The sequence below is a fragment of the Pseudomonas sp. 10S5 genome (assembly GCF_035019745.1).
Taxonomy (GTDB): Bacteria; Pseudomonadota; Gammaproteobacteria; order Pseudomonadales; family Pseudomonadaceae; genus Aquipseudomonas.
In genome coordinates, this window is record NZ_JASJVL010000014.1 from 57,672 (window position 1) to 115,342 (window position 57,671).

A 57,671-nucleotide genomic window follows, 5' to 3' on the forward strand; every position below is an offset into this window, starting at 1 on the left:
CAGGTGGCAGTGGACGCGGCGAAGCTAAACTTGGATCGCTCGGTGATTCGCAGCCCTGTGGACGGCTACCTCAACGACCGTGCACCGCGCGCGCAAGAGTTCGTCAGCGCCGGTCGTGCGGTGCTGTCAGTGGTGGACGGTTCGTCGTTTCACATCGACGGCTATTTTGAAGAAACCAAACTGTCCGGCATTCACATCGGCCAGGCTGTGGATATCCGTGTGATTGGCGACCACACCCGCTTGCGCGGTCATGTGCAAAGCATCGTCGCCGCTATCGAAGACCGTGACCGCAGCAGCGGCTCCAACCTGCTACCAAACATCAATCCGGCGTTCAGTTGGGTGCGTTTGGCTCAACGAATTCCGGTAAGAATCGCCTTTGACAGCGTGCCCGAAGACTTCCGCATGATTGCCGGTCGTACCGCAACTGTGTCGATGATTAACGATGCCGACCTTGCCACGCAGAACGCTAAAGACAAGGAAGCCGTGAAATGAAACCTGGCGTCCGTCTCACGATCCTCGCGCTGAGCGTGATGTTGTCGGCCTGCCAAGTAGTCGGCCCGGATTACCACCTGCCCAAAGACGCCGCCCTCAATCGCCCGGACATACAGGGCGAACTGGCGGGCGAAGGCGCCAACGTGATCTCGGCACCGGTCGCGCAAGACTGGTGGCGGCTGTATCAGGATCAGCGCCTCAATCAGCTGATTCAGCAAGCCATGGCCACCAACACCGACCTGCGGGTCGCGGCGGCCAATCTGTCGCGGGCACGCATGCAGGTCCAAGAAGCCCAAGCTGCGGGCGGCTTCCACAGCAGCGTGAAACTCGGGGCGCAACGGTTGCAGGAGTCGGGGGAAGCTTATCTGCTGACTGAAAAAGTCCCGGTGACCAATGTCGGTGACATTGGCATCAGTACCTCTTATCAATTCGACCTGTTCGGCACCCTGCAACGCGGTATCGAGGCCGCCCAAGCCAACGCCGATGCGACCCAGGCTGCGTCCGACACCGCGCGGATTACCTTGGTCGCCGATGTAGTGCGGGCCTACGCCCAAGTCTGCGCGGCCAATGAAGAACAAGGCATCGCCCAGCAATCGTTGGATTTGCAGCGCGAAAGCTTGAAGCTGACCCAGCGTCTTCGCGACGCGGGCCGTGGCGATGATACCCAGGTCACCCGTTCGCAAACGCAGTTCAAGTCCTTGGGCGCAGAGTTACCCCGCTACACAGCCGCGCGCCAAACTGGACTGTTCCGCCTGTCGATGCTGTTGGCCAAACCCCTTGATCAGTTGCCCGCTGGGGTCGCGACCTGTGCCCAACTGCCACACATCGCACAAGTCATGCCGGTGGGTGATGGCGCCGCATTGCTCAAACGTCGCCCCGATGTGCGCCAGGCCGAACGTCGATTGGCCGTTGCGACGGCCGGTATTGGCGTGGCCACGGGCGAGTTGTACCCGGACATCAGCATCGGCGCGACGATTGGCACCGTAGGCATCCTCGACGACCTCGGTAAGCAGGCCACCAACCGTTGGGGCTTTGGCCCGTTACTGAGCTGGACCGTCCCGTCGAATGGTTCCCGGGCGCGCATTCACGAAGCCGAAGCCTCGACCCAGGCCGCCTTGGCGCGGTTTGACGGGACCGTGTTGAATGCGATCCGCGAAACCCAAACCAGCCTGGCGCAATACACCGCCCTGCTGGAACGCCGAGACGCCTTGGCAGATGCGCAACAATCGGCGCAACAGGCCGCCGAACAAACACACCGTTTCTTCCGCGCCGGACGCGCTTCATTCCTCGCCGACCTGCAAGCCACCCGTACCTACACCGATGTGCGGGCGCAACTGGCGACAGCCAATACCCAAGTCGCCATGGGCCAGATCGATTTGTTCCTGGCGTTGGGGGGTGGTTGGGAGAGTGCGCGTAATCAGTGAAGTTGGCGTTGTGTGCAGCAGTTTTTTGTAGGCGCTGCCGAAGGCTGCGATAAGTCCAAGGACCTTAGCCAACGCTCATCCAAACGCTTAAACTTTGAACCACTCCCCAATCCCGCTGCCCGATTCAATGATCACTCATCAGCAGGAGGTTTTATGCGAACCCTCGATCTGGCTGGCTCATCGGTTCCTGTCATCGGCCAAGGCACCTGGCACATAGGCGAAGACGCTTCCCAGCGAAAAGACGAAGTCGCCGCGCTGCGCCTGGGCATTGAACTGGGCATGACGTTGATTGATACCGCTGAGATGTACGCTGAAGGCGATGCTGAAAGAGTCGTCGGCGAGGCTATCGCCGGGCGGCGCGACCAAGTGTACTTGGTCAGCAAGGTGTACCCGCACAACTCCAGCCGCAAAGGCCTGCCGGCGGCGTGCGAACGGAGCCTGCAGCGGCTGGGTACCGACTACATCGATCTGTACTTACTGCACTGGCCCGGACAGTACCCCCTCGAAGAAACCGCCGAAGCCTTCGAGCGGTTGCGCGAAGCGGGCAAAATTGGCCGCTGGGGGGTGTCCAATTTCGATGTCTCTGATCTGAGGGAACTCAACGACCCGGCCTGCGCCACTAACCAAGTGCTGTACAACATCGAACAGCGCGGCATCGAGTTTGACCTGTTGCCATGGAGCCAGGCGAACGGCATGCCGCTAATGGCCTACTCGCCGATTGCCCAAGGCGGGCGCTTGTTGAAAAGTCCGGTGCTACGGGCTATCGCCGCCCAATATAACGCCACGCCTGCGCAAATTTGTCTGGCGTGGGTTTTACGCCATCCGGGAGTAATCGCCATCCCCAAAGCAGTTGATGCTGAACACTTGCACCTCAACGCCTTGGCCGCGCAATGGGTGTTGAGCGACGACGACCTGAATGCAATCGAGAATGCTTGGCCTGCGCCCATTCACAAACTACCGCTGGCGATGATATGAATACCTAGGCCCTATCAAAGCCCATCCATCCAAATGGGTTCAAGAATTTCAGGCGTCAGCCGACTCTCTGTTTATAAGCCTTCAAGTACGGGACACCCCCCAGACTCGAAGGGACAGGGACGTCATCATCGCGCGCCGTTCCAGGCGCGGAATGCTTTCGTCCCTAGCCACGAGATACCGTCCATGTTCTTGAAAAAATCCCTCAGAGCTCAGATTTTGGCGTTGCTCGGCGGCAGCCTGTTAGCGACTTTATTGATCGCGTTGGCATGCTTTCACTTCCTGTCCACCAGCGTGCATAACTATAGAGCGCTGATCGACGGACCGCTGCACACGTCGCAATTGCTCGATGAAGCCAACCTTCAATTCAAGATTCAGGTCCAGGAGTGGAAGAACGTCCTATTGCGCGGTAAGCAACCTGCGGACCTGAATAAATACTGGGGCCAGTTCGACGAACGCCAAGTTCAGGTGCAAGCCATTCTGGGTCAACTCATCACCGAGACCAGCGCCAACCCTGAATTGAAATCCAGTATTGAACAGCTGCGCGAAAGCCATCGTGTACTGGGGACCAATTATCAGAAAGGTCGTGATGCGTTTGTCGCAGCCAACGGCGACCCGACCGTAGGTGATACCGCCGTCAAAGGCATGGACCGCGCTGCCAGCGAGCAAATGAGCACGCTGGTCGCCCAATTACGAACGCAGGGCAATCAGCGATCCGAGATGATCAGTGCTGACGCAAACCGCATTATTTTGCTCGGTATCGGGGTCATGCTTGCGTCAGGATTGATTATTGGCCTGCTGAGCCTGTGGCTCTTGAACCGTAACCTGATCGACCCGATTCGGCGCCTGATCGAGTACGTCGCCCAACTCAGCCAAGGCCAATTTGGTCAGCGGGTCAATGCCGAACGCCAAGACGAATTGGGCCGCCTGGCGGTTGCTGCCAATACCCTGCGCGACTTCCTGGCTGACACCTTCAGCAGCCTGAAACGTAGCGCTTCGGACCTGGACGGCGCCAGCGGCGAGCTAAACGCGATTGCGCAGTTGATCTCCCAGGGCACTACCGAGCAATTCGACCGCACCGATCAAGTCGCCACCGCGATGAATGAAATGTCCGCCACCGCTCAGGAAGTGGCTCGCCACGCTGCGCAAGCGGCCACCGCCGCCGATCAAGCCGACCATAGTGCCCAACAAGGCGAGCAGGTCATGCGCACTACTATTTCTGCGATCACTCATATGCGCGGGGAGATTTCCAACACTGCATTGGTCATCCGCCAATTGGAAACAGACAGCGGCCGCATCAGCAAGGTGCTTGAGGTCATTCGCGGCATTGCCGAGCAAACCAACTTGCTGGCTCTGAACGCGGCCATTGAAGCGGCACGCGCAGGCGACGCTGGACGTGGTTTCGCCGTAGTCGCCGACGAAGTTCGCAGTCTGGCGCAACGCACCGCCGCTTCGACTGCGGAGATCAATCACATCATCAGCACCGTGCAAACTGGCGCCGTCGAAGCGGTGAAAGCTATTGAAAGCGGTCAATCCCGGAGCGAGGAAAGTGTCCAGCAAGTCACCGAAGCTGGCCTGATGTTGCGCCGTATCACCGAAGCGGTGGAAGCGATCCGTGACATGAATCGGCAAATCGCCACGGCCGCCGAAGAGCAAACATCAGTTGCCGAAGACATTTCACGCAACTTGACCGAAATTACTCAAATCGCCAACGCGAACCAAGACAACGTAAAACGCACTGAAACGGCCAGTCGTAACCTGCACGGTTTATCGGGTCAGTTGAATGAAGTCACGGCCCGTCTGAGCGCCTGACTTTAGCTGTAAAGACTGCAAGAAGCGCTCGCCATGATGCGGGATCGCAAGCCTGTAACCATGACAGGCGCTTCCCGGTCAGCGAGCAGCTGTCATCTCGTTTGAGCGATAACCGTGCCGACCTGGGCGCAATGCGTCGGGTGTTGGTGCGCTTGCATCGGCTGTTGGCGCTAGAGCCGGGTTCACTCATGCGCGTGCTGAACCGTCCACCCGCCTGGTTGCTGGAAGCTGAAAGACACATAACCAGTTGCTCAGCGCTATCATAAGTTTGTCACATTCTGTAATGATCATAGGGTGAACTCCAATAAACAGGACTTCACATCATGCCCAGCAATTCCTTGGCGCCGGATTCGCTGCTCCAAGCATCTGGCTCTAGACTGCGAATAGACCGTAAACCGAGCTTGCTCACCTGGATTGTTTTTTTTGCCATACTCGGCTGCGGCTTGTTATTTACTGCCTACAGCCTGATGCATGACGTCGATAACGTAGGCTCTGCGGTAATCACTTGGACGCCATTTCTGTTGTTAGGCGTCGCGTTGTTGATCGCGCTCGGATTTGAATTCGTTAACGGTTTCCATGACACCGCCAATGCCGTGGCGACGGTAATTTACACCCATTCACTGCCGCCCAATTTCGCGGTGGCCTGGTCCGGTTGCTTCAACTTTCTTGGTGTGCTGACCTCAAGCGGCGCAGTGGCATTCGGCATCATTGCATTACTGCCGGTAGAGCTGATTTTGCAGGTGGGTTCATCGGCCGGCTTTGCGATGATTTTCGCATTATTGATTGCGGCAATATTGTGGAATTTGGGCACATGGTGGCTTGGGCTGCCAGCTTCTTCATCGCACACCTTAATCGGATCAATCATCGGCGTCGGCGTGTCCAATGCCCTGATGCATGGTCGCGACGGCACCAGCGGGGTCGATTGGAGCCAAGCAATCAAAATCGGCTATTCGCTGCTGCTATCGCCCTTGATTGGCTTTGCGTTCGCCGCATTGCTGTTGGTGGTGATGCGCATATTTATCAAGAACCGAGCTTTGTATAGGGCACCAGAAGGCAGCGCCCCGCCTCCCCTGTGGATTCGAGGCCTGTTGATTCTGACCTGCACCGGAGTGTCGTTCGCCCACGGGTCCAACGATGGGCAAAAAGGCATGGGCCTGATTATGTTGATCTTGGTCGGCACCTTGCCCATGGCCTATGCACTTAACCGCGCGATGCCGGCTGATCAGTCGGTGCAGTTCGCGGCAGTGGCCCAGGTCACGCAACAGGCATTAAACAAAAGTGTTACCCAGCCAGCCCCGGCCGATCCGCGCCTAGAGCTGACGACTTACGTGCGCACTAAACAGGCCACGCCGACGCTGATCCCGGCCCTTGCAGCCATGACCGGCAAAATCGGCATTCAGGTGGGCGATTACGGTTCGCTTTCGAAAGTGCCCGCCGAAGCTACGGCCAACGTACGAAATGACATGTACTTGACATCAGAAACGATTCGCTTGATCACCGCGAACAAAGTCGGGAATTTCGACGCTGATACCCAGGCCAAGTTGCAACAGTTTAAGGCGCAGATCGACACTGCTACGCGGTTCATACCGCTGTGGGTCAAAATCGCAGTGGCTGTGGCACTGGGCCTCGGAACCATGGTGGGCTGGAAGCGGATCGTCGTGACCGTCGGCGAGAAGATCGGCAAAACCCACCTGACCTACGCACAGGGCGCTTCGGCAGAGCTGGTGGCAATGGTTACCATCGGTGCAGCGGACATGTATGGGCTGCCGGTTTCAACTACCCACGTTCTGTCGTCGGGTGTGGCTGGGGCTATGGTCGCCAACGGTTCTGGGCTGCAAATGCGTACCCTGCGCAACTTGGCGATGGCGTGGGTGTTGACGCTGCCAGCGGCGATGGTGCTATCCGGTTCGCTGTACTGGTTATTTACTCAGATTTTTTGAATGCTTTGCCTTGCCTCTATCGTCATCAGCCCAGTCCGGTGTTACGTCGCCGCTCTGGCTGGTGGCGTGCTCACCCATGGAAGTACCGATGACCCGGTTCTGACCTGACTTGGTAACGATCCCTCTTCATCAATCGAAAAAAAAGGCGCTTGACCTTAACCTGATGGCAAGGTTGATGCTGTGGGTCAAATCACCCATGGAGCCCCAGTGATGATCGCGTCCACTACCGCCAACCTTTCTATTTCAGGCATGACCTGTGCCTCTTGTTCGGGGCGTGTCGAACGGGCGCTGAACAAAGTCGCAGGGGTTAAGAGTGCTAGCGTTAACCTCGCAACCGAGCGCGCCCGGATTGAACTGGTCGGGCCCACTGACCTGGCTGCATTGATCGCCGCGGTCGATGATGCCGGCTACAGCGCACGCCCCATCGAAGACCGACAGACCACCTTGAAGCAGCAGCAAAAACACCTGCACACCGAACGGCTAATCCTGCTGCTGGCCATTATCTTGGCAGTGCCACTGGTGGTTCCGATGCTGTTGCAACCGTTTGGGGTGCATTGGATGTTGGCCCCATGGATGCAATTTGCCTTGGCTACCCCCGTACAATTTGTTTTCGGTGCCCGATTTTATATTGCCGCATGGAAAGCCGTTCGGGCCAGGTCCGGGAACATGGACCTATTGGTCGCATTGGGTACCAGTGCCGGTTACGGGCTGAGCGTGTACGAATGGGCAAAGACTTCAGCTGGCAACATGCCGCATCTGTATTTCGAAGCGTCGGCGGTGGTGATCGCCTTAGTGCTGCTGGGCAAATACCTGGAAAGCCGCGCTAAACGACAAACCGCCGGGGCTATCCGCGCCCTTGAAGCGCTGCGTCCAGAGCGCGCAATACAGATAGTCGATGGCCAGGAACGGGACGTAGCCATCAGCGCCCTGCGCTTGAACGACGTGGTGTCGGTCAAACCCGGTGAGCGTTTTCCGGTGGACGGTGAGGTGATCGAAGGCCAAAGCCACGCCGACGAGGCTCTGATCAGCGGCGAGAGCCTGCCGGTGTTCAAACAGCCTGGGGATAAAGTGACCGGCGGCGCAATTAATGGCGAAGGTCGGCTGCACGTCAAAACAACCGCCATCGGCGCCGAATCAGTATTGTCACGAATTATTCGTCTGGTGGAGGATGCTCAAGCGGCAAAAGCACCGATCCAGAAGCTGGTGGACAGAGTCAGTGAGGTCTTCGTCCCAGTAGTACTGCTGATCGCTGTCGTGACCCTACTGGGGTGGTTATGGGTCGGCGTTCCCGTAGAAGTTGCGCTAATCAATGCGGTGGCGGTGCTGGTCATTGCCTGCCCTTGTGCACTGGGATTAGCGACCCCCACTGCGATCATGGCTGGGACGGGCGTTGCTGCACGCTTTGGCATTCTAATCAAAGACGCTGAATCTCTGGAACGCGCCCATGAGGTGACGGCCGTGGTTCTCGACAAGACTGGCACCTTAACCTCGGGCAAACCGCGTATCAGCCATGTATCTGCGGTGGATGGTAATCAACAACAGTTGCTGCAATGGGCCGGCGCGCTGCAACTGGGCAGTGAGCACCCCTTGGCTAAAGCTGTTCTGGACGCATGTAAAGAGCAGCATTTATCTGTCGCGTCAGTGACGGCTAGCCAGTCTTTGACGGGACGGGGCATCACCGGCACGGTGGACGGAAGATCATTGGCTTTGGGCAGCCACCGGATCTTGCAAGAGAACGGTCTCGACATGGCGGGGATGGCAGCCGATGCGCAGGCATGGGAGTCCGAGGGTCAAACGTTGTCCTGGTTGATTGAGATTGGGCCGCTACCCTCGTTACTGGGGCTATTTGCTTTTGGTGACACGCTCAAGCCTGGGGCCGATCAAGCCATCAAACAACTGACTGCGCGACACATCAGTAGCCACCTGTTAACGGGCGATAATCAAGGCAGTGCCCGATGGGTGGCTCAAGCCCTGGGCATCGCCGATGTGCACGCACAAGTTCTGCCCGCAGACAAGGCAGCCATGGTGATTGAACTGAAAAAAACCAGAGTGGTCGCTATGGTTGGCGACGGCATCAACGATGCCCCGGCCCTGGCCGCTGCCGATGTCGGCATTGCGATGGGCGGGGGCACCGATGTCGCGATGCACACTGCGGGCATCACCCTGATGCGCGGCGACCCGTTACTGATCCCCGCTGCACTGGACATCAGTCGCAAGACCTACGCGAAGATTCGGCAAAATCTGTTCTGGGCATTCGTCTTCAACATGGTCGGCATTCCATTGGCAGCGTTCGGTTTCCTTAATCCGGTCATCGCCGGCGCCGCCATGGCCTTATCTAGCGTCTCGGTGGTCAGCAACGCGCTGCTGTTGAAAACCTGGAGGCCTTCGGGGGAGTAAAACTTGCGAGAGTAGGCTTGCTTGCGATGGAGCGCGAAGCGGTCCTGCAGCCCGGCAAGCCTCTTATAGTCAGAACTTATCGTGCAGATTGTATATGCGTCTTGGAATTAACTGCTGTACCCGCTCATGATCCGCCCAAACCCTACTGCGTACCTTAACGCTAACGGAGTTATTCCCATGCAACAGTCACATGCGTATCAAGACCCAACGTTGGCCCTGACAACAGACATCCTGGCGATAAAAGCTCGCAAAAATCTGTCATGGCAGGACCTTACCGACGGCACTGGCCTGAGTTTGGCTTACGTCACGGCAGCAATCCTGGGCCAACATCCATTGCCAGAAGACGCTGCAAAAATAGTCGGGGCACGCTTGGGCCTTGATGATGACGCCATTGCTCGTCTGCAAATTATTCCGTTGCGGGGCAGCATTGCTGGCGGCGTTCCAACCGACCCGACCATCTACCGCTTTTATGAAATGATTCAAATCTACGGCACCACATTAAAAGCGCTGGTTCATGAACAATTCGGCGACGGCATCATCAGCGCGATCAACTTCAAACTGGACATAAAAAAAGTTGAAGACCCTGAAGGCGGTTCCCGCGCGGTCATCACGCTTGACGGAAAATTTCTGCCTTTACGCCCGTTCTGATAACGGGCGCTAACGTCTGAGAAACTCACGATTTAGACGATCTGTCGCAAACCAGCGAGCCTTTGCACCCGAGAACAGAGCTAACCGCTCTATCATGAATTGATTCTGGAGCTCCGCGCCTGACTTTTTGATTCCGAGAGGTTCGTTTCATGACTACCGTGACTATGTATACGACTAGCACCTGCCCCTACTGCCGGAACGCTAAATCCTTGCTTGCCAGCAAGGGCGTGGAGGTACAGGAGTTTAATATCGAATTCGATTCCGTCCGACGCAAGGAAATGACGGCTCTGAGCGGCCGCCGCAGTGTGCCGCAGATTTTCATCGGCGATCATCACATCGGCGGCTTCGATGATCTGGCCGCGTTGGATCGTCAAGGTGGACTAATGGTCCTGCTGGCCTGAAACCGTTTAACCAGCGCTCAGGCGTTTGGCAGCTTGGTATCAAAATACGATCGTCCATATCTTGTGCAGTGATCGTCTACGCTTTTCCAAGCCATCCCATTGATAAGGTCAGATCCCCATGAAAACTCCCGGTCCCGATCACCCTATTACCCTCTCTCCTGTTAAGGGGCGTGTCACGGTCAAGTTCCAAGATGTAGTCGTTGCGCAGACCGAAAACGCCGTGAAACTCCAAGAAGCTAATTACCCAGCGGTTTTTTATATTCCTCGATCCGATATTCGGGCTGAACGTTACACACGCACCGAACATCAAACCCATTGCCCATACAAAGGTGAAGCTCATTACTACAGCCTGAACGCTGACGGCAAAACGGCTCTAAACGCAGTGTGGACCTATGATGAGCCCTTTCCATCGGTGGCTGAAATAAAGGAACACGTAGCCTTTTACACCGACAAGGTAACCTTCGAGGTAGACGCCGCGTAAGGTAAAACCAAACGCTTTTGAGCCGTAACGCGTTATCGCTTTTCGGGCCGGGACGGGGTGCATAGGTACTCCGCCTCGACCCGGTCATGAATAGAACGTAATAGGCCCTGCATCCTTTGGAAATGGCAAAGGATCAGCAGACTCGCTGAAAGACGGATTCACCGGAGAGAAAAACCTGATGACCAGCACCTCAAGCGAGCTACGCGACGCCCCCGACAGTAACGCATTACTCAAGCGCTATCTGACCACTCGATGCAGGACCGAGAGCCTGATCGAACCGCTCAGCGCCGAGGACATGGTCGTTCAGTCTATGCCGGACGCAAGCCCCGCCAAATGGCACATTGCTCATACCAGCTGGTTTTTTGAAACCTTCCTACTGCGTGAAAACATGGCGGACTACCGCCCCTTCGACCCGACGTTCGCGTACCTGTTCAACTCGTATTACGAAGCCATTGGCCCGCGCCAGCCGCGCCCCCACCGTGGGTTGATGACACGTCCAACCGTGGATCAGATAGTGGACTACCGCAAGTACGTCGACGCACACATGTGCATCCTGTTGCAGTCACCGCTGAATAAATCGATGTCGGACTTGATCGAGTTAGGCCTGTCTCACGAAGAGCAGCATCAAGAACTGTTGCTTATGGACATCCTGCACCTGTTCAGCGTTTCTTCGCTCAAACCCGCTTATGACCCGCGCTGGGCGAAAGATGTGTCTGGGCGTCGTGGTCAGTTCAAACCCCTTAAAGGCGGCTTGACTGAAATCGGCCATAAGGGCAAAGGGTTCGCATTCGACAATGAGGGCCCGCGACACACCACGTTCCTCCAGTCGTTCGAAATCAGTGATCGATTGGTGACTAACGGCGAATGGCTAGCGTTCATGGCAGACGGCGGTTACAGCAAGGTCGGGCTTTGGCTGTCAGACGGTTGGGCAACGGTTCAGTCCGAGGGCTGGAACTCGCCGGTGTATTGGCAGCACGATGAACAGGGTTGGAAGCACATGACCTTGCGCGGGCTGGAAGCAATTGACCCTGCGGCCCCGGTGATTAGTATCAGCTATTACGAAGCGGCGGCTTTCGCCCATTGGGCAGATGCGCGCCTTCCTACCGAAGCTGAATGGGAAGCTGCCGCTGAAGCTGGCTTGCTGGAGCAAGTCGACGATGTGGCATGGCAATGGACGCAAAGCGCATACAGCGCCTATCCAGGGTTCCGGCCAGCTGACAGCGCAGTGGGTGAATACAACGGCAAATTCATGGTGAATGTAATGGTATTGCGCGGCGGTGCCAGCATTACCACCCCGGGCCATTGCCGCACCACATACCGCAATTTTTTCGGCCCGGACAAGCGCTGGATGTTTTCCGGCCTGCGCCTGGCCCGCGATAAGCGCCAACCTGGGGTAGTCAACAGTCACGACAGCGAGTTTGCCCGCGACGTAGTAACCGGATTGTCGGCTCCCGTGAAAAATCTTTCGCCAAAATATTTCTATGACGCGGCAGGCTCAGAACTATTTGAAGCCATTTGCCAGACCGCCGAATATTACCCGACTCGGGCCGAAACGGGCCTTCTGGCCAACGTCGCGCAGCAGATCGCTGCACTGATTCCAGCGGGTGCGGCATTAGTAGAATTTGGCAGCGGTGCCAGTGAAAAAACCCGGCTTTTGCTCGATTCGGCGCCACAAATCGCTGTTTACGTGCCCATCGACATCAGCGCCAACGCTTTGAAGAAAGCTGCGGCACTGTTGAAAAAGAACTACCCCGCACTGAACGTAGCTCCACAAATCGATGATTTTAGTCGAGCGATGCAACTTCCTGCTGAGGTCGTTGGGCATACCTGCGTGGGGTTCTTCCCCGGCTCAACCATCGGCAACTTTACTCACCCACAGGCAGTGACGTTTCTGCGCTCTGCCCATGCGCTGCTGGGTAAAGGGGCACACTTCATTGTCGGTGTAGATTTGGTCAAGAACGCCGATATCTTGGTGGCCGCGTATGACGATGCCGAGGGAGTCACAGGCCGTTTCAACAAAAACCTGTTGACCCGCATCAACCGTGAACTCGACGGCAACTTTAACGTTGACGCATTTGAGCACTTGGCACTGTGGAACGAAGTCGACGAGCGCATGGAGATGCATCTGGTCAGCCAGAATGAACAAGTGGTCAAAGTTGCTGGGCATACCTTCCACTTCGCCGCTGGAGAGCGCCTGCACACTGAGAACTCCCACAAATTTACCGTCGAATCGTTTACCGCCCTCGCCGCAAGCGCAGGTTGGTCAGTGGATGACTTCTGGGTGAGTGATGAGCCGCAGGTGGCGTTATTCAGTTTGAAAGCGTAACACTCGAGTCTCTATTCTTCTGTAGAAGCCAACTTTTTTGAAGAGGCTGCGCATCTGACACGCGTCGCGTGAAACTCTTCGCCAAGTTGGCGCCCTGAAGAAGACTGTGTAGCCGAGCCAGCTTTTCGACAAAATATAGGCCAGTGTTCCGATCCTATCGGCATTAGTATCTGGGGGCTCCACCGTTTACAGTGGGTAATCTATTCTCCAGCCCATGAATGGATTGCAACGGTGTATGAGCAGATTATCGAGCCATGGCTAAACCAACACATCGCGACAAATTACTGACCGAAGGCCTTAAGGTCGTACATGAACGCGGATTCGCTGGCGCTAGCGTGCGGGACATTGTGCAAGCGGCGGGCGTACCTCAAGGTTCATTTACCAACCACTTCATCTCCAAAGAGCTTTTTGGTCTGGAGATTCTCGATCTTTATGCCGTGAACACGCATGTGGTGCTTGATCGGACCTTGCGCAACGCCTCGCTTTTACCCTTGGCACGGTTGCGTAGTTTTTTTGATTTTCATCAACAAACGCTTGAAAACGGTTGCCTTAAAATGGGATGCCTATACGGTAACCTCGCCGCTGAAACCAGTGAACATAGCGACATCATCCGTAATCGGCTGGTAGAAATATTCGCTTCGTTGCAGGACAACATCGCTGACTGCCTTAAGCAAGCGGTGGCCGCCGGGGAGTTGCATGATGGGTTCGAGTGCGAACATACCGCGTTATTCATTGTTTCTTCCCTGCAAGGTGCAGTGTTGATAGGAAAGGCTCAGCGCAGCACCGAGCCGCTAAAAAGCCTTATTGATATTCTGTTTAATAATCTGCTGCATTGAGCTGATCCTGCTCTCGAACTCGGCCCGCCATACCGCACTGGCAGGATCCGGCCAGTGTTTCTCGCCCCCTGCGAGAACCAGAACAATAAAGATGCAGGTATACAGTGAATGAGCAGCGAGATTTTATTACCCCTGATTCACGACCCCGACGCCGTATTGGTCAGCGTCAGAAATCAGATCGGTCATTTGACCCTCAATCGGCCCGCTGGCATGAACGCCATCAACCTGAAAATGGTTCGCACGCTGCAAGTGCAACTCGATCAATGGGTCCTAGATGAGCAAATCGTCGCTGTCGTGTTGCGCGGCTGCGGCAACAAGGCGTTTTGCACAGGTGGCGATGTTCGTTCGCTGTACGACAGCTATAAGAATGGTCTAACGGTTCATTTGGACTTTTTCTTCGAAGAATACGCCCTCGCCTTGACGCTTCATCATTACCGCAAACCAGTGCTTGCGCTCATGGACGGCTATGTTTTGGGCGGTGGATTAGGCTTGGCCCAGAGCGCCGATCTGCGAGTGGTCACCGAGCGCAGCCGATTGGCGATGCCACAGGTATCAATCGGTAATTTTCCGGACGTAGGCGGCAGTTATTTTCTCCCTCGCCTACCGGGTGAATTGGGCATCTATCTCGGCGTAACCGGAGTACAAATCAGCGCAGCGGATGCGCTGTACTGCGGGCTGGCTGACTGGCAGGTGGACAGCGAATTATTGCCGCGACTGGACAAGGAGCTGGACCGCCTGCCATGGAGCGGCAATGCCCTCAAAGACTTGCAAAGCCTGCTGGCAAAAATGGCAGTGCAGCAGTTGCCTGATGCGCCACTGCAAAAGCTGCGCCCCGTTATCGATCACTTTTTTGGCCTGCCCGATATTCCGAGCATTGTCGAGCAGTTACGCGAAGTCACCGTGGCCAATAGTCACGCGTGGGCTTTACAAACCGCCAATTTAATGAAAAGCCGATCACCGTTGGCGATGGCGGTAACGCTGGCACTGCTGCGTCGCGGACGTCGTCTGCCACTGGAAGCGTGTTTTGAAATGGAATTGCATCTGGACAGTTTGTGGTTCGAACATGGCGACCTGATTGAGGGCGTGCGCGCGATGATCATCGACAAGGACAAACAACCGAAGTGGAACCCGCCCACCTTGCAGGCATTGACTGCCAAGCACGTCGAACGCTTCTTCATCGAACAAGGGGACTGACGCGATGCACGATCTTGAGCTGACCGAAGAGCAAGTGATGATTCGCGACATGGCGCGCGACTTTGCCCGCAATGAAATCGCGCCCCACGCCCAAGCGTGGGAGAAAGCCGGCTGGATCGACGATAAGTTGGTTGCCACTATGGGTGAATTGGGCTTGCTGGGAATGGTGGTTCCCGAAGCATGGGGCGGCACGTACCTCGATTACGTAGCCTATGCGCTGGCCGTAGAGGAAATTTCTGCGGGCGACGGCGCCACTGGCGCATTGATGAGCATCCATAATTCAGTGGGATGTGGCCCCGTGCTCAACTACGGCACTGAGGCCCAAAAACAGACTTGGTTACCGGCATTGACCAGCGGTCAGGCGATTGGTTGTTTCTGCCTGACCGAACCGCAGGCTGGTTCTGAAGCGCATAACCTGCGCACCCGCGCCGAACTGCACGAGGGCCACTGGGTCATCAACGGGGCCAAACAGTTCGTCAGCAATGGCAAGCGTGCCAAGCTGGCCATTGTGTTTGCGGTGACTGACCCGGAGTTGGGCAAGAAAGGCCTGTCGGCGTTTCTGGTGCCCACCGACACACCTGGATTTATTGTTAATCGTACCGAACACAAAATGGGCATTCGCGCGTCCGACACCTGCGCCGTCACGTTGAATGACTGCAGGATTCCCGCTGCCAACTTGCTCGGCGAGCGCGGTAAAGGACTGAGCATTGCCCTGTCCAACCTTGAAGGTGGGCGCATTGGCATCGCCGCCCAGGCATTGGGCATCGCCCGTGCCGCGTTTGAAGCCGCATTGGCCTATGCACGCGAGCGGGTGCAATTCGACAAGCCGATTATCGAGCATCAAAGCATCGCCAATATGCTCGCCGATATGCATACCCAATTGAACGCGTCACGCTTGCTGATCTTGCACGCAGCGCGCCTGCGCACTGCCGGAAAACCCTGCTTATCAGAAGCGTCCCAAGCCAAACTGTTTGCTTCGGAAATGGCCGAGAAAGTCTGTTCCAAAGCCGTGCAGATCCATGGCGGTTACGGCTACCTGGAAGATTATCCGGTGGAGCGCTACTACCGTGATGCACGAATTACGCAGATATACGAAGGATCCAGCGAAATCCAACGACTCGTGATTGCCCGTGAGTTGCGTCACTACTCCCTCTGAGATCCCAGACGGTCGAGCCGCTTAAAAGCGGCTCGTGTTTCAACGAGGTTTCATCTGGGTGTAGGCACGTGCATCAGGGCATAAAACTGTCCCGGCCCAGCAGCATGATCAACAGCGTCAACGAGTCAGCATTGTTCAGCAAAATCTTCCCACGCATTTCGTCGTTGGCCAGAAACTCCACTCGAGCTTCTACCAGGTTCTCCTTTCCGGTCACACCCAAAATGAACACTTTGCCCTCCCCTGGGTCGTCATTGAGGTCTTCCCATCGACCATTTTTAAAATGCTTGAACAACTGAATAATAGGCGTCTGATGCGAAAGGAAACGTTGCTGCATTTCTTCCACGTCCGCCTTGAGTTGAACGAGGGTGGGCGTGTCGTCGGCCATCAAGTCAAGGAAAGGCGCCGTGGACTCCAAATACGCAATATCGAACGTATCGTTACTCAGGTGAGAAAGCTCATGGATGACCGTGGCTGCTCGGGAATGAGTGGTCAACTCGAAGCTGGGACTTCCAAAAACCGGAGTCTTGAGTTGATAAAGTGGCGGCCGAAAGAACAGCTCACTCAGGTAGATACGAAGAAGTGGATCTTGTTTAAGCGTGAACGCAACGGTGGTTTCATTTCCTATCCGATTCAATCCAATGACAAACCGGGGAGACGAGTAAGGGGCTAGCGATGCGTCCATCACTGAATTAAACAACCCCGTCACCGATTTTTTGATTGCGCCTACCAGCTCTGCGCTGGGTGTTTGCACACCAAAAAAAACAGTGAGGATTTGATTCGTCTTCGGATGCAGCGTCAGGCCAGTTCCAGGTATGCTCAGATTATCCAAACACGTTTCAACGTAGCGTTTAGCTTGTAAATGGGCGCGACCAATCTGTCGCGCGCGTTCTCGATACGACTGCCGTATCTGAGGCATTCCGGTTGCCAGTACGGAAAACTCCTCATCGACCAAACTGTTAACCTGATCGACCGTAAATCCGGTGGGAGACTTTATGCGAGTCAGGTTGCCTCCCCCTCCTTTTAGCCCCCAATGGATATTAAGCTCCCATTTCAGGTCCTGATTAAGCCGGAGGTTTGGACCAACTTTGTCACCTTTGATGATGTGCCAGACATCTCCGTCCCTGTGTACCTCGTAAACCTTGCCAGCCACTGCCGCGTAACTTTTAAGCGTCATCGGGGCCTGATAGACGTTGAGCAGTTCATCCTTCAACAAATCACCGAGTGCGATCTCCGACGCTTCGAATGCCTGTAACCGTCGTTTTACTTGCGCAGGTAACTGGGTGTTTTGCCATGAATATTCAGGCAGAGAAACCAACCTGCTTAACCGAAAAGTCACAGGACGCTTGAACTCTGCCGCTTCTGCCACAGACTGCTTTGTCAGCGCCAAAATCGACAAGGCAACGGTGAATTCGCCCAATGCCTGACCCCAATTTTGACTCGCAACCGAGGCCGCCGATGACTCCAAAAACAAGAGACTTTGCCAGGCAGCTATCATCTCACCGAGCTCACCCGGTAAGAAAATCAGCATCTGCTCGACACCGAGCGTCATTAGGTAGGTGAACGATTCCCAATCAGCCTGTGCTGTGGTTACCGTCTGTTGTTTTGCAACTTGCTTGAGTAATCCCACGGTGTCTTCAAACAGATACGTCAGAATATTGCCTTGTATGGGTTCGTAGTTGAGCGCCACTGGGCCTAACGAAAACATTGGAAAGTCTACGTAAAATTCGACACTCCAGAGCGGGGGCAGGTTGAAGCTGTGATGCCCATAACGCGCCTGCGCGTCAGCTGAAACACGCTGCATCACCTGTGATTGCAAGTTGCTTGATTTTCGGATGTCGTTTAACAAACTGTCGCGGTCAACGTATTCCTTAAAGCAAAACTGCGAATTCAAAACCGAATAGAGAATGACCGGCCCTATGGCTGGGTCCTTTGGAGCAATGACATAAAACCCTGGAATTGTATCTACCACAGCCCCGGCTTTAGCTATCAGCTGCAACGGATACAGGGCTATTGCCTCCCCATGTACCGGCTGCTGTGCAAGGTGATCGGGCATATTCATCAAGGCTTCAATGTAGTCATAAGCGCGAGAAGTGAGTGGACCCTCTAGTTTTTTTTGGAATGCCAATTCGATCATCATCGCAGGCCACTGTTTGAGAAAAAGCGCTTTGCGGATAGGGTAATCCAGCCCGCTGCTGTCGAGTTTTTGCGCCAGTAATTGTTGAAATTTGGCCCCTACATCTAATGTGCGTATCAACGTTCTAAGATAAGTAGGGGTCAACAGTGTAGAGGCCTGATCATTTTGAGTGGAACTTAGGCTCAGCGTTGCACCCTGCACGTATGCAAAATGATTCAACGCAAAGGCAGTCAAACTTTCAGTTTTGGTGTCCGTTGCTGCCGGGAGAAAAGACGGCGTCTGACCCGGACCCGTTGGAGCGCCGACATACCGCGTGAGGGTAACTTGCAAAAGATTGGGATCGAATGACTGATCGGGGAAATCGGCCTGCAACTGCTTGATGACTTGTTCGCGAGCGAACCCGTTCAGGTATGGAATACCGAATAAAAAGCCATGTTCCGAGATACTGATCTGAGCGAAATCCATTAGCACTTCTGCATACTTATCCAAGTCCTGCGCCGAGGCATTTTTTAACCAGGCGGGCAAACGTGCTCCAAATAACACACTCTGAATTCTCGCCGATAAGAGTTCATACGCTACACCTGTCAACTCTTCAGCCTGAGCGGCGGCGATGAGGTTGCCGAACAGTTTTGCGTCGACCCCGCACCGCGAACCAAATTGAAAGGCGTGCGCCACGCCTTGAACTCGGCGATTGAGTTCAACCGTTTGCAGGTGAGTAATAAAATCCCCATCGATCTGACGCAGATCAATTGAAAGCAGAGCCTCCTCGGGAAGCTCAAGTTGTTTGCGAACAGTCCTTTTCTCCAGCTCAGGAAAAAAATCCAGCCAATCCTCACGTTGCTCACAACTTCTGAGGCTAGCAATCAAAGCCAGTTTAAGTGCTGCAACAGAGTCGAGCACACGCATTCCCTGAGAAGGTGCCCAGAACAGCAGCTTACTGTTCGTGCGCAGAGGCTGTTGCACCACGAAAACATTGGTCATTTGCACCGCAGGAACGTTCTGTTTATAGGTCAACCACACGCTGTGAACTTCGACGGCATCGTTCCCGAACGTACCGCGCAAACTGCGCACGGGAAAGTTCAGCGCTTGCTCGAAGGCGTCACAAACGTCTACATCAGAGGTGTCCAGACGCCTGGCCAGATCCAGCTCAGTACGTAACAAGACACTCCAAATATGACGAGAGAGCCCAGCGGGAAACAGTTCGCGGTCACCGCGGCGAAGGTACTGTGCATCGAATTGTTGAGTCTGATAAGTCAGAGCAGGTAAAAGCTGTGACTTGGCGCGATCAAGCACATAATTGAGTAACTGGGGTGTCAGCCGAACAACGTTGTCGGGCGGCACCAAGGTTTCCGGCGTGATCAGAATCTGACTGTGGGCGGAAATATCGACGCGGCGATGTCCACTGGCACGCTCAAGCAGTAACGTAACAAGGTCGACATTAGTCTGGCTCGGCGGGGTGGTATTCATCGTCGACACCCGCTGCGGTTCCAGCAACTGCACCTGGACATTGCCAGCATCCAGATGACCTTCGCCTATTACAGCCAACTGCTTGTTCAATACTGCCCTGGCACACTCTGCAACCTTGGGCTGCGCTTTCCACATTCGTGCGGTACCGTCGTCGAGCAGCCGTATCAGCTCTATCCATGACGACATACTTGAAACGGCCTCACTCCCCCCTGCATCAGAAGCCGCGGCTGCGGGTAGCGAAGATAGCGTTGTTCGCCAGGTTTCATCGAAAGTAGCCGGTCCCTCATGCCACCGATCACGACTTCCCAGTCGGATCAGACGCTGATCGATCAGATGACGAACGTCCAACGCATCGTCGATCATCACTACGATTTGGCTGGGGTTTAGCCGAGGCTGCTTAAGTGCATACAATAAATTACTGTTTTGCAGAGAGATGATCGAATCGACGAAAGCCCAAAACGGCTCGCCCCTATCAATGACGTCAAATTCCAACGCCCAACGCTGCTTGGCGTTGACCCAGGCATGGTCTTGCAACGGCAGATACTTCAGCAGCTCAGCACACCCCTGGGGGGTTGAAAAATGGTTCCAGAGTTCGAGTCGATCACGGAACCGACGCAATCCTTTTTCCGCCGAATACACAATTAACTCCGGCAGTGAAGGCACGACGGACTCAAGCACAAACACGCCGGCAAGCGTTGAACGTCGTTGGTTACCGTCTGAAAACGCAAGCTTTACGACTGATATGGGTCCGCCATCGCCCCAATGTATTAGATGCGGATCAAGGAGCATGCTGATTCGCCGAAAATCATGAGCGCTTAGAAATGCATCGTGCCTGCGCGCATACAGCTGTTGACGAAAAGCATCCGCCAGAGCGTCAGCAACATATTCACGACGCGTCTGGCCCTTACCAACGGGCGACCACCAAAATTTACCTAATTGAGTTTCGAACGTTGCCGACAGCCCCTGGATCGTATTGACCAATGCTTGCCGGAACGGTTGTGCTTGAACGTCATCAAGGGTTTTACCAACCAAATCGATATAACGTCGCTCGCTGCCATTGAGCAATGGAACACCACAGAAATCATCCAGCACCGCTGCCATGAGGTTTTGCTCCCCAGCGATGTATTGTTCCGATTTCGCCGACGCGGGGGCCTGCACTATCTGTAAAAGATGGGTCGATGGATCAATAACCATGTCGGGCATTGCCGTCACGAACGCTTGTTGCAAGCCGTGCTTCAATGCCGCATGCAGCGAAGGCAACTGCCCCAAATGCTGGGCGAGCTCTTCGATTTTTTCAACTTGGTGATCGATGATTTCGAACATTCTGTGTTCGAACAACGGCCGCTCAATGACGGCATCTTCAAAGGTTGGCACCTCATCGGTTCTCGAACCGAAACGTTGTAATAAAGTGGCTAGCAGTTGCTCGCGATCATCGAATCGCTCTAGGCCATACAACAAGGTGTTCAGATAAACGATGGTGTAACCAGATGGATAGCTGATCTGCACTGCAGCAGCCAGCTCAAGATTGGAGGGTAAACCGCCGGTTTTTATCAGGCTGTCCAAACGCGGCGGATTCCAGCCTTGGTGCGTGGGGCGAGGGTTCACTAACGTTAGTAACCATGAGGCCTCGGCCTCATCAATGCGCTCGGCAACAAGCGCATCCATGACATCTTGAGTGAATCGCTGCTTGAGTGATTCGGTATGAAAGTAAGGGCGTGAATCTGAGGGGTTAGAGGCCAGGATTGAACGGGACGACATGACAAGCTTCCTTCGTGGACGCCGCTTCTCGGGAAGTGGACCCCGCAAGCGGCTAGACGTGAAGAAGAAACTTACCGTGGCTGACGCTATTGCCTGCGTTACATAAAGCTAACCGCCCGATTCATAGTCGTTAAAAATCACATCTTTTTATGCACCACTACCCAGGCTGCAAATGCGTCGATAAAGGTTTGCAGGAAGGGTTTGATATTTTCAGACAACGTGCCCGCTTCGTTGAAAAAGCTGCCGGCATTGCCCAAATACGCTTCTGGTTGCTGCATACACGGTACGTTGAGGAACACCAGTGACTGACGCAAATGATGATTGGCGCCGAATCCACCAATACCACCCGGCGACGCACTAACAACCGCGCCGGGTTTGGCGCCCCCCCAAGCGCTTTGGCCATACGGACGCGAGCCCACGTCAATGGCGTTCTTCAAAACTCCCGGCACGGAGCGATTGTATTCTGGGGTTACGAACAGAAACCCATCTGCCGCCATTAGTTGCTGGCGAAACGTCACATAAGCAGCCGGGGGATCACCTGCATCGATGTCTTCGTTATATAAAGGCAAGTTTCCTATCTCGATGATCTTCAGTTCAAGGCCTTGCGGCGCCAACTCGGTCAGCGCAAGTGCGACCTTACGGTTGATCGAGTCTCTTCTCAGGCTGCCCACGAGGACTGCAATTTTGTAGACCGGGCTCATGGAAATCTCCACATATCGGTTAGAGGTGGTTCAGTTATAGATGACGCAGCACACTTCGTCTGGTTTTCAATGCCGAGCGCTGCGACACCGCGCAGAATATCCCTGCAAAAACGTCTTTTGATGCAGTAATTAATCCCCTGACTATTTTTTTCGATTTAGAAAACTCGCTGATCAAATGACGGTCTGATCGACAAGTAGGCAGTCACTGAGCTTGTTCTTTCAGACTTACCTTACAAGCGGGCGTAGACTGTCTTCGCGCAGTGTTAGCATGTCAGCGCAATTGAGCGGTTATCTCAGAGGTTACAAAGCAAATGGCTTCAGTTCTCGTTGGACAATTTCATGCAAGGGACGCGGAAGGCCGTGTCTATTCGGTGCATGAATTCCAGGAATCACTGCCGGATGCGGCGAGCGGCAAGGAGCCAGTCACAACATATCGTTTGGCCATTGGTGATCGAGTTACCCACTTGGGTGGGGACGACTTCGAATTGCTCCAGTCCAAAGTAAAAATGACCCGCACCTGATTCAGGTTATCAATTACGCTGTGATCTGATTCCCTGCGCGCCGCTTAAAAGCTCTGCTTTCATTTTCGCTTTTATGCGGAAAAATAAGGAACGACGCCAAGCGGCAGTTCAGGTGATCCACAACACCGGGCTTTGTTTTTGATTGCCTTGCGATTACTCAAAAATCAAATACCAGAAAATCGCGGTTTCCCGGGTGTCAGGATCAATGGCACGGTAAAGCAGGTGGTCAATTCCGCCCACTGTGTATCCGCAACGCTCATAAAGCTTGCACGCGGCCAAGTTGTTGTTTTGTGTTTCAAGCATGATGCCCGGCAAGTTACGCTTGCGACTCCAGAATTGCGCGACTTCAAGCAACGACCGGGCGACGCCAGTACGTCGGGCAGACGCATCGACTGCCAATTCATCGACATGAGCAAAACCGTTCCAGTGAGTACTGAGCACCATATGGCCAACTGCCTGCTCCCCTAACCAAGCCACCAATACGGTATTTTCAGGGCCATGCCGATAGCAATCGAACTCTTGGGCGTCTATCCCATAATTCTTGAGGTAAGGCGAGACCGGTTCGACCTCCCAGCGCTCGACGCGCTGCCCAATCTGAGCAAGCGCGTAGCCGCTGACGGTAAAGGTGAACTCACTGTTGAGGATGTAATCCTCAAAGCACTCATCCGCAACGCGAATAGACAGTGCAGGGTTAGTTTCGGTCATTGCACCTCTGACTGAGGTTGATAAAAACTGCGGCTAATGAATCGTCGCTTGCGCCTCAAGCAATTGAACCCATAGCGCGGGCGCTCCGGCAGACTTAGCAATGGCAGCCATTCGTATATCGTGCTCAGCGATATCGCTGTCGCTGGCCAGAATCACGCGCGAAGGCCGTCGATCACTGGGCAAGCGACGGATCTCTGTGGCGGTATTGCCAGACCCTTCGCCTGAACCATTGCCGTCAGTTGCGTTGCCCGCAAGGGACAAGCTGGTCTGACCGCCGGTCATCGTCAGGTAAACGTCCGCCAGAATCTCGGCATCGAGCAAAGCGCCATGTAATTCTCGGCCCGAATTATCTACGCCGTATCGCTTGCACAACGCATCAAGGCTATTACGTTGGCCAGGATGGCGTTCACGGGCCATCGCTAGCGTGTCGAGAATAGTGCAATGCTGAGTGAGATCAGCCTTGTCTCGCTGACCTAGTAGCGCAAATTCATTATTGATGAACCCAACGTCGAACGCGGCGTTGTGGATGATCAACTGAGCACCCTTGATAAATTCGAAAAACTCTTCAGCGACTTCGTTGAAGCGCGGCTTACCAATCAGAAATTCGGTGGTGATACCGTGAACGCCAACGGCCCCTTCATCGCTTTCGCGGTCCGGTTGCAAATACACGTGAAAGTGCCGCCCGGTCAGGCGTCGGCCGATCAGTTCAACACAGCCAATCTCAATCACCCGATGCCCGTCAGTAACGGGCATACCAGTGGTTTCGGTATCGAGTACAACAGATCTAAGCACCATAAATTGTGAATTCTCAACGCTTCAACACCGCACAGGGGCAGAATTTTAGCACACACCGCCGCGCCAAATAGCGGTCGCATGGCGACCCAGGGGTGACGCAGAATTCAACACTTGAACATCACGGCCTCAACACCACCCTGCCGATGACCTCAAACTCCTCCATGTAGCGCTGTGCTGACAGGGCTTTCTCCAGCGGAAATACTTTATCGACTTGCGACGTTAACAGGCCTTGCGCCGTAAGCTTGTTGATGACGTCTAACGCCTTACACACCGCGTCGTGATTGGGCTCAACGCCCAATTCGGCTTTGCCAGTGAAGTTACTCAGGCAATGTACGAAAAACTTGATGTTCTTTTGGAATGCCTCTTGAGCCGGGAACGGAGTCTGATTGCCACTTTTCAGACCATAAAGGACCACGCTACCCCGTGGAGCAAGGGCATCCACCAACAGATTCATCTGTGAACCGCCCAAACCGTCGAATATGGCATCGACCCCTTTACCACCTGTCAATTTGTTCACCCGATGAATCAAATCATGCTCTTGCGTCAACACGACTATCTTCGCGCCCAGGTCGAGTAAGCGCTGCTTGTCGACGCTGTTCTTGGCGGCCGCAATAACGTTCAGGCCAAGCGCTTTACCCAATTGCAAAAAAGCAGGACCAGCGCACTGGCTTGCGTCGGTGATCAGTACAGTCTGCCCCGAGCTGACCTTGGCCAAGTCGATGTAAGCAAAATACGCCAGTAGCAATGATGTGTAATGAACACTGGCTTGGGCCGCGGTCAATACATCGGGGTAGACCGTTAGTGCCGAACGTGGCAATGCCAGGTACTTGCCGCTCAAGGTATCTGTGTAATCTCCTTCGCAGGAATAGGTCGCAACTTTGTCACCGCGAGACACGTCAGTAACCTCATTGCCAACCGCGATTACAATGCCCGCAATTTCTTTCCCTAGCCCTTGGGGCAATTGCGTTTGAGCTGCAATCGGGTTCAGGCGCCATAAGGCGTCATAGGGGCTGATGCCGATGGATTCAATCCGTATCAGTACTTGGTGGGCAGTAAGTTGACCGACGAAACGGTCTTGGGATTCGACTGTTCCGGCGGTGTCTTTGGATTCGGGACGAATCGAGTGTTGCATTTGACACCTCATGGCGTGAGCTATGGGTGAAGACTCTATCCAGCCCAGGCAATAGGGGCCATTGACGCGTATCAATAGTCGCAATGCCTGCTGTTGATGGGAATAGACGGAACTTTAGGCTTTGAATGTGGGGAGATTAGGGAGGGGCATGGAGCTTCGCGATGAATTCTATCCTGCGGGGGAACGGGACATGGGAGCCCCGCGCGAAATCCCCCGAGCGACGCCGGATTTATACAATAAGTGCTACTAGCGCCCGAAAGCCCTTAGCCCTGCTTCACTCCTCTGATCTCATCAACCCCACGATTTGCCAATTGGTCTGCGCGCTCATTGCCGTCATGCCCGGTATGACCGCGTACCCATTTCCAGGTCACGGTATGGCGATTGACTTGTTCATCTAACAATTGCCACAAATCAGCATTTTTTACTGGCTGCTTGGCTGCCGTTTTCCAGCCGCGCTTTTTCCAGTTAACCAGCCACTCCTTCATGCCCTTCATGACGTACTCGGAGTCGGTCACCACCAGCACGTCACACTGACGCTTAAGCTCTTCCAGTCCACGGATGGCCGCCGTTAATTCCATGCGATTGTTGGTGGTATTGGCTTCGCCACCCCAAAGCTCTTTTTCCACGCCTTTGCACACCAATAGCGCTCCCCAGCCACCGGGACCAGGGTTACCCTTGCAGGCGCCATCGGTAAAAATTTCAACGCGTTCGTTCGCGACAACCTGTTCCATCAAACTTCCCATCTTAAAAATATGGCCATCAGGCTTTTAGGGTTGCGAATTGCGTCGATTGACCTTTGCCATCGGCAATGGCAGGAGCTTGCCCATGGGCTGGCGCTGGACTTGGCGTACTGGGCGCAGGCCAACCACTATTTTGCGTGCCACCAATAGGTAGAAGCCGCCCCCCGGACTTTGCCAACTATCGCCGAGGCGCTCAAGCCCGGCCAGTCGCGCTTGCCAAGCGGTCGATGCAAGCGGCGGACGATAGCACCCGAAGCGTCGTTTCTCCAGCGCGAAGCCCAGCAGGTTCAACCAGTCCGCGACCCGTGAAGGAGAAATACAACGGGCTTTGCGTAGCGCGTCATGGGCAAAAAAATGTCGCAGTCCCCAGGCACTCCATGGGTTGATTCCTATGATAAGTAAATGGCCGCCGGGGCGAACACTCGCCGCTGCTTCACGTAACAAGCCATGAGGCGATAGGCAGAAATCCAGGCCATGCTGCAAAACCACAACGTCAGCCGCATGCTCACTAAGCGGCCAGGCTTGCTCTTCACAGACAATTTCAACACCGGGCAACGGCGCGCCAAGGCGCACGTTACGCTGAACCTGTTTGGCTTGCGGCGGCGCGTCGGCGGAAGGTCCGTAATGGACCAGGTAGCCCCCAAAGTAACGGCCCAACTCATCTTCGAGAACCCTCCGCTCTTCCTCCAGCAACAATTGCCCTAGCGGCTCAGACAACCATTCGCGGGCCGAGCTGATCAAAGCAAGCCATTCAGGATCAGCCTGGGCGAAAGCTTCATCAGTCATCTGTGATCTCCAAGTGGGCGCTCGCTTAGCGCCTCAACAAACCCTAAGATGCACCATTGTTTCCTGCTTAGCGAACTGAGCCATGATACAAATTGATGCCCTACCCGCTTTTACTGACAACTATATTTGGTTGTTACAAGACGCTTCCAGCAAACGCTGCGCCGTGGTCGATCCCGGCGATGCCGAACCGGTTTTAGCATGGTTGAAACAGCACCCTGACTGGCAGCTCAGCGACATCCTGGTCACCCATCACCACGATGACCATGTAGGCGGGGTCGAACAGCTAAAAACCGTCACCGGCGCCCGAGTGCTCGGCCCTGCAGCGGAGAAAATCCCGGCGCGAGACATCGCGCTCAACGATAACGATTCGATTACCGTTCTCGGTCTGGGTTTCGACGTCTTTGCAGTACCTGGTCATACTTTGGGCCACATAGCCTTCTACCATGACGATCCGCAGGCCCCCCTATTGTTCTGCGGCGATACCTTATTCGCTGCGGGATGTGGCCGCCTGTTCGAGGGGACGCCAGCGCAAATGCATGATTCGCTCAGTCGCCTCGCAGGGCTACCCGATAGCACCCTAATTTACTGCACACACGAATATACGCTCAGTAACCTTCGCTTCGCTCAAGCAGTAGAGCCAGCCAACCTCGATATCGCTGAACGCTTCATTCAAGTCAGTCACTGGCGCAGTGAAAATCGCATCAGCTTGCCCTCCAATCTAGCGTTGGAACGACGCACCAACCCGTTTATTCGAACCCACGAAATCGCTGTCAAAGAAAAAGCAGACGAACGGACCGGCACCGACAATCGGTCGTCCACAGCTATTTTTGCTAGCCTGCGCGCGTGGAAAGATAAGTTCTAATTGCGACCTTTATCGGTACAAAAATTCTGAAAGGTTGACCATTGGCCAAGCGGTTCCTAGAATCGCCCGACATTTTCGCTTGGAACACCCCCCCAGCCAATGTCGTCATCCATACGCACAACCATCAATTCAGACGCATTGACTCGGTTAGCCCAGGCTATAGCTGTAGTCCTGAGTGCCACACTGGCGGGCTGCCAGACCACGAGCAGTATTCAGCCCGTCAGCAGCCATCGAGCAGCTAGCCTGGCGACAGAATTCAAGCAAAAACCGATTTTCCTAAGTGAAAAACCGACGCCGCTTGCGCCACAGGATGTTTGGGAGCGAATGCGTCAGGGGTTCCAACTGCAAGAAGGCAACGGCCAAAACCCGCGCATAGACCAACAACGTCTCTGGTTTGCTAACAATCCGGCGTTTTTGGAAGCGGCGGGCGAGCGTGGCAGTCTCTATATGCATTACATCGTAGAGCGCCTCGCAGAACGCAACATGCCACTTGAATTAGCACTGCTCCCGGTGATTGAAAGCGCGTACAACCCCATGGCGTATTCGCGCAGCGATGCTGTTGGTTTGTGGCAATTCATTCCTTCCACCGGACGTTACTTCAATTTGCGTCAGACGAGCTTTTATGACGGTCGCCGCGACATCACGGCGTCAACTATCGCGGCACTGGACTACCTGACGCGTCTGCATGACATGTTCAACGGCGACTGGCTGCTAGCCTTGGCAGCGTACAACGCTGGCGAAGGCACAGTCAGCCGCGCAATTGAGCGCAACCAGAAGCTCGGCTTGCCCACTGACTACTGGAACCTGTCATTGCCGCAGGAAACCCAGGATTACGTGCCTAAGTTCTTAGCACTTTCGCAAGTAGTCATGGCGCCAGAAGCCTATGGCGTCAATCTGAATCCAATTGCTAACGTGCCGTATTTTAAGGTCGTCGAGCTTAATCGGACGATGGACTTGTCAAAAGTGGCCGCGATGGCCGATATCGACGAAGACGAACTATTCCAGCTCAACCCTGCCTTCAAAAAGCGCATGACCATCGACGGCCCCCAGCAACTGCTGGTGCCAACGGCCAAGGCGCAGTTATTGACCGCCAGCTTGTCGAATATGAAACCGCAGGAGTTGGTGGACTGGCAGCAATATAAGGTGCGCCGTGGCGATACGTTGGCAAGCTTGGCTAGCCGCTATCGGGTGTCGGTCAACACCATTAGGGACGTGAATAAACTGTCCTCAAAAGGTGTACACGCGGGCCAAACGTTAAGCATTCCAACTATCCCCGGCATGCCCCCCGCAGGACCTGCGTTCAAGGAAATAGCCAGCCGTGACGCCTCATCTACGAACCGCAGCTACCAGGTTAAAAAAGGCGACAGTTTGGCGACCATCGCTAAAGCGCATAAGGTCGAAGTCAAAGAGTTGCAGCACTGGAACGGCCTCTCCGGCCAGCATTTGAAAATCGGGCAGATGCTGGTCATGCAAGGTGTTGGCAAAAAAACCAAAACCCGATCAACCTCTGTCGCCAGTGCAAAATCCAAAACCAGCAGAAAATCGACTACCCAATACACGATCCGAAAAGGCGACTCGATGTACTTGGTGGCCAAGCGTTTCAACGTTGAAATGCAGCACCTCAAACGCTGGAATCCACGCAGCGGTATGGCGTTGAAGCCTGGCGAGACCTTGACGGTGTTTAGAAACGATTGAGTTCGACCTGCCGAACAGGCTCACGTCTTTTTCCAGCCGATACAAGCTGTTACTGTACCGACCCAGCAGTCTAAGCTGCCTAAGTCGGATGCCAGACTTGATACGTTTCCTCCTGTTATTTGTCAGCCTGGTGTCGAGTTTTCCCGTAGCCGCAACCATCAGCGAAAGCCATGGCTATGCGCAGTTCGGTGTACTCAAGTACCCAGCTAGTTTTACTCACTTCGACTGGGTCAATCCCGAGGCGCCAAAAGGTGGCACCTTGCGGCTCATGGCGTTTGGCACGTTCGATACGCTTAACCCTTACACCTTCAAGGGTAGCAGCCCGGTTTCGACGCCGAATCTACTGCAATACGGCGTCAACGAACTCAACGAACCACTGATGGTCGGCACCGGCCAATATGACCCTTCCGGCGATGAACCAACCTCCAGCTACGGTTTAATCGCGCAAACGGTTGAGTACAGCGAAGACCGCAGCTGGGTGGTTTTTAACCTCCGCCCGCAGGCCCGGTTTAACGATGGCAAGCCAATCACCGCTTACGACGTCGCATTCTCCTATCGGATATTGCTCAAAGAAGGCCACCCGCAATACCGCACCAGCCTGCAGGAAGTGGCACGGGTAGACATCCTTGGCAGACACCGGATTCGCTTTGTGTTCAAGCGCTTCGGCAATCCGCTGTTGATTTTGCGTCTGGGCGAACTGCCTGTGCTGCCTCAACACTATTGGAAAAACCGAGACTTCAAGGCCACTACGTTCGAACCTCCTGTGGGCAGTGGTCCTTATCGAATTACCCAGGTGCAGCCCGGCAGGCGCTTGGTCTTCGAGCGAGTCAAGGAGTGGTGGGGCAAGGACTTGCCCGTCAACCGCGGCAAGTACAACTTCAATCGCGTGGAGGTTGAGTTCTACCGCGATAGCGACGTCGCGTTCGAAGCGTTTAAAGCCAATGAATTTGATATCTACATTGAGCATCAAGCCAAGAACTGGGCTTCGGGCTACAACTTCCCAGCGATGGCACGCGGCGATGTGATTAAAGCGCAGATTCGTCACAAGATCGCGACACAAAGCCAAGTGCTGTTCATGAACACGCGGCGTAGCAACTTTGTAGACGTAAAAATTCGAGAAGCACTCAGCCTAATGTTCAATTTTGAGTGGACTAACCGAACGCTGTTCAGCGACGCCTATACGCACTCATTAAGCTACTACCCCAACAGCGAATTCACTGCCAGTGGCCTGCCTGAGGGGCGCGAATGGCTAATGTTGGCGCCGTGGCGCAACCAGCTGCCACCCAAGCTGTTTACCGAGCCATTCAGCGTATCCAGGACTGACGGCGGCGCAATTCCCAGAGAAACCTTACGCCGGGTTCTTGGTCTATTGGCCGAAGCGGGCTGGACGCTGTCTGACCAACGCCTGCTGAACCGCAACGGACAGCCGTTGCGCTTCGAAATACTGCTGGTGAATCCAAACCTAGAACGTATCTTGCAACCCTACGTTGAAGATCTGTCACGCATAGGTATAGAAGCCCGCCTGCGCACGGTAGATCCTGCCCAGTATAAACAACGCCTGGACCAATTCGACTTCGACATGATTTCCATGACTCTCAATCAGAGCCTGAGTCCAGGCCTAGAGCAGTGGCAGTATTTCCATTCCAGTCAGGCGACGACCCAGGGCAGCAAGAACTACGCGGGCGTTTCCAGCCCGGTGGTTGACAGCTTTCTAAATCACCTAATCACTGCACAAACCCACGAACAACAACTTGCCGCCACACGTGCGCTGGATCGGGTTTTGCTCTGGCAGTATTACAGTATCCCTAATTGGTACCTCGATTATCATCGCCTGGCGTACCGCAACCGGTTCGTCATGGTCACCACCCCGCCCTATACTCTGGGTTTGCGCGCGTGGTGGCTAAAGCCTTCGGAGAAGATTCAATGACTGCCATGCGCTCCCTGCGGTTGCAGGCCAGTGGCATCGTGCTGATGGGGTTAGCCTGCATCACCCAAGCCGCCCCCGAACACGCCGTGACCCTGTATAACGAGGCGCCGAAATACCCCGCGAACTTCAAGCACTTCGACTACGTCAACCCAGACGCACCCAAGGGCGGCACGTTTCGTCAGGCAGGATTCGGGGGTTTCGACAGCCTAAATCCTTTTATCAGCAAGGGGGTGCCTGCCGACAGCATCGGCATGATCTACGACACCCTAGCTCGTCAAGGTCTGGACGAACCGTTCACAGAATACGGATTGATTGCCAGCAAAATCGAAAAAGCCCCCGACAACAGCTGGGTACGCTTCTATCTACGCCCGCAAGCGCATTTCCACGACGGCCACCCAATACGTGCTGAAGACGTCGTTTTCAGCTTTCAGACCTTGATCAAAAGCGGTGCGCCAATGTTTCGCGGCTATTACGCGGATGTCGATCAGGTGATTGCCGAAGACCCTTTGCGCGTGTTGTTCACGTTCAAACATACCAACAACCGTGAGCTGCCATTGATTCTCGGCCAGATACCGGTTCTACCCAAACACTGGTGGGAACACCGCGACTTCAGCAAGGGTACTCTGGAAATTCCGCTGGGCAGCGGGCCGTACAAGGTCGCAGATGTCGAGGCTGGGCGCTCGATTCGATACGAGCGGGTCAAGGACTACTGGGGCAAAGACCTTCCAGTCAACAGTGGCTTTTATAATTTCGACACTATGACCTTCGACTCTTACCGGGATAACACCGTTGCCTTGGAAGCGCTTAAGGCTGGACAATTCGACTATTGGCTAGAAATCAGCGCGAAGAACTGGGCCACGGCCTACAACACTCCTGCGGTCAAAGCCGGTCGGCTGATCAAGGAAGAAATCCCCAACGGCAACCCTACCGGCATGCAGGGTTTTGTATTCAACTTGCGGCGCCCTATTTTCCAAGACCCTCGGGTACGTCAAGCGCTCAGCCTGCTGTTGGATTTCGAATGGACCAACAAGCAGCTTTTCAATGGCGCCTACACCCGCACCAAAAGCTATTTCGACAACTCCGAGATGGCCTCGCGTGGCTTACCGTCTAACGATGAACTTGCGATTCTTGAGCCCCTGCGCGGCAAGATCCCGGCCAAGGTATTCACCGATGAATTCAAGCTGCCGGTGACCGATGGCAGCGGGATGATTCGCCCACAACAACGTCAGGCATTCCAGCTATTGCAGGAAGCCGGTTGGCGCATCGCCGGCGACAAGATGGTTGACGCCCAAGGCAAGCCGGTTCAAATCGAATTCTTACTGACACAGACTGAGTTCGAACGGGTATTGCTGCCGTTCAAACGCAATCTCAGCGACCTAGGCATTGATTTCGTTCTGCGTCGGGTCGACGTCTCGCAGTACGTTAACCGCCTGCGCTCGCGGGATTTCGATATGATCGTGAGCGGTTTTCCGCAATCGAGTTCCCCAGGCAATGAACAGCGAGAATACTGGGATTCATCCAGCGCCGACAAACCAGGCAGCCGCAATTTCATGGGGCTCAAAGACCCGGCCATCGACACCTTGGTCGAGGGCCTGATCAACGCCGATTCGCGGCAAAGCCTTGTTACCCAAGCGCGAGCCCTGGACCGGGCGCTGCTTTGGGGTTATTACGTGATTCCCAATTGGCACATCAAAACGTGGCGCGTGGCTTATTGGGACCATATTGGTCATCCGAAAACCACTGCACTGTACAATGTGGCACCTTCGACCTGGTGGGTAAAACCCGACGCCACCCAAGCTATTCCCGCGCCCATCCCCGGCCGAACCCCTGAGCAAGCCAAGCCGGCGAGCGTGGAGCAATAAGATGCTGGCCTATATATTTCGGCGCTTACTGCTGATAATCCCCACGCTGTTCGGCATATTGTTGATCAACTTCGTCATCATCCAAGCCGCCCCCGGCGGTCCAGTAGAACAAATGATTGCCAAAATCGAAGGCTTTGACGGCGCCACGAGTCGAATCGCTGGCGGTGGTGCCGAAGTGTCGGTGGCCGGTTCCAGCTATCGCGGCGCCCAAGGTCTAGACCCGGCGCTGATAAAAGAAATCGAGCACATGTACGGCTTTGACAAATCCGCGCCGCAACGGCTATGGATCATGATCAAGCACTACGCCGCCCTGGATTTCGGTGACAGCTTTTTTCGCGACGCCAAAGTAATAGATCTGATCAAAGAGAAAATGCCGGTCTCAATTTCTCTCGGGCTGTGGAGCACGTTGATCATGTATCTGGTGTCGATCCCACTGGGGATCGCCAAAGCCATGCGCCATGGCAGCCATTTCGACGTGTGGACCAGCACGGCAATCATTATCGGTTACGCGATTCCAGCCTTCCTTTTTGCGATATTGCTGATCGTGGTCTTCGCCGGCGGTAGCTATTTCGACTGGTTCCCGTTACGCGGCCTTACCTCGAACAACTTCGACGGACTCAGTTGGGGCGGCAAGATTCTGGATTACTTCTGGCATTTGGCATTGCCGGTAACCGCGCTGGTAATCGGCAACTTCGCGACCATGACCTTGCTGACCAAAAACAGCTTCCTTGATGAAATCGGTAAGCAGTACGTGGTCACGGCCAAGGCCAAGGGCTTGAGTCAGCGGGCTGTCCTATATGGCCATGTGTTCCGAAACGCAATGCTGTTGGTCATCGCCGGCTTCCCGTCTGCGTTCATTGGCATCTTCTTCACTGGCTCGCTGTTGGTGGAGGTAATTTTCTCCCTCGACGGACTGGGATTGATGAGTTTCGAAGCGGCGATCAACCGCGACTATCCCGTGGTGTTCGGCACTTTGTTTATCTTTACCCTGCTCGGACTGGTAGTGAAATTGATCGGCGACATTACCTATACGCTGGTCGACCCGCGTATAGACTTCGAAAGCAGGGAGCACTGATATGACGCTCTCACCGCTCAATCGTCGCCGCTTCGCCCGCTTCAAAGCCAACAAGCGTGGCTGGTGGTCGCTGTGGTTGTTTCTGGTGTTGTTCGGCCTGAGCCTCGGCGCCGAACTAATCGCCAATGACAAACCGCTGGCCGTGCGTTACGACGGCGAATGGTATTTCCCGGTGTTCAAGCGTTATCCCGAGACCACGTTCGGCGGCGAATTCCCGTTGGAAGCCAATTACAAAAGCCCGTACATCAAGGAGTTGATGAAGACCAAAGACGCCTGGACTCTTTGGGCACCGATCCCGTTCAGTTACCAAAGCATTAACTACGACCTGAAAGTTCCGGCGCCCGGTCCGCCCTCGTCGGAAAACTACTTCGGCACCGATGACCAAGGCCGCGATGTACTGGCTCGAGTGATCTACGGCTTCCGCGTCTCGGTGTTGTTTGCACTGACGTTGACGATTCTTAGCTCCATCATCGGCGTCATCGCTGGCGCGCTTCAGGGCTTTTACGGTGGCTGGGTGGATTTGGTCGGCCAGCGCTTTCTGGAAATCTGGTCCGGGTTGCCGGTGCTTTACTTACTGATCATCCTGGCAAGTTTCGTCCAACCCAACTTTTGGTGGCTGCTGGGCATCATGCTGCTGTTCTCCTGGATGAGCCTGGTAGACGTGGTACGTGCCGAATTTCTGCGTGGGCGCAACCTGGAATATGTGCGCGCGGCGCGGGCATTGGGTATGCAGAATGTAGCGATTATGTTTCGACATATATTGCCCAACGCCATGGTCTCCACCATGACCTTCATGCCGTTCATCCTGACCGGCGCTATAGGCACCCTGACCGCACTGGATTTTCTTGGCTTTGGTCTGCCCGCTGGCTCGCCGTCGCTGGGCGAGCTGGTGGCGCAAGGTAAATCCAATTTACAGGCGCCATGGCTCGGAATCAGCGCGTTCGCTGTGTTGGCCCTGATGCTCAGCTTGCTGGTGTTCATCGGCGAGTCCGCCCGCGACGCTTTTGACCCAAGGAAATGAGATGAACAAGGACAATTTGATCGAAGTCCGTGATCTCGCCGTCGAGTTTGTAGCCGACGGAAATATCCATCGAGTTGTCGAGGGCATCAGTTTCGATATCCGTCGCGGCGAAACCCTGGCGTTGGTCGGCGAAAGCGGGTCGGGCAAGTCTGTCATCGCGCATTCAATATTGCGCCTGCTGCCCTACCCGCTGGCACGCCATCCCAGCGGGATGATTTATTACGCCGGGCATGACTTGCTCAAGCTCAGTGAGAAACGCCTGCGTGCGATTCGTGGCAACCGGATCGCGATGGTTTTTCAAGAACCCATGACCTCGCTGAACCCGTTGCAGTCCATCGAAAAACAGGTCAACGAAGTGCTTAACCTGCATAAGGGCTTGCAAGGCAAGGCGGCCACTGTGCGGACGCTAGAGCTGCTTGAGTTGGTTGGTATCAATGAGCCACACAAAAGACTCAAAGCCCTGCCACACGAGCTCTCAGGCGGCCAGCGACAGCGTGTAATGATTGCCATGGCCCTCGCTAACGAACCCGAACTGTTGATTGCCGACGAACCGACCACCGCGCTGGACGTCACGGTGCAACTGAAAATCCTCGAACTGCTCAAGGAATTACAGGCCCGGTTGGGCATGGCGCTGCTGTTGATCAGCCACGATTTGAACCTGGTACGGCAAATTGCGCATCGCGTATGTGTCATGCAGCGCGGTTGTATCGTCGAACAAGCGTCCTGTGAGCAGCTGTTCCGTTCACCGCAGCATCCGTACACCCAAGTACTGCTCGGTGCAGAGCCAAGCGGAAGCCCGGCGAACACGATTGCAGGCGCCCCGTTACTTGAAGTAGAAGACCTGCGCGTCTGGTTTCCGATCAAGAAGGGGCTGTTCAAGCACACTGTCGATCATGTCAAAGCGGTGGACGGCATTAACTTCAGCCTGCTCCAAGGGCAGACACTGGGAATTGTCGGTGAAAGCGGCTCGGGCAAATCGACCATGGGCCTGGCGATTCTCAGGCTGATCGGGAGCCAAGGTGCGATACGGTTTCAAGGCAAAACGCTAGACTGCCTGACGCAGCAGCAGATACGTCCCCTGCGTCGGCAAATGCAGGTGGTGTTTCAGGACCCGTTTGGCAGCCTGAGCCCACGCATGACGGTGAGTGAAATTGTCGGTGAGGGCCTGCGCATTCATCGCATGGGCACCCCGACCGAGCAGGAAAGCGCGATCATTGAGGCGCTTAAGGAGGTAGGTCTGGATCCGGAGACTCGGCACCGCTACCCCCATGAATTTTCCGGTGGGCAGCGGCAGAGAATCGCCATTGCCCGGGCATTAGTGTTAAAACCGGCGCTGATTTTGCTGGACGAGCCCACTTCGGCGCTTGACCGGACCGTTCAGCGCCAAGTAGTGGAGCTGCTGCGGTCACTGCAAAGAAAGTACAACCTGACCTATTTGTTTATCAGCCATGACCTGGCGGTAGTCAAAGCGTTGAGCCACCAGTTAATGGTGATCAAACAAGGGCAAGTCGTTGAGCAAGGTTCGGCGCGCAGCATTTTTTCCGCGCCGCAACATCCCTATACACAGCAGCTGCTGGAGGCCGCCTTTTTGGCGCCGGTAGCTGTCGATTAACCTGAAGAGGAACAACACATGGGTTTTCTCGCCGGTAAGCGCGTCCTGATCGTCGGTGTCGCTAGCAAACTGTCCATCGCATCCGGCATTGCTGCCGCCATGCATCGCGAGGGCGCAGAGCTGGCCTTCACGTATCAGAACGAAAAATTGAAAGGTCGTGTCGAAGAGTTTGCTGCAGGCTGGGGTTCAAACCCTGAACTGTGCTTCCCTTGCGACGTGGCCAGCGACGAAGAGATCGCCAAGGTCTTCGAAGAGCTGAGCAAGAAGTGGGACGGCCTGGACGTGATCGTCCACTCGGTAGGCTTCGCTCCAGGTGACCAGCTTGACGGTGACTTCACCCAAGCAACCACCCGCGAAGGCTTCCGCATCGCTCACGACATCAGCGCCTACAGCTTCGTGGCGTTAGCCAAAGCCGGCCGTGAAATGATGAAAGGCCGCAATGGCAGCCTGCTGACCCTGTCGTACTTGGGGGCAGAGCGCACCATGCCTAACTACAACGTGATGGGCATGGCCAAAGCCAGCCTGGAAGCGGGTGTACGTTACCTGGCCGGCAGCCTTGGCCCGGAAGGCACGCGCGTCAATGCGGTATCGGCTGGCCCGATCCGTACCTTGGCTGCTTCTGGTATCAAAAATTTCCGCAAAATGCTCGCGGCTAATGAAGCGCAAACCCCACTGCGTCGCAACGTGACCATCGATGAAGTCGGCAACGCTGGCGCCTTCCTGTGCTCCGATCTGGCGTCCGGCATCAGCGGCGAGATTATGTACGTCGACGGCGGTTTCAACACCACCGCGATGGGCAACCTCGAAGACTGATTTTAGTTAGGCGAAAAAGCCCGCTGCTCTTAGGAGTTGCGGGCTTTTTATTGAGATCGGGAGCGTCGCGATGCCTTTGCGCAAACGAAGTCGCTCCCACAGAAAACCGATAACCTCTTTAGGCACGCCGTTACCTGAAAGGCTGGGCAAAAGTTAAAAAGAAGGCCGCTCAAAGAGCGGCCTTCTTTTGTCGCTGGATCAGACGTTAGTAACGTTTGATCTTGGCTTGGCTTTCCAATTGTGCACGGTAAGCAGCAAAATCTTGCTGACCCGCGCGCGAAGCGAGGAAGCGGCGGTACTGAACCTTTTCTTCATCTGTCGGCGCTGCGGCTTGATTGACACCGTTAAGGCGCAAGATCACGAAGCTACCGTCAGCAGTTTTAAGGCTTTTGTAGACCGGCTTACCTTTACCTTCTGGCTTAGGCATACGGAAAAGCGCTTGCAGCACCGCAGGATCAACACCTTCCTGACTGCGGCTCACGGCCTCAAGCACTTTCCAGCTTTGGCCATCCTGCTTTACCGCAAACGGTACCTTGCCGTCGCGCAGGCCGGCCAACAAGGCTTCGCCTTTGACCTTGACTGCATCGCTGGCGTGATTCTTCATCAACTGCGTACGAATGCTGCCAGCAACGCTCTCCAACGGCAACTGCTCTGGCTGGCGGTGCTCCCTGACCCGCACCACTACAGCCGTTTCCGGATCAAGCTCAAGAGCGGCACTGTTGGAGCCATCCTCAAGCACTTCCCGACTAAACGCAGCCTGGATCACCGCGCGGTTAGCTGTAATACCTTCGCCGCCTTCACGACCGAACGGCGCAGCAGTTTGCACTTTCAACCCCAGCTCTTGGGCTGGCTGCGTCAGATCCGACGCCTCGAACGCCGAATCTTCAAGCTTTTTGGTTGCATCAACATAACGCTGCTCAACCTGCTGCGATTTCAGCTCATGGGTCAGCTTGCTTTTCAAACTGGCGAAACTCGGAACAGACGGGGCTTCAACACCCAACAGCTTGATCAAGTGCCAGCCGAAACTGCTGCGCACCGGAGCAGACACCTGGTCTTTCTTCAGGTCATACAATGCTTTTTCAAACGCGGGATCGTAAACACCCTCACCTGCGTAACCCAAGTCCCCGCCTTTACTGGATGAACCGAAATCCTGTGAGAACTCTTTGGCCAACGCCGCAAAATCTTCACCTTTTACCAAGCGCTTTTGAATCTCTTCTATCTTGGCCTTGGCTTGTGCATCGGTCATCTTGTCGTTCACTTCGATCAGAATATGCGCAGCACGGCGCTGCTCGGCGAGGTTGCCGATTTCTTTCTGATACGCTGCCTGCAAATCGGCGTCCTTGACTTCAACCTGATCAAAGAAGGCGGACTTCTTCAATTCAATGAAATCCAGCACGACCTGCTCTGGGCTCATGAACTCTTTGGCGTGCTCATCGTAGTGCGCTTTGACTTCAGCATCGGTCACTTTTGCCGCCGCCATATCAGGAGCAAACGTCAACGTGGCGAGATCACGTGTCTGCTTTTCCAGACGGGCGAACGCGTCAACCTGGGCGTTGGTTACGAAACTGCTGCCCGCCATACCGGCGCGCACCTGACCAATCAACATTTCCTGAGCCATCATCTGGCGGAACTGCAAACGGCTAAAGCCTAACTGGCGGATAACCTGATCGAAGCGGTCAGGATTAAATTTGCCGTCCACCTGAAACTCAGGTGTCTGCAAAATCTGTTGATCCAGCGCTGCTTCGGAGAAACCGAATTTGGAATCGGCGGCGCTTTCAAGCAACAGCTTGCGATCAACCAAGCCTTTAAGGGCCGAGTCGTGCAACATTTTTTCGTCCAGAAGTGCAGGATCGAAATCCTTGCCCAGCTGTTGCGCGAGCTGTCGACGCTGTATCTCAACCGCCTGGCTCAGCTCGCTTTGAGTGATCTCTTCGCCATTGACCTTGGCAGCATCCTGACTGGTGCTCGTAGCCCGAAAAAGCGCATCGAAGCCGGTCAATGCCATGAGCGCCACGATGACGCCAATGATTGTCTTGGCAATCCAGCCTTGGGAGTTATCCCTGATATTCTGCAGCATGCGTCCCCCAGAAACGGTTGTACTGAATTAAACCAACCGCGGAGCGTGGGTAGAATCCGGAAAGAAGAAAGGCGCATCCGAGGATGCGCCTTCTCGTAACTGGCGGAGCGGTCGAGGCTCGAATCCGCGACCTCCGTGGGCAAACACGGCACTTGAGCCGGTTGACCTGCCGCTCCGCTGCCAGACAGAAATGTTTCTGACTGGATAGGCAGAAGCTTGAAAGGAACTTAGTTAACAGCTTCTTTCAGCGCTTTGCCGGCTTTGAAACCTGGCTTTTTAGCCGCTGCAATTTCTAGCGTCTTACCGGTTTGAGGGTTGCGACCGATACGAGCAGGACGGTCAGTTACGGAGAACGTACCGAAACCTACCAGTACAACGGAGTCGCCAGCCTTAAGAGCGCCAGTGACGGATTCGATTACTGCGTCCAGCGCACGGCCAGCAGCAGCTTTCGGGATATCAGCAGATGCAGCGATAGCATCAATCAGTTCCGACTTGTTCACTCTAAGTCCCCTTATATCTATTTTGAGTACGTTTCTAAGTTTTTGGTATTAAGCAAAACGAGTGCTGAATGCCTGCAGACTCTTTTAGAGCCGCTTTATAACAAGGGCTCTAAAAAGGTGTCAAGGAAGGCCGTGCAGACTAATGCGTGCTAATTCTGCCCTTAGCGTCAGACTCACGCTTTTCATCCTTGGCTACCAGTTCAGGAGCCACATCTGGCAAGGGCTGTGGCGCGTATTGCAGCGCAATTTGCAGGACCTCGTCAATCCATTTAACCGGTTTAATCTGCAAGTCCCGTTTGATATTGTCCGGAATCTCCTTCAAATCCCGTACGTTCTCCTCAGGGATAATCACTGTTTTGATCCCGCCTCGGTGAGCCGCTAGCAGCTTTTCCTTCAAACCGCCGATGGCTAAAACCTGCCCCCGCAGGGTAATTTCACCCGTCATTGCCACGTCAGCACGCACGGGTATCTGTGTAAGAGCTGAAACAAGTGCCGTGCACATGCCTACGCCTGCGCTAGGACCGTCTTTAGGGGTCGCCCCTTCCGGCATGTGGATATGAGTGTCGCGCTTCTCATGGAAGTCCAGAGGGATTCCCAAACTTTTGGCTCGACTGCGCACAACCGTCAGCGCAGCCGTGATGGATTCAACCATTACGTCACCCAGTGAACCGGTCTTTATGAGTTGTCCTTTACCTGGAACAACCGCTGCTTCGATGGTCAGCAATTCGCCCCCCACTTGAGTCCAAGCCAGGCCGGTTACCTGACCGATTTGGTCCTGAACTTCAGCCAAACCGTATCGGAATTTGCGAACGCCAAGGAAATCCTCGAGCATTTCAGCGGTTACCCGAATCGAGAAACGTTTTTCTAGCGCATGTTCTTTAACGGCCTTGCGGCAAATTTTCGCTATTTGCCGCTCCAGACTCCGCACCCCAGCCTCGCGAGTGTAATAACGCACGATGTCACGGATAGCTTCTTCGTCAAACTCGATTTCGCCTTTCTTCAGGCCATTAGCCTGAATCTGTTTAGGCGATAAATATTTGACCGCAATGTTAATTTTTTCATCTTCAGTGTAGCCAGGCAGACGGATGACCTCCATCCGGTCCAACAAGGCTGCAGGTATATTCATCGAGTTCGCCGTGCACAGGAACATCACATCGGAAAGGTCGTAATCGACTTCCAGATAATGGTCGTTGAAGGCGTGGTTCTGCTCTGGGTCAAGCACTTCAAGCAATGCCGAAGCGGGATCGCCACGCATGTCACTGCCCATTTTGTCGATTTCATCAAGCAAGAACAGCGGGTTGCGAACGCCCACCTTTGTCATCTTCTGTATCAACCTTCCTGGCATCGAACCGATATACGTCCGGCGGTGACCACGGATCTCAGCTTCATCACGCACACCACCCAACGCCATTCGTACGAATTTACGATTAGTTGCATGGGCAATCGACTCCGCTAGGGAAGTTTTACCTACACCAGGGGGACCCACCAGACAAAGCACCGGGCCACGGATCTTCTTCACGCGCTTTTGAACAGCGAGGTATTCGAGGATGCGTTCTTTGACTTCATCCAGACCGTAGTGGTCGGCATCAAGAATATCCTCCGCGCGGGCCAAGTCCAAACGCACCTTGCTCTGCGCCTTCCACGGCACCTGCACCAGCCAATCGATGTAAGAACGAACCACCGTGGCTTCAGCGGACATCGGCGACATCTGCTTGAGCTTGTTCAGCTCAGCCAGGGCTTTGGTCAGGGCATCCTTGGGCAAACCGGCCGCATCGATGCGCTTTTTAAGGTCTTCGATTTCGTTGTGACTTTCATCACTGTCGCCCAATTCTTTCTGAATAGCCTTCATCTGCTCATTCAGGTAATACTCCCGCTGGCTGCGTTCCATCTGCTTTTTGACGCGGCCGCGTATGCGTTTCTCAACCTGCAGCAGATCAATCTCAGCGTCCAGTAACGCCAACACGTGCTCGACACGCTCAGAAAGATCAACGATCTCCAAAATTTCCTGCTTCTGTTCGATTTTCAACGCCATGTGCGCGGACATGGTGTCTACCAGGCGACCTGGTTCATCAATACTGTTAAGCGAAGACAGAACTTCAGCGGGCACTTTTTTGCCCAACTGCACGTATTGTTCGAACTGAGCCAGCAGGCTACGCACAAACACTTCGGACTCGCGATCGGGTGCATCCACCTCTTCGATCAGCGCTACTTCAGCGCGGCAATGACCGTCAACCTCGATGAAGCGCTCGACGGTTCCACGCTGCTCACCTTCAACCAGCACCTTGACGGTGCCGTCAGGCAGTTTGAGCAACTGCAATACCGTTGCAACAGTGCCGACGCTATAAAGCGCCTCTTCACCTGGATCGTCATCTGCGGGATTTCTCTGAGCAAGCAAGAGAATTTGCTTGTCACCGGTCATCGCGGCCTCAAGGGCTTCGATAGACTTCTCACGTCCCACAAACAGCGGGATAACCATATGCGGATAAACCACAACATCACGCAATGGCAAGAGAGGCAATTCGATGGTTGTCTTCATGATTTCGCCTCTACGGCGGCCACAAGGCCGCGGACAGATAGAATTAAGCTTGAAACCAAGATGGGGGTAGATTCCCAAAAAAACAAGCGTTGAAGCAGATAAAGAAAAAGGGGCCCCGAAGGCCCCCTTTTCATTACATATTACTACTTACGCGTCCGGAGCAACCTTGGCAGGCGGCTCGCTGTTTTCATAGATCAACAGCGGCTTGGACGTGCCCTCGATGACGCTCTCGTCGATCACTACCTTGCTCACTTCGGATTGCGAAGGGATCTCGTACATAGTGTCGAGCAGAACGCCCTCAAGAATGGAGCGCAGTCCACGAGCGCCAGTCTTACGCTCAAGCGCACGCTTGGCGATAGACTTCAATGCATCTGCACGGAACTCAAGGTCTACGCCTTCCATTTCGAACAATTTTGCATACTGTTTGGTCAGCGCGTTTTTCGGTTCGGTGAGAATCTGCATCAAAGCAGCCTCATCCAATTCGTCCAACGTAGCCAGAACCGGCAGACGGCCCACAAATTCCGGGATCAGGCCGAACTTGACCAAATCGTCTGGCTCGACCTCACGCAGCGATTCACCAACCTTCTTGCCTTCTTCCTTGCTGCGAACTTCAGCGTTAAAGCCGATGCCGCCACGAGTGGAACGGCTTTGAATAACCTTTTCGAGGCCCGAGAAAGCACCGCCGCAGATGAACAAAATGTTACGCGTATCCACTTGCAAGAATTCCTGCTGTGGATGCTTGCGTCCCCCTTGAGGAGGAACAGAAGCTACGGTGCCTTCGATCAGCTTTAGCAAAGCTTGTTGCACGCCTTCACCAGAAACATCGCGAGTAATCGAAGGGTTGTCAGATTTGCGCGAAATCTTATCGATTTCATCGATATAGACAATACCCATTTGGGCTTTTTCTACATCGTAGTCACATTTCTGCAACAGCTTCTGAATGATGTTTTCTACGTCCTCACCCACATAACCGGCTTCGGTCAGGGTGGTGGCGTCAGCGATTGTGAACGGGACGTTGAGCAAACGGGCCAATGTTTCGGCCAGCAACGTCTTGCCGGAACCCGTAGGGCCGATCAGCAGGATGTTACTTTTACCCAGCTCAACATCATCATTTTTTTTGTCACGTTGGTTGAGGCGTTTGTAGTGGTTATACACCGCTACGGCCAAAACTTTTTTTGCACGCTCTTGACCAATCACATACTGATCAAGGATGCCGCTGATTTCTTTTGGCGATGGCAATTTGTGCGCACTGCTTTCAGCCTGAGCTTCTTGCACCTCCTCGCGGATGATGTCATTGCACAGGTCGACGCATTCGTCACAGATAAAAACCGAGGGGCCGGCAATCAATTTGCGCACTTCATGCTGGCTTTTGCCACAGAAGGAGCAATAGAGCAGTTTGCCGTTGTCCTCGCCGTTGCGAGTGTCAGTCATTCGATCGATCCAATCCGGTAGGCTTGCAACACAAGATGAAGGCTATTGCGGGCTTTTTCAAGTCCGCAGGTGGTCAGAAATGCCAACCACCCACGATTAGGCGGCTTACTTAGCCATTTGACGCTGAGTGAGTACCTGATCGATCAGACCATATTCAGCAGCGCGTTCGGCGCTCATGAAGTTGTCGCGATTGGTATCTTGCTCGATCGTCTCAATCGATTGCCCGGTATGGTGAGCCAGAATTTCATTCAGGCGAGCCCGGATGGACAGGATTTCCTTGGCATGAATGTCGATATCCGACGCTTGACCTTGGAAACCGCCCAACGGCTGGTGAATCATCATTCGCGAATTCGGCAGGCAATAACGCTTTTTAGCGGCGCCGCCAGCCAACAGCAAGGCACCCATGCTGCAAGCCTGACCGATGCAAATAGTCGACACATCCGGCTTGATGAACTGCATGGTGTCGTAAATCGACATGCCCGCAGTCACCGAACCGCCTGGTGAATTGATGTAAAGATGGATGTCCTTGTCCGGATTTTCGGCTTCAAGGAACAGCAGCTGCGCCGCAATCAGGTTGGCCATGTAGTCTTCTACTGGACCAACTAGAAAGATCACCCGCTCTTTAAGGAGTCGCGAGTAGATGTCATAGGCGCGTTCGCCACGGGCGGACTGCTCGATAACCATCGGGACCAAGCCGCCAGCGGCCTGAATGTCAGAGTTCTGCTGAATATAAGAATTGCGGGACATGTCCTGCATTCACTCCCAAATAGTCATTTCTTGAATACACATAAGCCAGCACGAAGGCTGGCTTATGGGTGTTTTCGAACGAGAAAACGATCAGTCGGCTTGTGGAGCTTCAACCGGCTTGACAGCTTCTTCGTAAGAGACCGATTTGTCGGTCACGCTAGCTTTCTGCAAAACAGTATCTACAACTTGTTCTTCCAGCACAACAGAACGAACCTCGTTCAGTTGCTCATCGTTCTTGTAATACCAGGACACAACCTGCTCAGGCTCTTGGTAAGCCGATGCCATTTCCTGAATCATGCTACGAACGCGAGCGTCGTCAGGCTTGAGGTCAAACTGCTTGACCACTTCAGCAACAATTAGGCCCAGCTCCACGCGGCGCTTGGCTTGCTCGGTGAACAGCTCTGCAGGCAGCTGGTCCGGTTTGATGTTGCCACCGAACTGCTGAACAGCCTGTACTCGCAGACGGTTGACTTCGTTGTCGAGCAACGCTTTAGGCACTTCAATCGGATTGGAGGCTAGCAGACCGTCCATCACCTGGTTCTTGATCTTGGATTTAATCGCCTGACGCAGCTCACGCTCCATGTTCTTACGAACTTCAGTGCGGAAACCTTCAACGCCTGTTTCCTTGATGCCGAACTGATTGAAAAACTCTTCGTTCAGCTCAGGCAATTTAGGCTCAGAGACGGTATTGACGGTCACGGTGAACTCGACTGCTTTGTTAGCCAGGTCAAGATTCTGATAGTTTTCCGGGAAGGTCAGGTTCAAAACGCGCTCTTCGCCCGTTTTAGCACCGACCAGGGCTTCTTCGAAACCCGGAATCATACGACCGGAACCCAGTACCAACTGGGTGCCGGTAGCCGAACCACCAGCGAATACTTCACCGTCAACCTTGCCCGCGAAATCGATATTCAATTGATCGTCATTCTGAGCAACGCGCTCGGCGGCTTCATAACGAACATTCTGCTTGCGCAGAATTTCCAGCATTTTATCCAGATCGGAGTCAGCCACGTCCGCACTCAGACGCTCGACAGCGATGGACTCAAAACCTGCAACCGTGAATTCCGGGAATATTTCAAAGGTAGCGATGTATTCCAGATCCTTACCTTTTTCGAAGGTTTTTGGCTCTACAGACGGAGCGCCAGCCGGGTTCAGCTTCTGCTCAACCACCGCTTCGTAAAAAGTTGCCTGAATCAGCTCGCTCAAGGCTTCTTGACGGGCGCCGTCTTCATAACGCTGACGGATAACGCTCATAGGCACTTTACCCGGACGGAAGCCTGGAATCTTGGCACTACGGGCCGCTTGTTGCAGACGCTTGTTGACTTCAGTCTCGATGCGTTCAGCAGGCACGCCAATGGTCATACGGCGTTCAAGAGCGGAAGTATTTTCAACAGAAACTTGCATGGATATTCCTCGTTGCACAAACGTTAGCCGGCCGTTTCCGACCCCAGAATCAAGGGCATGCATTCTAGAGGGTCAAACTCAAGAAGTCACCCTACTGAAAAAGGGCAAATAAAAGGCTTGGAGTCCAACCGGCGCGAGGGATCGACGACGATCCTTGTGAACAGCTAAAGCCGGTGCGCAGGCGAAGTGTCTGGCGCAGCCCTGCCCTGTAAAAGGAAGCAGAAAACGCCGATTTACAACCGCCAACCTCCAGCCAAAACCGCCTATCAAAAACACGCCTGACGGCGAATAAAATCAGCTAGAGCCAATGCCTACAAATCTAAAACCCAATATGTTGAAACAAAAAAAGCCGCACTAGGCGGCTTCTTTTTACTTTGCGAATACATCATTCGCAAAGTTATATTTGGTGCGGACGGAGAGACTCGAACTCTCACACCTTGCGGCGCTGGAACCTAAATCCAGTGTGTCTACCAATTCCACCACATCCGCGCTTCAAACTATTGGAGCGAAGACGCCAGATGTTTAGGTCTGGCACCTTTTCTAATATGGGGTGGACGAAGGGGATCGAACCCTCGACAACGGGAGTCACAATCCCGTGCTCTACCAACTGAGCTACGCCCACCATATAACGTGTGACCGGTACCGCATACAGCTTACTTGTGCCAAAGTTGCCTTAATGGCGCACCCGGCAGGACTCGAACCTGCGACCATCCGCTTAGAAGGCGGATGCTCTATCCAACTGAGCTACGGGCGCTTATTTAATCTGCATCTTTTACTGACTACAAATTAAGAGCTTCAGTCACGCTAAGCTAACCAACCACTCTGCCTGACTTTCTTGACCAGTGCTAGGCTGTGCCCGACAAGTGCGACGGATCTTATAGACGGCCCTGATAGGCGTCAACTGTTTTTCGAAAAAAATTCAGCTAGATAAAGGAGTTAGCAGAATATCCAAACCAAGCGCCTTTGCCCTTGCGTCATGACATGCGAGAATGCGCGCTCTTTTTCAATCCCTTCCGACGGTTAATCACGCGTAATGACTGCAAAACTAATAGACGGTAAAGCGATCGCAGCCAATCTGCGCCAGCAGATCGCCAAACGTGTCGCCGAGCGTCACCAGCAGGGCCTGCGTACGCCAGGGCTGGCTGTGATTCTGGTGGGCAACGATCCCGCCTCTCAGGTTTATGTCTCGCACAAGCGCAAAGACTGCGAAGAGGTTGGTTTTCTCTCGCAAGCCTATGATCTGCCCACATATACCACCCAGGACGAGCTAACCAATCTGATTGATCGTCTCAACGACGACGACAACATTGATGGCGTGCTCTTGCAGCTACCCCTGCCTGAACACCTTGATGCGTCAAAACTGCTAGAGCGCATTCGCCCGGACAAAGACGTTGATGGTTTCCATCCGTATAACGTCGGGCGTTTGGCACAGCGCATTCCCCTGCTCCGCCCTTGTACGCCCAAAGGCATCATTATCCTGCTAGAGAGCACCGGTGTTGACCTCTATGGGCTGGACGCCGTGGTGGTAGGCGCTTCGAACATCGTTGGGCGCCCCATGGCGATGGAGCTATTACTAGCGGGTTGCACCGTCACTGTTACCCATCGCTTCACCCGGGATTTGGCGGGCCATGTAGGCCGCGCAGACCTAGTGGTGGTTGCCGCTGGAAAACCGGGCCTGGTCAAGGGCGAGTGGATCAAGAAAGGCGCAATCGTTATTGACGTCGGTATAAACCGTCAGGAAGACGGCAAGCTGGTGGGCGACGTGGTGTACGAAACTGCGCTGCCCCGAGCAGGATGGATAACTCCTGTTCCAGGCGGCGTCGGCCCCATGACTCGTGCCTGCTTACTGGAAAACACCTTGTACGCAGCGGAAACGCTGCACATCTGAGCCGTATCCCCTCAGTGAGAACGAATTATCTGCGCACACTGCGCCGCCCTGATGGACAGCATCAGGGCGTAAATGATTTCGATCTCACAGGTAATGCCGTGCGCAGCTTGTGCGCACTGCATCAGTCAGCCAAACGCCAGGTCGTCCCGCCCTTTCCGTCTTCCAGCATCACGCCCATGGCGGTGAGTTGGTCGCGGATGCGATCGGAGGCAGCCCAGTCTTTGCCAGCGCGAGCTGCCAGTCGGGCCTGAATCAGCGCTTCAACTTCGGCCGCGTCCACACGGCCTTCAGCACCGGCACGCAAAAAATCATCGGCCTCAAGCTGCAAGACACCCAACACACTGGCCAACTCTTTCAAACGTGCTGCTAAACCAGCTGCGGCGTTTATATCGGTGTCACGCAGGCGGTTGATCTCGCGCACCATCTCGAACAGCACCGCGCAGGCTTCTGGAGTTCCAAAGTCGTCATTCATGGCAGCAGAGAAGCGTTCAACAAACGCTTCACCGCCGGCCGGAGCCATCGCAGGCAAACCTTTGAGCGCGTGATAAAACCGTTCCAGTGCACCTTTGGACTCTTTCAGGCTGTCTTCGGAGTAGTTGATCGAGCTGCGGTAATGGCTGGACACCAACAGGTAGCGCACCACTTCCGGCTGATACTTCTCCAGCACGTCGCGAATGGTGAAGAAGTTGTTCAACGACTTGGACATCTTCTCGCCGTTGATGCGAATCATGCCGCAGTGCATCCAGGTATTGGCGTACGGCTTATCCGTAGCAGCCTCGCTCTGGGCGATTTCGTTTTCGTGATGCGGAAACTCAAGGTCGTTGCCGCCACCATGAATATCGAAGGTCTCGCCCAGGCAGCAGGTCGACATCACCGAGCACTCAATATGCCAGCCCGGACGCCCGGCGCCCCACGGCGACTCCCAACTTGGCTCGCCTGGTTTGACGCCTTTCCAGAGAACGAAGTCCAGCGGATCTTCTTTCGACTCATCCACTTCGATCCGCGCGCCAATGCGCAGGTCTTCGATCTTCTTGCGTGATAGCTTGCCGTAACCGACGAATTTGCCGACGCGGTAATACACGTCGCCGTTACCCGGCGCATAGGCGTAGCCCTTGTCGATCAGGGTCTGAATCATGGCGTGCATGCCGGGGATATGATTGGTGGCACGCGGCTCCAGATCAGGCGGCAAGATGTTCAGCCGCGCCTCATCCTCGTGCATCGCTGCAATCATGCGTGCGGTAAGGGCCTCGAACGACTCGCCGTTGTCCCGTGCACGGTTGATGATCTTGTCGTCTATGTCCGTGACGTTGCGTACATACGTCAGGTCATAGCCGCTAAACCGCAGCCAGCGAGTGACCAAGTCGAACGCCACCATGCTACGACCGTGCCCAATGTGGCAGAAGTCGTAAACGGTCATGCCGCATACGTACATCCGCACCTTGTTGCCGTCCAGCGGGGTGAAAACTTCTTTGCTCTTGCTGAGCGTGTTGTAAATCGAAAGCACGATAAATCCCTAACCCGGTTTGCTGATACCTGTGGGGGCTGGCAAGCCTGCCCCCACCACAAGTGCCGTGGCTTAACTCCACGAATCTCGTAGAGTTACCGTACGGTTGAAGACCGGTTGGCCAGGTTTCGAGTCTTTGATGTCCGCGCAGAAATAACCTTCGCGTTCAAACTGGAAACGGTCTTCCGGCTGCGCTTGAGCCAATGACGGTTCAGCACGACAACCCGTCAGGACTTGCAGGGAATCAGGGTTGATGTTGTCCAGGAAGCTGGCGCTGTCTTCGGCTTTTTCCGGATTTGGCGAACGGAACAGGCGATCGTACAAACGCACTTCACATTCAACGCTGGCGGCTGCAGGCACCCAATGCACAACGCCTTTGACCTTGCGCCCTTCAGGGTTTTTGCCCAGTGTTTGCGGGTCATAAGAGCAACGCAGTTCGACAATGTTGCCGTCAGCGTCTTTGATCGCTTCGTCGGCGCGGATCACGTAGCTGCCACGCAGACGCACTTCGCCATTTGGTTCCAGGCGTTTGTAGCCTTTTGGTGGCTCTTCCATGAAGTCATCACGGTCGATGTAAATTTCACGGGCAAACGGCAGTTCACGCACGCCCATGTCTTCTTTAGGGTGACGGGCCAATTGAAGATTCTCGACCTGACCTTCCGGATAATTGGTGATCACGACTTTCAGCGGACGCAGCACGCACATGGCACGTGGTGCACTGTGATCGAGGTCGTCACGGATACTGAATTCCAGCATGCCGAAATCCACCACGCCGTCGGAACGGTTGGTGCCGATCATTTCGCAGAAGTTGCGAATCGACGCGGGGGTGTAACCGCGACGACGAAACCCCGACAAAGTCGACATCCGCGGGTCATCCCAACCGAACACGTGCTTCTCATCGACCAACTGCCTGAGCTTGCGCTTGCTGGTGATGGTGTAGTTCAGGTTCAGGCGCGAGAACTCATACTGACGCGGCTTACTCGGCACCGGAAGATTGTCGAGGAACCAGTCGTAGAGTGGGCGATGGCTTTCGAATTCCAGGGTGCAGATCGAGTGGGTGATGCCTTCGATGGCGTCCGACTGCCCGTGGGTGAAGTCGTAGATCGGGTAAATGCACCACTTGTCGCCGGTCTGGTGGTGATGTGCGTGACGAATGCGATACAGGATCGGGTCGCGCAGGTTCATGTTCGGCGAGGCCATGTCGATCTTGGCCCGCAGCACACGAGCGCCGTCAATGAACTCGCCGGCCTTCATGCGGGCGAACAGGTCCAGGTTTTCCTCAATACTGCGCTCACGGAAGGGGCTGTTCTTGCCCGGTTCGGTCAAGGTGCCACGGTATTCGCGCGCTTGCTCGGGGGTCAGGTCATCGACGTAGGCTTTGCCAGACTTGATCAGCTCGACGGCCCAATCGTGCAATTGGTCGAAATACTGTGAGGCATAGCGCACGGCGCCGGACCATTGAAAACCCAGCCACTTAACGTCACTTTCGATAGCGTCGATGTACTCCTGATCTTCCTTGGCCGGATTGGTGTCATCGAAGCGCAGGTGCGTTTCACCGCCAAACTCTTGGGCCAGACCAAAGTTCACACAAATCGCTTTGGCGTGGCCGATATGCAAATAGCCGTTAGGCTCAGGCGGAAAGCGCGTCACGATCTTGGTGTGCTTGCCCGAATCCAAGTCCGCCTGCACGATAGGGCGCAGAAAATTGGTCGGAACGGCGGGGCCTGCCTTGGAAGTCGCAGCGGAGTCAGTGGGCTTGCTCATAGGATCCTTGGGCGTACAAGTGCGCGACCTGGGTAGGCCGACTAAATCAAAGCGCTTATCATAGCCGAAGCTGTCAAGGTGTTGCGACCAGCGCGCCTCTTCCAAAAATTCAAAACGAGCGATTTTTCAATGTCCAAAGTCAAATTGAGCACCAACCACGGCGACATCGTCTTGGAACTGAACGCCGAAAAGGCGCCAGAAACTGTTGCCAACTTTGTGCAGTACGTTAAAGAAGGCTATTACAGCAATACCGTTTTCCATCGGGTCATCAGCAATTTCATGATCCAGGGCGGTGGTTTTGAGCCCGGCATGGCGCAAAAAAAAACCCGCGCCACCATCAAGAACGAAGCCAGCAACGGTCTTTCGAACGACAAGTACACGGTCGCCATGGCACGTACCATGGAGCCGCATTCGGCCTCCTCACAGTTTTTTATTAACGTGGGTGATAACCAATTCCTAAACCACACGGCGCCGACCGCTCAAGGTTGGGGATACACCGTGTTTGGTCATGTGGTCGAAGGAACCGACGTGGTGGACAAGATCAAAGGCGTCGCCACCACGATGAAAGCCGGTCATCAAGACGTACCGACTGAAGACGTGATCATCACTAACGCCGAGATCGTTGAGTGATCTTGCTGATTTCTGATTTGCACCTGGAAGAACAACGCCCGGACATTACCCGGGCGTTTGTTGATCTGCTTGAAGGGCGAGCGAAGGCAGCCGACGCGCTGTACATCCTCGGCGACTTCTTCGAAGCGTGGATCGGCGACGACGCGATGTCGCCTTTTCAGGTGTCGATTTGCCAAGCCCTGCGCCAACTCAGCGACAGCGGCACTAACATTTTCCTGATGCACGGTAATCGCGACTTCATGCTCGGGCGCGCCTTCTGCAAAGCAGCGGGATGCACGTTATTGAGCGATCCCAGCGTGGTGCAGTTCAACGGCGAACCGGTGCTGTTAATGCACGGTGACAGCCTGTGTACCCGAGACGAAGCGTACATGCGCATGCGCCGTTACTTGCGCAACCCACTGACGCTGTTTGTACTCCGTCACTTGCCGCTCAGCACCCGCCATAAGCTCGCGCGCAAACTGCGCAGTGAGAGCCAGACACAAACCCGAATGAAAGCTAATGACATCGTCGACGTTACACCGGAAGAAGTGCCACGCATCATGGCGCAATACGGCGTACACACGCTCATCCACGGCCATACCCACCGCCCCGCCATCCACAAACTGCACGTCGGTGATGAACCGGCCACGCGCATTGTGTTAGGGGATTGGGATCGTCAGGGCTGGGCATTGCAGGTGGATGAACAGGGTTTTCAGTTAGCGGCGTTTGATTTTGTGCCGGATCACCCAATTCCTCTGTAGAGCCAACTTGTTGGGGAGGCGATTTATTGAGACATCCCCTCAGGCCTCTCGCCAACCAATTGGCCCCTACCGGTATTTGCGCTACGGCTCTACATTAATGCCCCGCCGGAGGCCCTGCCTTGGCGGTGAACGGTGGTTTGGCCATCCACACCAAGATGATCAACGCAAAGAAGCACCAACCCAGCATGTAGAAGTAGTCCACGGTCGACATCATGTACGCCTGGGCATTGACTATCCCTTCCAGTTGCGCATAAGCCTTGCTGCTTGCGCCGCCCAATGTGGCGATCGCGTCGCGAGTTGCGGGCTCATAGGTGCTGATGCTCTCGCTCAGATACGCATGGTGCTGGTCAGCCCGGCGGATCCAGATCCACGTCGTCAACGATGCCGCAAAACTACCGCCCAAGTTACGCAGGAAGGTCGCAAGCCCGGAGCCGTCGGCAATCTGGTGGGGCGGCAGATCAGACAGCAGGATGGTCAAGGTCGGCATGAAGAACAGCGCAACGCCCGCGCCCATGAACAACTGCACCATGGCGATGTCATAAAAATCCACCTGGCTGGTGAAGTCAGCGCGCATAAAGCAACTGAGCCCAATCGCGAAAAAGGCGATGCCCGCTAACAGTCGCATGTCGAATTTATGCGCGTACTTGCCGACAAAGGGTGACATCAACACCGGCAGTACACCCAGCGGCGCCACCGCGAAACCCGCGTAGGTCGCGGTATAGCCCATCTGCGTTTGCAGCCACTGCGGTAGCAATAGATTGATACCGAAGAACGCCGAATAGCCGCCTACCAGGGTAATGGTGCCAATGCGAAAGTTGCGGTGAGCGAACAGACGTAAATTGACGATAGGATGTTTGTCGGTCAATTCCCAAATAACAAAGATGGCCAGGCTGATTACTGAGATCACCGCCCCGATCATGATGAAATGGGACGAGAACCAATCCAGGTCATTACCCTTGTCGAGCACGATTTGTAGCGCACCAACTCCGATAATCAACGTGATCAACCCCACGTAATCCATCGGCTGACGACTGGTGACCACCGGCCGAGTGCTCATCTGCGAGCGCACCACCAAGGCCGCGAAGATACCAATCGGCACGTTGATGAAGAAGATCCACGGCCAGCTGTAGCTGTCAGTAATCCAGCCGCCCAAAATCGGACCGGCAATCGGCGCCACCACCGTGACCATCGCCAGCAGTGCCAGTGCCATCCCCCTTTTCGCCGGAGGGTAAACCGCGATCAACAGCGTCTGCGTCATCGGGTACAACGGCCCGGCGACCACCCCTTGCAACACCCGAAAACCCACCAATTCAGGCATCGATGTTGAAATACCGCATAAGAACGAGGCCATCACGAACAAAATCGTGGCCCATATAAACAGCTTCACTTCGCCGACCCTACGGCTAAGCCAGCCGGTCAACGGCAACGCAATCGCGTTACTCACCGCAAACGAGGTAATGACCCAAGTGCCTTGCTCCGAGCTCACGCCCAGGTTACCGGCGATGGTCGGCAAAGCGACGTTGGCAATCGTGGTGTCGAGCACCTGCATGAAAGTCGCCAACGACAGGCCGATGGTGCACATCAACAAACTGGGCGGTGTAAAAGAGGCCGGGGCGTTCGAGCTCATCGCGAATCCTTTAAATCTTCAGCGGCGCTCCGGCACAGGTACCGGAGCTGACGGATTGGCGTATCAGCGCTGAGCAGTTTTGCTGCTGGTGGCGGCACTGTTTTCGTGAATCAACCGAGTAATCATCGCGTCGGCGTCGGCCAATTGTTTATCGTAAATGTTGGTGCTGAACACCGGTTTCTTCGGCGGCTGTTGGGCCAATACCGGACCACTTTGGTCGTGCAGATTGACATCGACCACGGTGGACAAACCAATACGTAATGGGTGCTCGGTCAACTGATCCGGGTTAACGTGAACGCGCACCGGAACCCGCTGCACAATCTTGATCCAGTTACCGGTGGCGTTCTGCGCAGGAAGCAAGGCAAACGCACTGCCCGTGCCGGCGCCAATGCTATCAACCGTGCCGGTATACTTCACGTCGCCACCGTACAGATCCGCTTCAATGTCCACTTGCTGACCGATGCGCATCATGCCGAGCTGCGTTTCCTTGAAGTTGGCGTCGATCCATACTTCGTTGAGCGGAATCACCGCCATCAATGCAGTACCTGGCTGAACCCGCTGACCCAGTTGCACCGTGCGCTTGGCCACGTAACCGGTGACAGGCGCGACCAAGGTACTGCGGGCGTCGGCCAGGTAAGCTTGGCGCAACTGCGCGGCGGCAGCTTTGACGTCGGGGTGCGACGAAACGACGGTGTCATCGACCAAGGCCGAGCTGGTTGCCAGCTGTTGCTGAACATTGTTCAAGCTATTTTGTGCAGTGGTCAGATCGTCCCGTGCATGGGAGAGCTCTTCCAGAGAAATCGCCCCACCCGCCGCGAGATTTTTACGCCGACTGTAGTTGTCCTGAGCTTTCTGCACTTCAGCCCGCTGTGCGGCCAACTGCGCTTTCATACCGTCGACATTGCTGTACAAACCGCGCACTTGGCGCACGGTCTTGCCCAGGTTTGCCTCAGCACTTTGCAACCCGACCTCAGCATCGCTTGGGTCGAACTGCATCAACACCTGCCCCTCACGGACCAAGTCACCGTCATCGGCGCCAATACTCACCACGGTACCGGTCACCAATGGCGTGATCACAACCACGTTGCCGTTTACGTAGGCATCATCGGTACTTTGATTCCAGCGCCCGTATTTTTCATACCAGAACCAAATACCCAGCGCGCCCACCACGACCAGCACCAGTACCAGCAACAGCCAGAACTTTCGTTTGCCGGGATTGGCGTCCTTTGGAGGAGTCTGATCTTTTTGCAGCGTTTGACCTTTCTGATCATTCTGATCTTTCGGGTCGTTTGTCGAAGCATTTTCGGTAGCGGCAGTAGCCATGACGATTACCTTGAGTTATTCAGTCTGCGAATCGGTTGAAGGGGTACCCGGTCCGGCGTTCTGGTCAGCAGAACTGCTTTGAAATCCGCCACCCAAGGCCTGCATCAACTGAATCGAGAGGTCGATTCGCTCAGCGGTGAGGTCGGCTAATTGGCGTTGGGACTGGAGCAATTGCTGTTCAATGGTTAAAACGTCGACATAGTTGCCAATACCCGAGCCAAAGCGTTGGGTCGCCGTATCATAGGAGGCAGTGGCAATCTCGCTGGCGCGCTGTTGCGCCTCGATTTGGCGACTGATGGAGCGCATTTGGGACAAGGTGTCACTGACATCGCCTAAGGCTTGAACCAGGCTTTTGTTGTACTGCGCCACCGCGAGGTCGTAATCGGCATCGCGGGCATCGAGATCAGCACGCAAGCGCCCACCGTCAAAAATCGGCAGGGAAACCGCCGGGGCGATATTGAAGAAGCGACTGGCCGAGCCAAACATCGCATCCCCCAGCAGCGACTCGGTACCTACTGCAGCACCCAGGTTCAAGTTGGGATAAAAATTGGTTTTCCCGGCCACAATATTCTTGCTCGCTGCCTCTACCCGCCAGCGCGCCGCGACCAGATCAGGACGACGTCCCAATAACTCTGCGGGCAACGATGAAGGCAACGCCACGGCACTGGGCTTAAGAACGTTCGGCCGGGCGATCTCATCGCCACGGTCCGGGCCCTTGCCCAGTAATACTGCCAAACTTATTTTTGCGCTGCGCAGGCGCTTTTCGGAATCGATTAGTTGGGCTTCGGAGCCTGCTTCCAGGCTTTGGGTCTGCTGAAACTGGAAGCGACTGTCAATGCCCGATGCGAGGCGGCGGTTGCCCAAGTCAAGCATTTGCCGGGTGCGCTTTAAGTCATCGTTCGCCAAGTCGTAAACCACGTGGGCCTGGCCGAGGTTGCTGTAGGCTCGCGCCACATCGGCGGCGAGCGTCAGTCGGGCGGACTGTTGATCGATTTCAGCCGCACGCGCCTGACCCAACGCCGCTTCCCACGTGGCCCGTTGCCCGCCCCACAAATCGACGTTGTAGTTAAAATTCAAACCCAAGTTACGTACCGTGGAGTAAGTACCGCCTTTACCCGTCGGACTCTGGTCAGAAGCCAAACGGGAACGGGTGACACCGCCTTCGGCATCCAGGGTTGGGGTTCGTTGGGCGTCGGCCGCATACGCGGCAGCACTGGCCTGATGCGCTCGGGCACTGGCAACCTGCATGTCTGGGCTGTCACGCAAGGCTTCAGTGACCAAGCTGTCGAGCTGAGGATCGCCGAGGCTTTTCCACCAATCAGTTTTTGGCCAGGCCGCTGGCGACAGTTTTACGCCCTTAAAACTCTGGGTAGCCTGCAAGCTTTGCGCATCCAGGCTCGTCCCCTTCGTTTCCAGGCCGTGATAGCTGGCACAACCGGACAAGCTCATAGCGAGGCCCAGCAACAACAATGCCGGCTTAGACGGGGCTCTTAGGACGACTAAGATGTTCATTGCTTACCCGCCTTGTTAAAGCCGAGGCGGGCAATGGTAATTTGATCGTCAGCGGCCACTAGCACCTTTGTCAGAATCTGCTCCAGACTTTTTACTTGGGCGCTGTCGAGTGCCCCGAACAAGTCATTCATTGCCTCGGCACCAATCTGCGGCAGCCGCTCCGACAATTTCTGGCCTTCTTCGGTCAGCGCGAGCTTGACCTGACGACGGTCGGTTTCCGATCGATCGCGGACCAGCAAGCCCTTCTGCACCAGACGATCAATCATCCGTGTCATCGAACCGCTGTCGAGGGACAGATGTCGGCAC

At 54.8% G+C, this 57,671-nt stretch carries 44 protein-coding genes, 3 tRNA genes and 2 pseudogenes (2 of these 49 cut by a window edge); 27 read left to right on the forward strand and 22 right to left on the reverse strand.

Annotated features, from left to right (window positions below):
• The 15 genes and pseudogenes from QN378_RS16155 to QN378_RS16220 form a co-directional block, all read left to right on the forward strand.
• Window positions 1-492 carry the 3' portion of an HlyD family secretion protein gene (locus QN378_RS16155; RefSeq protein WP_323548317.1) on the forward strand. The gene continues 420 nt to the left of window position 1, outside the view, so the window shows 492 of its 912 coding nt (coding positions 421-912); its start codon lies off the left edge, out of view; the stop codon is at window positions 490-492.
• Window positions 489-1,916: an efflux transporter outer membrane subunit gene (locus tag QN378_RS16160; RefSeq protein WP_323548315.1), complete on the forward strand. Its 1,428-nt coding sequence runs from the start codon at window positions 489-491 to the stop codon at window positions 1,914-1,916. Before QN378_RS16155 ends, QN378_RS16160 begins: the two co-directional genes overlap by 4 nt.
• A gap of 153 nt (window positions 1,917-2,069) precedes the next feature.
• Window positions 2,070-2,891, forward strand: coding sequence for an aldo/keto reductase (locus QN378_RS16165; RefSeq protein WP_323548313.1), 822 nt, complete (start codon window positions 2,070-2,072; stop codon window positions 2,889-2,891).
• Between the two features lie 765 nt (window positions 2,892-3,656).
• A pseudogene (locus QN378_RS23655) lies at window positions 3,657-3,815 on the forward strand (HAMP domain-containing protein); the annotation flags it as partial.
• A gap of 114 nt (window positions 3,816-3,929) precedes the next feature.
• Window positions 3,930-4,700: a methyl-accepting chemotaxis protein gene (locus QN378_RS23660; RefSeq protein ID WP_416350648.1), complete on the forward strand. Its 771-nt coding sequence runs from the start codon at window positions 3,930-3,932 to the stop codon at window positions 4,698-4,700.
• Between the two features lie 89 nt (window positions 4,701-4,789).
• Window positions 4,790-4,933, forward strand: a pseudogene (locus tag QN378_RS16175) (magnesium transporter CorA); the annotation flags it as partial.
• Between the two features lie 90 nt (window positions 4,934-5,023).
• Window positions 5,024-6,640, forward strand: coding sequence for an inorganic phosphate transporter (locus QN378_RS16180; RefSeq protein WP_322201909.1), 1,617 nt, complete (start codon window positions 5,024-5,026; stop codon window positions 6,638-6,640).
• Between the two features lie 210 nt (window positions 6,641-6,850).
• Window positions 6,851-9,037: a heavy metal translocating P-type ATPase gene (locus QN378_RS16185; protein WP_322201907.1), complete on the forward strand. Its 2,187-nt coding sequence runs from the start codon at window positions 6,851-6,853 to the stop codon at window positions 9,035-9,037.
• Between the two features lie 177 nt (window positions 9,038-9,214).
• Complete coding sequence (cynS, locus tag QN378_RS16190) at window positions 9,215-9,685, forward strand: cyanase (RefSeq protein WP_322201905.1); 471 nt, start codon at window positions 9,215-9,217, stop codon at window positions 9,683-9,685.
• A 149-nt stretch (window positions 9,686-9,834) separates the two neighbouring features.
• Window positions 9,835-10,086, forward strand: coding sequence for a glutaredoxin 3 (gene grxC / locus QN378_RS16195; protein ID WP_322201903.1), 252 nt, complete (start codon window positions 9,835-9,837; stop codon window positions 10,084-10,086).
• A 118-nt stretch (window positions 10,087-10,204) separates the two neighbouring features.
• Window positions 10,205-10,567 (forward strand): DUF427 domain-containing protein, encoded by a 363-nt coding sequence (locus QN378_RS16200; RefSeq protein WP_322201901.1) that lies wholly within the window; start codon window positions 10,205-10,207, stop codon window positions 10,565-10,567.
• A 178-nt stretch (window positions 10,568-10,745) separates the two neighbouring features.
• Window positions 10,746-12,893 (forward strand): ergothioneine biosynthesis protein EgtB, encoded by a 2,148-nt coding sequence (egtB, locus tag QN378_RS16205; protein ID WP_323548309.1) that lies wholly within the window; start codon window positions 10,746-10,748, stop codon window positions 12,891-12,893.
• A gap of 254 nt (window positions 12,894-13,147) precedes the next feature.
• Window positions 13,148-13,729, forward strand: coding sequence for a TetR family transcriptional regulator C-terminal domain-containing protein (locus tag QN378_RS16210; protein ID WP_322201897.1), 582 nt, complete (start codon window positions 13,148-13,150; stop codon window positions 13,727-13,729).
• Window positions 13,730-13,837: 108 nt separating this feature from the next.
• The gene (locus QN378_RS16215; protein WP_322201895.1) at window positions 13,838-14,923 is read left to right on the forward strand and encodes an enoyl-CoA hydratase/isomerase family protein; all 1,086 of its coding nucleotides are present in this window, start codon (window positions 13,838-13,840) and stop codon (window positions 14,921-14,923) included.
• Window positions 14,924-14,927: 4 nt separating this feature from the next.
• Entirely contained in the window at window positions 14,928-16,079 is a 1,152-nt protein-coding gene (locus QN378_RS16220; protein ID WP_322201892.1) for an acyl-CoA dehydrogenase family protein, read from the forward strand.
• A 73-nt stretch (window positions 16,080-16,152) separates the two neighbouring features.
• Here QN378_RS16220 and QN378_RS16225 read toward each other — a convergent pair whose 3' ends face one another.
• Both QN378_RS16225 and QN378_RS16230 read right to left on the reverse strand, forming a co-directional pair.
• Window positions 16,153-21,438 (reverse strand): dermonecrotic toxin domain-containing protein, encoded by a 5,286-nt coding sequence (locus tag QN378_RS16225; protein ID WP_323548307.1) that lies wholly within the window; start codon window positions 21,436-21,438, stop codon window positions 16,153-16,155.
• 137 nt (window positions 21,439-21,575) lie between these two features.
• A complete protein-coding gene (locus QN378_RS16230; protein WP_322201888.1) occupies window positions 21,576-22,139 on the reverse strand; it encodes an NAD(P)H-dependent oxidoreductase in 564 nt (187 codons plus the stop codon).
• Between the two features lie 311 nt (window positions 22,140-22,450).
• Here QN378_RS16230 and QN378_RS16235 point away from each other — a divergent pair, with 311 nt between their 5' ends.
• A complete protein-coding gene (locus QN378_RS16235) occupies window positions 22,451-22,660 on the forward strand; it encodes a hypothetical protein (RefSeq protein WP_322201886.1) in 210 nt (69 codons plus the stop codon).
• Window positions 22,661-22,813: 153 nt separating this feature from the next.
• On the opposite strand, the gene QN378_RS16240 is transcribed toward QN378_RS16235, so the two are convergent.
• The 5 genes from QN378_RS16240 to QN378_RS16260 form a co-directional block, all read right to left on the reverse strand.
• Window positions 22,814-23,365, reverse strand: coding sequence for a GNAT family N-acetyltransferase (locus QN378_RS16240; RefSeq protein WP_323548304.1), 552 nt, complete (start codon window positions 23,363-23,365; stop codon window positions 22,814-22,816).
• Window positions 23,366-23,398: 33 nt separating this feature from the next.
• Entirely contained in the window at window positions 23,399-24,160 is a 762-nt protein-coding gene (gene dnaQ / locus QN378_RS16245) for a DNA polymerase III subunit epsilon (RefSeq protein WP_322201882.1), read from the reverse strand.
• Between the two features lie 118 nt (window positions 24,161-24,278).
• Window positions 24,279-25,292, reverse strand: coding sequence for a zinc-dependent alcohol dehydrogenase family protein (locus QN378_RS16250; RefSeq protein ID WP_322201880.1), 1,014 nt, complete (start codon window positions 25,290-25,292; stop codon window positions 24,279-24,281).
• A 263-nt stretch (window positions 25,293-25,555) separates the two neighbouring features.
• Entirely contained in the window at window positions 25,556-26,023 is a 468-nt protein-coding gene (gene rnhA / locus QN378_RS16255; RefSeq protein WP_322201878.1) for a ribonuclease HI, read from the reverse strand.
• Between the two features lie 36 nt (window positions 26,024-26,059).
• Window positions 26,060-26,818, reverse strand: coding sequence for a methyltransferase domain-containing protein (locus tag QN378_RS16260; RefSeq protein WP_323548301.1), 759 nt, complete (start codon window positions 26,816-26,818; stop codon window positions 26,060-26,062).
• A gap of 82 nt (window positions 26,819-26,900) precedes the next feature.
• On the opposite strand from QN378_RS16260, the gene gloB reads away from it, so the two are divergent.
• The 8 genes from gloB (at window position 26,901) to fabI (ending at window position 37,685) form a co-directional block, all read left to right on the forward strand.
• The gene (gene gloB, locus QN378_RS16265) at window positions 26,901-27,680 is read left to right on the forward strand and encodes a hydroxyacylglutathione hydrolase (RefSeq protein ID WP_322201874.1); all 780 of its coding nucleotides are present in this window, start codon (window positions 26,901-26,903) and stop codon (window positions 27,678-27,680) included.
• Window positions 27,681-27,779: 99 nt separating this feature from the next.
• The gene (locus QN378_RS16270; RefSeq protein WP_322201873.1) at window positions 27,780-29,375 is read left to right on the forward strand and encodes a LysM peptidoglycan-binding domain-containing protein; all 1,596 of its coding nucleotides are present in this window, start codon (window positions 27,780-27,782) and stop codon (window positions 29,373-29,375) included.
• A 97-nt stretch (window positions 29,376-29,472) separates the two neighbouring features.
• Window positions 29,473-31,302: an extracellular solute-binding protein gene (locus tag QN378_RS16275; RefSeq protein WP_323548299.1), complete on the forward strand. Its 1,830-nt coding sequence runs from the start codon at window positions 29,473-29,475 to the stop codon at window positions 31,300-31,302.
• Complete coding sequence (locus QN378_RS16280) at window positions 31,299-33,164, forward strand: extracellular solute-binding protein (RefSeq protein ID WP_322201870.1); 1,866 nt, start codon at window positions 31,299-31,301, stop codon at window positions 33,162-33,164. Before QN378_RS16275 ends, QN378_RS16280 begins: the two co-directional genes overlap by 4 nt.
• Window position 33,165: 1 nt before the next feature.
• Window positions 33,166-34,239 carry a microcin C ABC transporter permease YejB gene (locus QN378_RS16285; protein WP_322201869.1) on the forward strand — a complete coding sequence of 358 codons (1,074 nt, stop codon included), beginning with the start codon at window positions 33,166-33,168 and terminating at the stop codon, window positions 34,237-34,239.
• A 1-nt stretch (window position 34,240) separates the two neighbouring features.
• On the forward strand, window positions 34,241-35,260 hold the full coding sequence (locus QN378_RS16290; protein ID WP_322201867.1) for an ABC transporter permease: 1,020 nt from the start codon (window positions 34,241-34,243) through the stop codon (window positions 35,258-35,260).
• Between the two features lies 1 nt (window position 35,261).
• Complete coding sequence (locus QN378_RS16295) at window positions 35,262-36,872, forward strand: ABC transporter ATP-binding protein (RefSeq protein ID WP_323548296.1); 1,611 nt, start codon at window positions 35,262-35,264, stop codon at window positions 36,870-36,872.
• An 18-nt stretch (window positions 36,873-36,890) separates the two neighbouring features.
• A complete protein-coding gene (gene fabI / locus QN378_RS16300; protein ID WP_322201863.1) occupies window positions 36,891-37,685 on the forward strand; it encodes an enoyl-ACP reductase FabI in 795 nt (264 codons plus the stop codon).
• A 205-nt stretch (window positions 37,686-37,890) separates the two neighbouring features.
• On the opposite strand, the gene QN378_RS16305 is transcribed toward fabI, so the two are convergent.
• From QN378_RS16305 to QN378_RS16345, 9 genes are all read right to left on the reverse strand, one after another.
• Entirely contained in the window at window positions 37,891-39,762 is a 1,872-nt protein-coding gene (locus tag QN378_RS16305; RefSeq protein ID WP_322201860.1) for a SurA N-terminal domain-containing protein, read from the reverse strand.
• Between the two features lie 227 nt (window positions 39,763-39,989).
• Window positions 39,990-40,262 carry an HU family DNA-binding protein gene (locus QN378_RS16310; RefSeq protein ID WP_002552737.1) on the reverse strand — a complete coding sequence of 91 codons (273 nt, stop codon included), beginning with the start codon at window positions 40,260-40,262 and terminating at the stop codon, window positions 39,990-39,992.
• 139 nt (window positions 40,263-40,401) lie between these two features.
• A complete protein-coding gene (gene lon / locus QN378_RS16315) occupies window positions 40,402-42,798 on the reverse strand; it encodes an endopeptidase La (protein WP_322201857.1) in 2,397 nt (798 codons plus the stop codon).
• Window positions 42,799-42,945: 147 nt separating this feature from the next.
• The gene (gene clpX, locus QN378_RS16320; RefSeq protein ID WP_322201855.1) at window positions 42,946-44,229 is read right to left on the reverse strand and encodes an ATP-dependent Clp protease ATP-binding subunit ClpX; all 1,284 of its coding nucleotides are present in this window, start codon (window positions 44,227-44,229) and stop codon (window positions 42,946-42,948) included.
• Between the two features lie 105 nt (window positions 44,230-44,334).
• Window positions 44,335-44,976 (reverse strand): ATP-dependent Clp endopeptidase proteolytic subunit ClpP, encoded by a 642-nt coding sequence (gene clpP, locus QN378_RS16325; RefSeq protein WP_297835915.1) that lies wholly within the window; start codon window positions 44,974-44,976, stop codon window positions 44,335-44,337.
• 90 nt (window positions 44,977-45,066) lie between these two features.
• The gene (gene tig / locus QN378_RS16330) at window positions 45,067-46,377 is read right to left on the reverse strand and encodes a trigger factor (protein ID WP_322201853.1); all 1,311 of its coding nucleotides are present in this window, start codon (window positions 46,375-46,377) and stop codon (window positions 45,067-45,069) included.
• A gap of 404 nt (window positions 46,378-46,781) precedes the next feature.
• Window positions 46,782-46,866: transfer RNA gene (locus QN378_RS16335), tRNA-Leu, on the reverse strand.
• A 57-nt stretch (window positions 46,867-46,923) separates the two neighbouring features.
• A tRNA-His gene (locus tag QN378_RS16340) sits at window positions 46,924-46,999 on the reverse strand.
• A gap of 55 nt (window positions 47,000-47,054) precedes the next feature.
• Window positions 47,055-47,131 (reverse strand) — tRNA-Arg (locus QN378_RS16345).
• Window positions 47,132-47,410: 279 nt separating this feature from the next.
• Here QN378_RS16345 and folD point away from each other — a divergent pair.
• Entirely contained in the window at window positions 47,411-48,265 is an 855-nt protein-coding gene (folD, locus tag QN378_RS16350; protein WP_322201852.1) for a bifunctional methylenetetrahydrofolate dehydrogenase/methenyltetrahydrofolate cyclohydrolase FolD, read from the forward strand.
• 121 nt (window positions 48,266-48,386) lie between these two features.
• On the opposite strand, the gene cysS is transcribed toward folD, so the two are convergent.
• Both cysS and QN378_RS16360 read right to left on the reverse strand, forming a co-directional pair.
• Entirely contained in the window at window positions 48,387-49,769 is a 1,383-nt protein-coding gene (gene cysS / locus QN378_RS16355) for a cysteine--tRNA ligase (protein ID WP_322201850.1), read from the reverse strand.
• 72 nt (window positions 49,770-49,841) lie between these two features.
• On the reverse strand, window positions 49,842-51,533 hold the full coding sequence (locus QN378_RS16360) for a glutamine--tRNA ligase/YqeY domain fusion protein (RefSeq protein WP_322201848.1): 1,692 nt from the start codon (window positions 51,531-51,533) through the stop codon (window positions 49,842-49,844).
• Between the two features lie 129 nt (window positions 51,534-51,662).
• On the opposite strand from QN378_RS16360, the gene QN378_RS16365 reads away from it, so the two are divergent.
• Both QN378_RS16365 and lpxH read left to right on the forward strand, forming a co-directional pair.
• Window positions 51,663-52,163: a peptidylprolyl isomerase gene (locus tag QN378_RS16365; RefSeq protein ID WP_322201846.1), complete on the forward strand. Its 501-nt coding sequence runs from the start codon at window positions 51,663-51,665 to the stop codon at window positions 52,161-52,163.
• The gene (gene lpxH, locus QN378_RS16370; protein WP_323547994.1) at window positions 52,160-52,903 is read left to right on the forward strand and encodes a UDP-2,3-diacylglucosamine diphosphatase; all 744 of its coding nucleotides are present in this window, start codon (window positions 52,160-52,162) and stop codon (window positions 52,901-52,903) included. Before QN378_RS16365 ends, lpxH begins: the two co-directional genes overlap by 4 nt.
• Window positions 52,904-52,997: 94 nt before the next feature.
• Here the strand turns inward: lpxH and QN378_RS16375 are convergent, their stop codons facing one another.
• The 4 genes from QN378_RS16375 to QN378_RS16390 form a co-directional block, all read right to left on the reverse strand.
• Window positions 52,998-54,530 (reverse strand): DHA2 family efflux MFS transporter permease subunit, encoded by a 1,533-nt coding sequence (locus QN378_RS16375; protein WP_322201842.1) that lies wholly within the window; start codon window positions 54,528-54,530, stop codon window positions 52,998-53,000.
• 63 nt (window positions 54,531-54,593) lie between these two features.
• Window positions 54,594-55,853 carry an efflux RND transporter periplasmic adaptor subunit gene (locus QN378_RS16380; protein WP_323547992.1) on the reverse strand — a complete coding sequence of 420 codons (1,260 nt, stop codon included), beginning with the start codon at window positions 55,851-55,853 and terminating at the stop codon, window positions 54,594-54,596.
• Window positions 55,854-55,868: 15 nt separating this feature from the next.
• Window positions 55,869-57,365: an efflux transporter outer membrane subunit gene (locus tag QN378_RS16385; protein ID WP_323547990.1), complete on the reverse strand. Its 1,497-nt coding sequence runs from the start codon at window positions 57,363-57,365 to the stop codon at window positions 55,869-55,871.
• Window positions 57,362-57,671 carry the 3' portion of a MarR family transcriptional regulator gene (locus tag QN378_RS16390; RefSeq protein ID WP_323547987.1) on the reverse strand. Its footprint extends 179 nt past the window's final position, so 310 of the gene's 489 nt are visible here — the last part of the coding sequence; its start codon lies off the right edge, out of view — the gene reads right to left on this strand; its stop codon occupies window positions 57,362-57,364. Before QN378_RS16390 ends, QN378_RS16385 begins: the two co-directional genes overlap by 4 nt.

Excerpts from the sequence above, each read along its gene's own strand:
- QN378_RS16260 (WP_323548301.1), bottom strand. The coding sequence starts at position 26,818 with ATGACTGATGAAGCTTTCGCCCAGGCTGATCCTGAATGGCTTGCTTTG.
- clpP (WP_297835915.1), bottom strand. The coding sequence starts at position 44,976 with ATGTCCCGCAATTCTTATATTCAGCAGAACTCTGACATTCAGGCCGCT.
- QN378_RS16250 (WP_322201880.1), bottom strand. The coding sequence starts at position 25,292 with ATGCAACACTCGATTCGTCCCGAATCCAAAGACACCGCCGGAACAGTC.
- rnhA (WP_322201878.1), bottom strand. The coding sequence starts at position 26,023 with ATGGAACAGGTTGTCGCGAACGAACGCGTTGAAATTTTTACCGATGGC.
- QN378_RS16215 (WP_322201895.1), top strand. The coding sequence starts at position 13,838 with ATGAGCAGCGAGATTTTATTACCCCTGATTCACGACCCCGACGCCGTA.
- QN378_RS16240 (WP_323548304.1), bottom strand. The coding sequence starts at position 23,365 with ATGACCGAAACTAACCCTGCACTGTCTATTCGCGTTGCGGATGAGTGC.
- QN378_RS16285 (WP_322201869.1), top strand. The coding sequence starts at position 33,166 with ATGCTGGCCTATATATTTCGGCGCTTACTGCTGATAATCCCCACGCTG.
- gloB (WP_322201874.1), top strand. The coding sequence starts at position 26,901 with ATGATACAAATTGATGCCCTACCCGCTTTTACTGACAACTATATTTGG.
- lon (WP_322201857.1), bottom strand. The coding sequence starts at position 42,798 with ATGAAGACAACCATCGAATTGCCTCTCTTGCCATTGCGTGATGTTGTG.
- QN378_RS16180 (WP_322201909.1), top strand. The coding sequence starts at position 5,024 with ATGCCCAGCAATTCCTTGGCGCCGGATTCGCTGCTCCAAGCATCTGGC.
- QN378_RS16185 (WP_322201907.1), top strand. The coding sequence starts at position 6,851 with ATGATCGCGTCCACTACCGCCAACCTTTCTATTTCAGGCATGACCTGT.
- tig (WP_322201853.1), bottom strand. The coding sequence starts at position 46,377 with ATGCAAGTTTCTGTTGAAAATACTTCCGCTCTTGAACGCCGTATGACC.
- QN378_RS16200 (WP_322201901.1), top strand. The coding sequence starts at position 10,205 with ATGAAAACTCCCGGTCCCGATCACCCTATTACCCTCTCTCCTGTTAAG.
- cynS (WP_322201905.1), top strand. The coding sequence starts at position 9,215 with ATGCAACAGTCACATGCGTATCAAGACCCAACGTTGGCCCTGACAACA.
- QN378_RS16295 (WP_323548296.1), top strand. The coding sequence starts at position 35,262 with ATGAACAAGGACAATTTGATCGAAGTCCGTGATCTCGCCGTCGAGTTT.
- QN378_RS16385 (WP_323547990.1), bottom strand. The coding sequence starts at position 57,365 with ATGAACATCTTAGTCGTCCTAAGAGCCCCGTCTAAGCCGGCATTGTTG.
- QN378_RS16160 (WP_323548315.1), top strand. The coding sequence starts at position 489 with ATGAAACCTGGCGTCCGTCTCACGATCCTCGCGCTGAGCGTGATGTTG.
- QN378_RS16360 (WP_322201848.1), bottom strand. The coding sequence starts at position 51,533 with ATGAGCAAGCCCACTGACTCCGCTGCGACTTCCAAGGCAGGCCCCGCC.
- QN378_RS16230 (WP_322201888.1), bottom strand. The coding sequence starts at position 22,139 with ATGAGCCCGGTCTACAAAATTGCAGTCCTCGTGGGCAGCCTGAGAAGA.
- folD (WP_322201852.1), top strand. The coding sequence starts at position 47,411 with ATGACTGCAAAACTAATAGACGGTAAAGCGATCGCAGCCAATCTGCGC.
- dnaQ (WP_322201882.1), bottom strand. The coding sequence starts at position 24,160 with ATGGTGCTTAGATCTGTTGTACTCGATACCGAAACCACTGGTATGCCC.
- clpX (WP_322201855.1), bottom strand. The coding sequence starts at position 44,229 with ATGACTGACACTCGCAACGGCGAGGACAACGGCAAACTGCTCTATTGC.
- QN378_RS16225 (WP_323548307.1), bottom strand. The coding sequence starts at position 21,438 with ATGTCGTCCCGTTCAATCCTGGCCTCTAACCCCTCAGATTCACGCCCT.
- QN378_RS16280 (WP_322201870.1), top strand. The coding sequence starts at position 31,299 with ATGACTGCCATGCGCTCCCTGCGGTTGCAGGCCAGTGGCATCGTGCTG.
- QN378_RS16365 (WP_322201846.1), top strand. The coding sequence starts at position 51,663 with ATGTCCAAAGTCAAATTGAGCACCAACCACGGCGACATCGTCTTGGAA.
- egtB (WP_323548309.1), top strand. The coding sequence starts at position 10,746 with ATGACCAGCACCTCAAGCGAGCTACGCGACGCCCCCGACAGTAACGCA.
- fabI (WP_322201863.1), top strand. The coding sequence starts at position 36,891 with ATGGGTTTTCTCGCCGGTAAGCGCGTCCTGATCGTCGGTGTCGCTAGC.
- QN378_RS16165 (WP_323548313.1), top strand. The coding sequence starts at position 2,070 with ATGCGAACCCTCGATCTGGCTGGCTCATCGGTTCCTGTCATCGGCCAA.
- QN378_RS16380 (WP_323547992.1), bottom strand. The coding sequence starts at position 55,853 with ATGGCTACTGCCGCTACCGAAAATGCTTCGACAAACGACCCGAAAGAT.
- grxC (WP_322201903.1), top strand. The coding sequence starts at position 9,835 with ATGACTACCGTGACTATGTATACGACTAGCACCTGCCCCTACTGCCGG.
- QN378_RS16210 (WP_322201897.1), top strand. The coding sequence starts at position 13,148 with ATGGCTAAACCAACACATCGCGACAAATTACTGACCGAAGGCCTTAAG.
- QN378_RS16290 (WP_322201867.1), top strand. The coding sequence starts at position 34,241 with ATGACGCTCTCACCGCTCAATCGTCGCCGCTTCGCCCGCTTCAAAGCC.
- QN378_RS16375 (WP_322201842.1), bottom strand. The coding sequence starts at position 54,530 with ATGAGCTCGAACGCCCCGGCCTCTTTTACACCGCCCAGTTTGTTGATG.
- QN378_RS16220 (WP_322201892.1), top strand. The coding sequence starts at position 14,928 with ATGCACGATCTTGAGCTGACCGAAGAGCAAGTGATGATTCGCGACATG.
- QN378_RS16270 (WP_322201873.1), top strand. The coding sequence starts at position 27,780 with ATGTCGTCATCCATACGCACAACCATCAATTCAGACGCATTGACTCGG.
- QN378_RS16305 (WP_322201860.1), bottom strand. The coding sequence starts at position 39,762 with ATGCTGCAGAATATCAGGGATAACTCCCAAGGCTGGATTGCCAAGACA.
- QN378_RS16235 (WP_322201886.1), top strand. The coding sequence starts at position 22,451 with ATGGCTTCAGTTCTCGTTGGACAATTTCATGCAAGGGACGCGGAAGGC.